Genomic DNA, 57671 nt, shown 5'->3' with positions numbered 1-57671 from the left:
GTGCCGATCCAGGACGTCGCGCCGAACGTGCGCACCCCGAGGCCATCCGGTGGCGCGTCGACCGGGCGGTTCACTGTCGACTGCGGGACCAATCGCGGCGGCAAGTTCAGCCCGGACAACCCGGTGGCACAGCCCGGCATCAAGAACGGCGCGGAGCACGTGCACGACTTCGTCGGCAATCTGGCCATCACCGCGACCTCGTCCGACCCCGACCTGGCCGCGTCGGGTACCACCTGTCGCAACGGCGACCGGTCGTCGTATTTCTGGCCGGTGGTCCGCATCGACAGGAACGTCCGCAGCGACGACCAGGTGCGGCAGGCGCTCACCCGGACCCAGCCGGAGGTGGCCTGCCCCCGCGTCCGCGACCGGCTGCCCGCCGTGCCCGCCGGCGTCCGCACCAGTGTTGAGCGCCGCCTCGCGGACCTGAACAAGCTGGAAGCCGTCGCCGGCCAGCGGATGGCTGCCAGCCGCGGCCGTATCGACGCGGACCTCAACAATCAGGTTCTCGGCTGGCTGCGCTCGCGCCGGGCGGCATTGATCAACGGCATCAGCGCGAGCATCGGCAGCCGGGCCGACGGCCTGGTCTCGCTGGCCGACTGCGACGTCAGTTACGACGGCATGCACGCCGCCATGCCGGGCGCCTGGCATGCCGCGAGCGTGGCGGCCATCCCGGTGGCGAACCCTCAGGTGCACTGCCCCACCGTCCGCGGCAGGCTGCCCGGCGTACCCGCGCAGGCCGTCGCCGAAGTGAACCGCGGCCTCGACGAACTCGACCGGCAGACGTCCGCGGCGAACGAGCGCCTCGTCACCGCCGGCAGCCAGGGCCGCGACTTCGTCGAGAATGCGATCATCGGGCCGCTGCGCGCGAAGCGTACGGCTGTGCTCGACCGCATCGCCACCACCATCGGCCGTTTCGGCGCCCGCCCGAAGGGACTCGAGTCCCTCGCCGGCTGTGCCCTGAACCAGTCACCCGCTGGTCCCCCGCCGACCGGCGCGCCCAGCAGCGCACCCGCCAGTTCCGCCGCGCTACCGGACCCGCAGGGACCCAACCAGGAACTGCCCGGCAACACCGGAGGCATCGTACGCCCGGCGAAGGTCCTCATCGAGTACCGCGGTAACGCCGTCAGCAAGGTCGTACCCATGCCGAGATTTCTCCGCGAGCTGACCGGTGACGCCAAGCCCACCAGCCGGGGCCCGGCGAACGCCCGCGCCACCTGGACCTGCTCCGGCTTCGCCGACCGGCTCGCCGACCGCTACCCGATCTGCCCGCCCGGCAGTCAGGTTCAGCGGGTGCAGGACTTTCCGGGATGCTGGGACGGCAGGAACATCGACAGCGCCAACCACCGCAGCCACGTCGCCTTCGCCGACCGGACCACCGGCGCCTGCCCGGCCGGTTTCACCGCGATCCCGCAGCTGCGCATCACCATCTCCTACGACATTCCCCGCGACGTGCAGCTGAAGGGCCAGTACGCACTGGACTCGTTCCCCGAGGAGAACCACAACCCGCTCTCCGACCACAACGACTTCATCAACGTCAATTCCACCCGTACGATGCAGCGCATCGCCGCCTGCCTCAACGCGGGCAGGGTGTGCCGCTAGCCCGGGTCGCCGACCGGGGTCCGGGCTCGCCGTCTGGTGTGCCCGGATCCGCGGCCGCCAGTTGGTCAGTGCACGTCGATGGGATAGCTGGTCACGTAGATCTCCAGCTGCTCGAATCGCTGCAGCAGATGCGCCTTGAAGTGGGCGATCCAGGCCCGGTGCTCGGCGGTGTCGTCCACGTCGACGATCAGCGCGAATAGCCGGTCCTGGTAGCGACGGCCGTCCGCGGTCCAGTTACCCACGGCGGCGTCGGGCCGGAACGTGAACGCGCCGAAGGTGTCGCTGACCTCCTTCAGCGATTCCGGTACGCACATCGGACAGGCGTCCATCACGAGCCGACCGTCGTTGAACTCGGCCGGCAGCAGGATCTCGTAACGGCGCTTCGTCACGCCGTACTCAGCGGTGTTCGGGGTTGGGCAGGTCGAACCGGCAGCCGGCGTCCCATTCGCTGCGCTGGTTGCCGTGCGCGGGGACCCCGCCGGCGTCCTTGAGCATCCGGGCCAGGTGTAGCAGGTTCCAGGTCATGAAGGTCGTGTTGCGGTTGGTGAATTCGTTGTCGGGTCCGCCGGAGCCAGGATCGAGGTAGGACGGGCCGGGCCCGGCTTCACCGATCCAACCCGCGTCGGCCTGGGGCGGGATGGTGTATCCCAGGTGTTGCAGGCTGTAGAGGATGTTCATGGCACAGTGTTTGACGCCGTCCTCGTTGCCGGTGATGAGGCAGCCGCCGACCCGGCCGTAGTAGGCGTACTGGCCGCGGTCGTTGAGCAGCGACGAGCAGGCGTAGAGGCGTTCGATGACCTGCTTGGTGACCGAGCTGTTGTCGCCGAGCCAGATCGGGCCCGCGATGATCAGGATGTCGGCGGGCAGCACCTTGTCGCGGTAGATGCCCGGCCATGCGTCGCTGGCCCAGCCGTGTTCGGTCATGTCCGGCCAGACGCCGGTGGCGATGTCGTGGTCGACGGCCCGCAGCACCTCGACCGCGACGCCCTGCGTCTCCATGATCGACCGGCTCAGGTCGATCAGGCCCTGGGTGTGGCTCAGCTCCGGGGAGCGCTTGAGCGTGCAGTTGATGACCAGGGCGCGCAGGTCGTCATAGGGCATCTCGTACCTCCAGGGTTCGGGTCCAGGCTCGGGGCAGCCAGGGCGGCCCGGCAATACCGGCGCCGCCACTGTGAGGTTCCCGGCGGGCGCTCTCACGCCCGCCATGGCGCTATTACACCCCTCTCCCGGTTGTTGCTAGTGGAAGCACACCTTGCCGGTGTAACGGGAACGCCCACCGTCGGGGAAGGTGAAGGTGCCCTGCGCCCGGAGCGCGCCGGTGGCGCCGGCGAGGTATCCGGTTCCGCCGGTGATCGTCTGCAGGTCCACGATCGAGCCGTCACCGCCGGAGGTGAAAGCGCCCGCGTTCTTGATGATCAGGGTGCCGGTTCGTCCACCGACCCTGCCGGTCAGGGTGGAGTCGGAGGTGAACAGCTGCACTGTGGTCGTGGGCGTGTCCGCGGTCGGCACGATGGAGGTGGCGCGGCCCACGAGCGTGCCGCTGACGCCGCCGCGGTAGGTCGCCTGGATGCACAGCCCGACCGGGGACGGGCAGCTGGGCCCGGTGACCGGCCGCTCGACGTAGCTGCCGGTGACGGGCGTGCAGTGGGCCGCCGCCTGAGTGGAGGTGGCGGGGCCGAGCACGATGGCCAGCACCCCCAGCGTGACGCAGACACGGAAACCGCGAGCTGCTGACATGTCGATCTTCCTTTCGCGGGGCGCGACTATCGGAATGCCGAACTCATCCAGGCGTAGTCTCTCCGCACGAACGGGAGGTTATGGGTCATAAACGTCAGTTTGACCACCTACGGTGTGATCGGAAAGGCCGCCTGCCAACGGGTGTGGCCGGGGTCCGGCCGGTGGGAGCTGGCGTTGGGTTCCCGCGGGCGCCTCACCAGGCGGACCGGCGGACCCCGACCGGATCAGCCACGTACGGTGTCCCTCCGCCGAGGTCGCCTCGGATGCGGGTGTCGTGGCCGAGCGGGATCGTGGGCGACAATAGCGGGCGTGTCGGTACCAGTCGCCGCTGCCGATCTCGTGGGCCGGGAGTCGTCCACCGCTCGACTCCGTCAGGTTTTTGAGGAGGCGGCGGCCGGGCGGGGCCGGCTGGTGCTGATCGGGGGCGAGCCGGGCGTCGGAAAGAGTGCGCTTGCCGAGTACGTCTGCGCTCATGCGGCCGGTACGGGTGCCACGGTGGCTTGGGGGCCGTGCTGGGAAGGCGACGGTGTGTCGGGCTTCTGGCCGTGGCAGCAGATCGTCCGCGCTGCCGCCGGTGACGACCGAGTCGCCGGCACCGGCCTGGAGCCCCTGTTCCCGGACGGGCCGTCGGCGGCCCCCGGTGTGGACGCCGACGCCATGCGGTTCCGGCTGTTCACCGCGGTGGCCGAGCAGCTGCGGCGCGCCGCCGCGCGGGCACCGCTGGTTGTCGTGCTCGACGATCTGCACTGGGCCGACGCGGGCGCGGTCCGGCTGCTGGGTTTCGTCGCGCGGCAGCTGCGGCGCGAGCGGGCCCTGCTCGTCGGTACCTTTCGCGAGGCCGAGATCGGCACCGACCACCCGGTCGGCGACCTGATGGCGGCGCTGCCCGCCGACGCCGAGGTGGTGTCGTTGGGCGGGCTGGACTGTGCCGCGACCGGCGAGCTGCTCCGCCGTACCCTGGGCGAGGTTCCCTCCGTGGAGCTGGCGACGGCGGTGCACCGGCGTACCGGAGGCAACCCGTTCTTCATCACCCAGCTCACGCTGACACCCGACAGCCCGGCGCCCATGGCCGAATCGTTGCCCGGCAGCGGGCTGCCCACGCTGGTCGGCGACGTCATCCTGCGACGGCTGGCCCGGTTGCCCGAGCCCATGATGGAGCAGCTGTCGGCCGCCTCGGCCCTCGGCGCCGAGTTCGACGACGCACTGCTGTCGGCGGTGGTCGGTGTCGGGTATGCCGAATCCCTCGCCCAGGTGGAAGCCGCGGTGCGCTCCGGCGTACTCGTCCCGGCGGGTGTGGGCCGGCACCGGTTCACTCACGACCTGTTCCGCGAGTCGCTGTACGGCGCCTTGCCCGCCGGCGCCCGATCCCGAACCCACCAGGCCATCGCGACCGCGCTGCAGCAGCGGTCCGCGGCTGGCGGCGCCGTCACGCCCGGCGAGCTGGCCCACCATTTCACCCTCGCCGTACCCGAGATCGATCCGAGGGTGGCGGCGCGGTTCGCCATCGACGCGGCCGAGGACGCCTGCACGCGGCTGGCCTACGAGGAAGCGGCACGCCACTGGCGGCAGGCACTGCGCCTGCTCGAACAGAGCGGGAACGTGCCCTTGCCGGTACGGCTGAACGCGGCTGAGGCCCTGCTCTGCGCCGGTGAACGTACGGCTGCCTGGACCGGGTTCGCCGACGCGGCGCGGCAGGCCGCCAGCGTCGGGGACGCGCTGGCGCTCGGGACCGCCGCGCTCGGCCTGCACCGCCTCGGGGCCGACTCCGACCCTGCCCGCCGGGAGGTGGTCGGCCTGCTGAACCAGGCCGCCGCCGCCCTGCCGGCCGCTCCGGGCGACCCCGCGCTCGCCCTGTACGCCCGGGTCCTTGCCGCACTCGCCCGCGAGCACCACGGCGGGCCGCGACCCGACCCGCGGCAGGCCACGGAACTCGCCTACCGCGCGTGCGCCACCGCCCACGCCAGCGGCGACAAGGCAGCGATGGCGTGGTGCCTGCACGCGCGCCACGACGTGTTCTCGGGACCGGGCACCGCGCCCCAGCGGCTGGCGATCGCCGACGAAATGGCGGTGGCCGCGGCCGCCGGCAACGTGCCGGACCTGATGTTCCAGGCCTACTTCTGCCGGTTCGTGGCCATGGTGGAACTGGCCGACCCGCGCGCACTAGCCGCCATCCGGGAACTGGAGCACCTCGCCGCCGAGCTGAACCTGCCCGTCCCCCGCTACCTCGTGCTGTCCCGGCAGGCCGCCCTGGCCCAGCTGGGCGGACGCGACCACGACGCCCAGCGCCTCGGCGAGCAGGCAGCCCGGTTCGCCGAGCTGATCGGCGAATCGGCCGGTGCCGGGGTGCACGCCAGCCAGCGGCTGATGGCCGCCCTGAACCGGGTCGGGTGGGCCGGCGCCACCGAGGTCCAGGCCGAGCTGGGCGACCGGGCCGTGTGCCCGGAACTCACCCCGCTGTTGCACGCGATGGCGGCGCTCGGCACCGGTGACCGGATGGCCGCTGCGGAAATCCTGCGGGCCCTGCCCCTGCAGACTGAGCAGTCGCCTGCCGGGGAGCAGACCCTGGCCGGCGCCGCGTTCGACGTCGAACTCGCGGCCGCGACCGGGCTGGCCGAACGCTGCGCCGCCTACTACGAGCGGCTGCTGCCCTACGCGCGGCAGATGGTGGTCCTCGGCGGCGTGGTCAGCGTCCTCGGGCCGGTCTCGCTCTACCTCGGGCAGGCCGCCGTCGCTCAACAGCAGTGGGACCGGGCGATCGGGCACCTCGACGACGCGCTGGCGCTCACCGAACGGCTGGCGGCCCGCCCCCTCACCGCGCGCGTCCGCGCCCACCTCGGCGCCGCCCTGCTGCGCCGTGGCGGGCCCGGGGACCGCGCCCGCGCGCAGACGCTTCTCGCCGAGGCGGCCACGGCCGCCGACGCGCTCGGCCTGCGAGCACTGCACGACGAGACCGTGCGAACCCTGAACCGGGACACCACGGTCGACGCGGCCGCGCCGCCGGCAGTGCCCGGTGCGACGGCGGTGTTCCGCCGCGACGGCGAGGTGTGGACACTGCGCTATGCCGACCGGACCGTGCAGCTGCGTGACGCCAAGGGCCTGCGCGACCTGGCCGCGTTGCTGGCCGTGCCCGGGCAGGAGATTCCCGCATCACGTCTGCTGGCTGGCGTGGACGCGCCCGCGCAGCAGCTCGGCGGTGACGAGGTGATCGACCAGCAGGCCCGCGCCGCGTACAAGAGGCGCCTCGCCGACCTCGACGAACAGATCGCCGAGGCCGAGGACGACAACGACACCGGACGCCTCGACCGCTACGCCGCCGAACGGGCCGCGCTGATCGACGAACTGGCCCGGGCATATGGGCTCGGCGGCCGCGTCCGGCGCCTCGGGGACACCGGCGAGCGGGCCCGCAGCACGGTCACCGCCCGTATCCGCGACGCGCTGCGCCGCATCGACCGTACGCATCCTGAGCTCGGCGCCCACTTGCACGCGTCGGTGACCACCGGCCGGGCCTGCTCCTACCGCCCGGCCACCCCGCTTCGCTGGGAGTTGTGACCTCACCGCCTGTGAGCCGTTTCCTCACGCCTGTTCTGCGAGAGGCAGGCGCGGCCCGCGCATGCCGGTGACACGAGGAGACGAACACCGTGAACGACACCAGAACACCCCAGCCGTCCCGCCGTCCCCGCCTGATCGGCCTGGCCCTGGCCAGCGCCGCCGCCCTGACCGCCGGCCAGCTGGCCCTGTCCAGCCCGGCATCCGCGTCCGTCGGCTCCGACCTGCGCCTCGTGCCCGGGCAGAGCACGACCGACTCCGGCTTCTCCAAGACGGCCGTGGCCACCTGCCCGGCCGGCACCGTCGTCTACGGCGGTGGCGGCGACATCGTCGGCGGCGGCCACGCCGTGATCCTCTACGAGCTCGACAGCCGTGGCGACCGTACACACTTCTTCGCCAGCGCCCACGAAGCCGTCGGCGGCTACACCGGCAGCTGGACCGTCTACTCCTGGGCCGTCTGCGGCCCGAACCGGCCCGAACTCGGCCTGGCCTACACCTCCGCCGTCAACTCCACCAACACCGGGGCGCGGGGCGTGCGGACCGCCGTCACCTGCCCGGCCGGCAAGAAGGTGATCAGCGTCGGCGGTGCCGCGGCCGGCCCGTTCTGGTACTTCCAGCACCAGGCGCCGGGCATGATCCTCGACAGCCTGACCCCCTCCAGCGACCTGCGCTCGGTCACCGTCGACTCCTACCAGGAGGAGCAGGCCAACAACAACGACGCGGGCACCGTCGCGTCCGCGATCTGCGGCTACGCACCGGCCGGCCTGCAACTCGTGCCCCGCGCGATCAGTGCGAGCAGCACCGCCGACAAGGCCGTCACCAAGGAATGCCCCACCGGTACCCGGGCGATCAGCGCCGCGGGCGGGCTGGACGGCGCTGGCGGCCAGGCCTACCTCGACCGCCTCGTCCCGCATACCCGGTCCCTGCTCACCGGCGGCGACATCGACGCCCGCCACGACCGCAACGGCTCCAGCCGATCGTGGACCGCATCGCTGTACCTGATCTGCGCCCAGTAGCTCCGGCAGAAGGAACCCGGCCCGGGGCGGTCACGCAGCGCGTGACCGCCCCGGGCCCGGCACTGTGTCGGGATACCCGCGGGATAGGCGGCGCGCCCGCTCCCACTACCCGGGTGTCAAGATCGACGCGAGAGGACCGGCTCGGGTGCTGCCGGATTCTGCGCGTGGGCGTGCGGTCGGAGGCGGTTAGGCCACCAGAATCGGTCGCCGAGCAGGAATGCCAGCGCCGGCACAAGGACGGTCCGCACGAGAAGCGTGTCGAGCAGCACGCCGATGCAGACGATGACGCCGATCTGGGTCAGCACGATCAGAGGCAGTACGCCCAGGACGGCGAAGACTGCGGCGAGCAGGACGCCGGCGCTGGTGATGACCCCGCCGGTGACGCGCAGGGCGGAGAGCATCCCGTCGCGGGTGCCCGTACGGCGGGCGTCCTCACGGGCCCGCGTGACGAGGAAGATGTTGTAGTCGACGCCGAGCGCGACGAGGAACACGAACGCGAGCAGGATGACGCCGCTGTCCAGGGCGGGAAAGCCGAGCACGTGGTCGAAGAGCAGCCACGCCGCCCCGAGACTGGCGAAGAACGACGCGATGACCGTGAGCACGAGCAGCGCCGGTGCGAGCAGACCGCGCAGGAGCAGTACCAGCACGGCGGCCACCAACAACAGGATGATGGGCAGGATCAGTCGCAGGTCCTTCTCGTTCGCCTCGGCGGTGTCGTAGGTGGCGGCGACGCTGCCACCCACCACCGCCCCGCGCAGCGGAGCCGCGCCGTCGACGGCAGGTGGCGCCGAGGCGGGCACCGCGGCGACCGCGTCGCGTAGCGCGTCGACGGCCCGGTCGGACGCGGCCGTGCCCGGCTCGGCCTCCAGCACCACGTCGACCTGGGCCACGGCGGTGGCGCTGCTGCCGGGCCGCGCCGATGCGACGCCGGGGACCGCGGCGGCGGCGCGGGCGACCGCGCCGGCCGCTGACGGGTTGGTGAGCACGGCTACCGGCTGCGTGGTCCCGGCGGGAAACGCCTTGGCCAGGGTCCGCGCCCCGGCGACCGCCTCCGGCTCGACGCGGAACTGTTCGGTCTCCGAAAGGCCGGTGCGGATGCCCAGCCCGCCGAGGGCGAGGCCGGCCAGCAGCAGCGTCGCCAGGGTTGCGACGGGCACCGGCCGGCGGACGACGAACGCACCGAGCCGGCCCCACAGCCGCCCCTCTCGGGCTGCGCTGCCTACGCGGGGGATGAAGGGCCAGAAGAGGCCTCGACCGAAGATCAGGAGTGCGGCCGGGAGGACCAGCAGGGCCGACAGCATCGCGAACAAGACGCCGGTCGCGCATGCGACTGCGAGCGCCCGGTTGTTCTCCTGCTCCGACAGCAACAGCGTGAGGACGCCGAGAACCACGGTGAATCCGCTGGCCAGGATGGGTTCCGCGGTTCGGCGCAGCGCGGCGCGCATTGCGACGAAGCGGTCCGGGACCCGCCGCAGTTCCTCCCGGTAGCGGGCGATGAGCAGCAGGGCGTAGTCGGTGGCCGCGCCGAAGACGAGAACGCTGGCGATGCCGGTGACTGCTCCCTCCTGAAGGTTGATGCCGAGGGCGGGCACGATCGTGTCGACCGCACGCAGGGTCAGCTGCTCGGTCGCCGCGACGACCAGCAGCGGGACGATCCACAGGAACGGGCTGCGGTAGGTGAGCAGGAGCAGCAGCGCCACCACGCCGGCGGTCACGGCCAGCAGTGTGACGTCCGCACCCTCGAAGACCTTGCTCAGGTCCGCGGTGAACGCCGGTCCCCCGGTGACCTGGACGGTCAGACCCGCCGCGGTGTCGCCCAGCGCCGCGCGCAGCTGGCCGATCGTGTCGCTGACCTGTTGCTGCCCGCCGGCGGTGGACAGCGGCACGGCGATCAGGGCGACCGTCCCGTCCGGGGAGAGCTGCGGCGGTGCCACCTGACCGCTGACCGCGAACCGGCTCAGGGCTCCGGACTTCGCGGCCAGTGCCTCCCGGTCGGCCGGGGTGAGCGGCCGACCGTCCGCCCGCTCGGCGACGACGAGGGCCGGCTGGACGTCACGTGACGGCAACTGCTTTTGCAGCCGCTCCACCTGGGTGGACTGCCACTGCGCCGACAAGCCGGTCGATGACACGGGGGCGGGGTTGCTGGGCTGTGGGAGTCCGAAGACGGCGGCGCCGAGGATGATCGCGGCGACCACGGTGAGCCAGGCGGCCAGCCGGCCGCGGGCGACGTGGGTGAAGAGGGACATCGTTGCCTCACCTGGGATGCTTACGCGCGGGAAGTCTCGTCGGTGGTATATCTCGGCTATCGAGATTATCGGCTGTTGAGGTATGCTGCAACCCGGCGGGGAGGAGAAGCGGCGGAACGTGGCAGCGCACGGCATGTACCGGCGGCGGGACACACGCCGCGACCAGCTGATCGCCGAGATCACCAACGACCTGCGGCGGTACGCGGCGGACGCCCAGCACGTCGGCCACGCCTTCGCCGGCCTGCACGGACTGGGGCCGACCGATCTGCAGGCCCTGATCGCGGTCATGGACGCCGAGCTGCAGAACGCTCCGATCACCCCCGGCCGCCTCGGCGAACAGCTCAGCCTCTCCTCGAGCTCCGTGACGGCACTGATCGACCGGCTGGAACGCGCTGGCCACATCCGCCGCGACCGCGACACCGCCGACCGGCGAAAGGTTCTGCTGCACTACGGGGAACAGGGCGCCGCCATCGCCATGGAGTTCTTCCGGCCGCTCGGGCAGCGGACCGACGCGGTGATGGCGGACTTCACCGACGACGAACTGGAGACCGTCCACCGCTTCATGGCGGCCATGAGCACCTCATTGCGGCAGCACCGCGACGCCGTACGCGCCGAAACGCCCCGGCGCGGCGACGCTTGATCCGCTCCGTTGCGAGCCGTGTGATGGTTCCGCTCCCGATCGTGTCTTCGTCGGCCTGCACGCGGGCCGGGCGGTGTTCCGCCGGCCGAGGCGAGCATGACTACCCTGCGTAGTCAACCGTTACGTTGCTGTGGGGTAGCTCACCAGGGGGCGCCCATCGTGGGCTCACCGCCGATCAGACGGGGGTGAACCAGTACGGGGTGGACAGCAGTGGGGCTGGCGTCGAACAGGTGTCGGCTGCCCTGCTGGCACTGGAGGACCGGGTCGCCGTGGATGCCGCCGCCGGGTACGCCGCCGCGGTGGAACTCGAACGGCGGGCTGACGCTCTGGGCAACGAGGCCCTGCTCATGCGTGCCCGGCTGTGCTGGATCGACATGCTCAGGCGCACCGGTGACGTCCGGGAAGCTACCCGGCAGATCAAGGCCATCCACGCTTGGGCCCGTAAGCACGGCGACCGCCGGCTACAGGCGCGCGCCCACCTGGTGCAGGCGAGTATCGAGCGGCTGTCCGGCCACCGGGCCGGGTCCCTGCAGCACGCGCTGAAGGCGGTCGAGCTGCTCGACGAGACGGCCACAGCGCCCATGCAGGTCTGGCACCGTCTGAGGCTCGCTGATGCGCTGGCCGAGAACAGCGACATGGACGCGGCGCGGCCGCGTTACCGCCGGGTTGAGGAACTGGCCCGGGAGCTACATGACTGGGAACGGCTCCTCGTGGCACTGAACAACTGGGCCTACTCCGAATACCGGGCTGGCAACCTCCCGCAGGCCGCGGAGGTCGCCCGGCGGATGCAGGACCACGCCGTAGTGCGCGGCTACCACCTCGACTCGGATGCGCTGGACACGATCGGCGCGATCCAGATCGCCAACGGCGAGTACGCCGAGGCGGAGCAGACGATGCAGGTATGCATCGCCCGCAGCAAGAGCGCCGGGGCGAACGACGCCGACGAGATGGCCGAGTACCTGTTGACCCTGGCCCGCGCACAACGTGGTCTCAGAGCGACCGACCGGGCCCTGCGGAGCCTGCACACCGCCCATACGCTGTGCACCGAGCGTGGCCTGCACGAAGTCCTGGTCCGGGTGTATCAGGAGAGAGTCGAGGTGCACACCGCCCGGGGTGAGCACGCCGAGGCCCTCGCCGCGCAGGAAGCCTTCATCGCCGCCCGGGAAAGCCTGCCTTCCCCGCAGCGAAAATCCATGCGGGTCATCCTGTGTGGGCTCAGGAGATACCTGGCCGGTCATTCTCGGACGACGCTGCACTGATCCTCCCTTTAGGCCGGCCCGCCGGTCGACTGCGTCGGCCGCATGGCTGGCTGTGCGTGTCCATCAGCCCGGGGAACAGCGCGTGACGAGCACGTCGCTCGGGTGCGTGCGGCCGAGCTGACCACCGCTCAGATCATCGCGGCGATCCGTGGCATGGTCGGTTCGCGGCGGCACATCACGGCCCGGAAGTCCGCGGCCCACTGACCGCGCTGCTCCTCAGCTGCTGCGGGCGCCTCGCCGCCCGCCTTGCCGCCTGAACCCGATCAAGGAGAAACTTCATGACGTACGCGGTGACCATCGACGTACCGGCCCCGGCCGGCCCTCGCCGCCTCGGCACCCGAGGAGTTCGGACCGATGCCCGAGCAGCGCGTGGAGGAACTCGACCTGCTCGGCCTGGTCATCCCACCCGCCGGCATAGCCGAGTAGGCCGCGCTCGCGAACCGCGACGTCGGGGCCGGCGAACACCCGGTCAGAGGCTGAGGATGCGGTTCAGAATGTCGCGGTAGCCGCGGAGCTGGACCCGCAGCGCCTCGGTGTCGTCGCTCTCGCCGCCGAGGCTGTCCTTGCGCGACCGCAGGCCAGCGGTGAGCTTGTCGACGGCCTCCTCCACCAGCGCGGCGGCCTCGGCCGTGGCCTCCTTCGGGCTGTCGACGAAGCGGAGCTGCACGTCGCGCCACCGTTCCTGCAGGCCCTGCGTGTCGGCGGCGGCGAACAGGGTGTCCGGCTGGTGCGCGGCAGGCGCGGTCGCGGGGGCCACCTCGTTCGCCTCCTCGGCGCCGCCCCCGTCCTCGGGCGCCGGCGCCGGGGCGGGGGCGGGGCGCCGGTCGTCGTCGGCGTCCTTGACCCGCGGGTCCTCGAAGGTGCCGCGGTCGTCGAGGGCCACGTCGACCGGGTCCTCGTGCGAGCTCCCGGCGGTGCCGGACGGATAGGTGGTCGTGTGGGACTCCGAGCGCGACTCGGCCGCCCCTTCACCCGGCGCGACACTGCGGCTGTCGGCCGCGCCGGTGGCGGCGTCGCTGTCCCGGCCCGTGGCGTCCCTCCGGTCGTCGATCGGATTCGCCGTCGCGGAGGCGGCGACCGCGCCCCCCACCGTCGAGGCGCCGAAGGCGGTCGGCTGCGGGCCGGGCTCGTGGAACTGGGTGCGGTCGGGGTCGTCCTCCCGGTCCGGACCCAGGCGGTCCCGGCGGGCGCTGTCGCGCGCCTCGTCTCCCGGGGCGTCGGACCATGGCGAGGAGGCCGGCTGGCGCGGCACCGCCACGGGCTCGGACTGCACCCGCTCCGGGCGGTCGCCGGGCGCCGCGTCGTCGGTGGACTCGCCGGCGTCGTTGGAGAAGTAACGCATCGTCGGACTCCTCAGCGGCTCGTGGCGTCGGGACGGGAAACCGCGACGTCGCTGTCATGGTCATTGATCTTCTGGGACGGGACGGCCGGCTCGGTACCCTGGGCCGTCGCGCCCTCGGACCGCACCGGGTCCTCGCCGAGCAGGTCGGCGAAGAGGACGCGGTAGTGCACCAGGGCCTGACGGAGATCCTCAGTCTCCGCGTCGCCGTTGCGGCTGCGCTCGCTGATCGCGTGGGCGTCGCGGTAGTGCTCGAGCGTGCGCGCGTGCTCGACGGAAAGGGTGGCGAGCTGCTCGTCGTAGTCACCGGTGGGGTAGCCGCGCTCGGCGATCAGCCGGGTCACCAGCTCGTCGGCCGTCGTCACGGCCCGCTCGGGCGCGTCCACGAACAGGATCTGCACTTCTTCCCACGCGACGGAGTAGCGGGCCTTGTTCTCCGCCGACAGCGGCTTGAGCTCGAGCTCGGCGTGCCGCTTGCGGCGCTCCTCGAGCTCCCGCTCGCCCGCCGTACGGCTGTCCGCGTCGCCGACGACACGGTCGTACTCGGGTCCGAAGGTCTCCTGCAACTTCCTGCGGCGGCTGGCGCGTACGCCGAACACGATCGCGGCGATCACCAGCAGCACGACGACGACGACGAGAATGATTACGAGTGTGGGGGACATCGGGGCGCCTCCTTCTTCGCCCGCTGCTATTCCCACCCAACCAGGGTCGTCAATCCTCCCGACCGGGTGCGCCTGCATTGGAGCCGTTCCAGAAAACTCGAAGGCCGGCCCGGCGGACCACACACCCAGCGCGTCGCCGCCGATCGGGCCGCGGCCGACTTGCTGCTGTTCACCTTGCCCGCGACGCGGCGGCGCGCCCCTGCCTGTGGCTGGGTCAACCAGCGCGGTGCCGGCCCTGCCGTTCGTCGAGGTGGCGCCCGCCGGGTGAGGCTGAGCCGGGGTCCGCGGGCAGGGCGATGTTCGTCGGCGCCTCGGCTGCGCGCGTGTCCCACCGCGGCACCGCGGACGGCCGGGGCGTTCTCGCACCTGCGTCGACCAGTGGGACGTATACCCGGGCGTCAACGGCCTCGGCCAGCAGCAGCGCCGCGACCAGCGCGGTGGGCCGCTCGGCCGGGTTCCGGTGCAGGCAGCGCGAGCAGAGGTCGAGAACCTCGGGGGCGAGCCCGTCGATGTGCGGCAGCGGTTCGGGGTCGAGCCGCCTCTGTGCGTCTATCAGTTCGGTGTGGCTCGCCGCCGTCCAGGGCAGCCGCCCCGAGAGGCAGTGGTACAGCAGCACACCGAGTGAGTACATGTCGGACGCTGGGGTCGCAGCCAGTCCCGAGAAGCGTTCGGGGGCGACGTAGGCCGGGGTGCCCATTACTGGGCCGTCGGGAGTCGGGTCGTGGCTGCCGACCGTGGCCGCGATGCCGAAGTCGAGCACCTTCGCCCCCGCCGGGGTGAGCATGATGTTCGCGGGCTTGATGTCGCGGTGCACGACGTGCTCCGCGTGGGCCGCAGCGAGGGCCGCGGCGACCTCGGCACAGATGCGGACCGCGATGCGCCAGTCGAACAGCCCGGCGCCGAGATGCTCAGCCAGCGTCTGCCCTTCGACAAGCTCCATCACGATGTAGGGCACTTCGCGATCCGACGCCTGCGAGGTGCCGAAGTCGTGCACCCCGGCGACGTTGGGGTGCACGAGACGCGCGGCGGACCGGGCCTCGGTGCGGACAAATTCGGCCCCACGGGCCTCGCCGAGGGTACCCGCGGCCGCCGGTGCAATGATCTTGACGGCCACCGGCCGGTCGAGCACCCGGTCATGCCCGCGCCACACCTCGGACATGCCACCAACGCCGATGCGCCGTTCGAGCCGATACCGCCCGCCCAGCGTCCGCATCTGCCGCTCCCCTGTCACCCCCGGTTCATGGTCGCAGGACCCGGTACCCTCACAGCCAGAAGCACAAACGCGGTGAACGGCCTGCGGGGTACTAGCAGATCTATGAACAGTGCGCCGTGGCCGTGGTCTTTCGCGCTAAGCGCTACTCGCCTCAGGCGGCGCGGACGATCTCCTCGGCAACCTGCCGAAGTTCGTCGAGGTTGGGCTCGAAGCCCGCCGCAATGTCGGGGTGCAGCGCGGCACGGGTCCGCTCCAGCAGCATCGCGGTCACCGCGTCCACCGGCTCGCCGGCGTACTCCGCGGTGACCTCGTCAGTCGCGGCCCGCAGGGCCGACGTCAGCTGGTCCTCGAGCGGCACGCGGAGCTTCTCCTCGACCGGGTTCAGTGCTGCCGGGTCCAGAGTGACCTGCGGTTCCAGCATGGGACTCCAATCACGACGGCGCCAGCCCCAATCCCGATACCCATGCCTGCGGCGCCGTCAAACTCGCCACGTTTTCGGCAAAGCTGCGATAGCCGAACGCGGAGTGGCAACGGCCGCCAGTGCGCCGAGCCCGCCTGCTTGATGCAGGGATGGGTGACGGTGCCCGACGCCCTCATGCGGCAAGTCACTGCAATCCGACTTCGCGCGGCAACATCACCATCGACCCGCAGAGATCTCTTCTGCCGTCGGAATCGCTCGGCACGCACCCAGGAGTACACCCTTGCCGGCAAGATCCATCACCCGAGCAACATCTACCGGTCCGCGCTCTGGAACGCTCCTGACAGAATGCTGTCAGGAGCGCGGTGGAAGTCGTCGACGGCCGTCGGGCATGGTGGTGTTCCGCTACGCATTGGAGATGCACATGACCATCGTTCCCGAGCACGCCGTCGTCTGGGCCGAGATCCCCGTCTCGGACCTGGCCAAGTCCACGGCCTTCTACGAGGCCGTGATGGGCTGGCCGCTCATTTCGACCGAGTCCAAAGTCGGCCAGAACCCGATGGCCCTGTTCCCCGCGAAGAACCCCGTGTCCAGTGTGACCGGTCACCTGTATCCCGGCCGTCCGGCCAGCGACGGGAGCGGGCCAACCGTCCACCTCGCCATCGTCGGGACCGTCGAGGAGGCTGCGCAACGCTGCGCCCAGGCCGGAGGAACTGTCATCGGGCCGGTGCACGACGTTCCGGCCGGGCGCGTCCAGTACGCCACGGACCTCGACGGCAACTCCATCGGCCTGTGGGAGTGGGCTGCCTGATCATGCGACGAGCCGACCGCCTCTTTCAGATCGTCCAGCACTTGCGGGGCGGTCGGCTCGTCACCGCCCGGCAGCTGGCCGAGCGTCTTACGGTGTCCGAGCGCACGATCTATCGCGACATCGCCGACCTGATCCGATCCGGCGTTCCGATCACCGGCGAAGCCGGCATCGGCTACCTCATGCGGGCCGGCTTCGAGCTTCCGCCGCTGATGTTCGCCCGCGATGAAATTGTCGCGCTGGTAGCCGGCGCGCGCCTCATCCGGGCATTCGGCGGAACAGCGATGGCGCGAGCGTCCGAGGAGGCGCTGGTGAAGATCAGCGCCGTGCTTCCTGAAGCCGAGCGCCGACGGGCTGAAGCGGTGCCCATCCACGCGTTCTCGGTACGGACCGCCGACGCCGACCGTGCTCGCCTCGACACGCTCGACGCCGCGATCGCCGCCCGCCACACACTGACCCTCGACTACGAGGACCGCGCCGGGGTCCTGACCCGCCGCGACGTTCGTCCGCTCGGGCTTACCTTCTGGGGACAGGCCTGGACGCTCGTGGCCTGGTGCGAACTGCGGCAAGACCCGCGGATGTTTCGGGTCGACCGCATTGCGGCCATGGAGGTCGGCGCGACCTTTCCCGCCGACTCGGCGCAGAGCCTGGCGACGGTACTGGCCGCGATGGCACGCGACGAGGCCGAGCGACAGAACCGAGCGATGAGAAGGAGCGACCAGACCGAGCAACAAGAACGAGCGGCAGGCACGTACGACAAGACCGCTGGCGGATGACGGGCCGTCGACCTTCCCGGGGTTCTGACGGCCGCTCCGTCCGGCCGGAAGCCATCTGCTGTGCTGTGTCGCTGGTGCGGGGGCACCACCGTCGGGAGTCACCCCGGAATCCGCACCGGCAGGGCTTTCCTGAGCCGGCACCAGCGCAGGGCCTGCGGTCTGTGGGGCAAGGTTCGTCTCGACCACCTCGGCCAGCTCCCGCACGCCACCACCTCGGTCATCAGCCGCTGATGGTCGAGATCCTCCTCTGCCACGATCACCGATGTCACCACCGGACATTATCCGTGAAGCGGCACAGCTAACACGAGGTCGCACGCTCTGAGGGAGCTGGTGGTCGTGGAGACCACGATGAGGGTTGAACGGAGCAGTGGTGGGCAATAGGCGGGGTTACCCGTGGCCCGCTGGACCCTCCGGCAGCTTGAAGGAGGAGACCACATGGCGCTTGTTGTCGTTGCTGAGGACGAGGATGACATCCGATCCCTGGTTGTCCGGATGCTGCATCGGGCGGGCCACGAGGTGATCGAGGCCCCAGACGGAGCAGTCGCACTACAGGCCGTCCGGGAACGCCACCCCGACGCAGTCATCAGCGACCTCGACCTGCCACGGATGTCCGGCGTCGAACTCAGTCAGGCCATCCGCACCGACGCGAACACCGCCGCCCTGCCCGTGATCCTCGTCAGCGGGAGCCTCCTGCCAGGTGATCGCCGCGCTGTCGACGCGCGAGCCACCGCGATCCTGACCAAGCCCTTCCTCCCGCGGGAGCTCGTCGCCTGCCTTGACAAGGCGCTAACCGCTGGGCACGACGATGGGGTGCCTCCAATGCGGTGCCCCTAGAGCTGCGGCTGCAACTCTGCCGTCGCCGATCCGGTAGCGGTAGGGATCAGGTAAATGTCGCGGCGGCCATGCCGTAGCGGTGATTGAACCAGTGCTCCAACGGATCGACCACCACAGCAGAATAGAACGGGTGTACTAGATGATCAGGGCTCCAGCCCTTGGCCTGCAAGGTCATCCGGCTACGGGACCACTACGACAGGGCACGAGAAATGCCCACTTCCGGGCCCAGAAGTTCGACCGGCTGGCCGGGGTCGGGGTCAGTCCAGCCAGGCGAGTCGGGCCACCCCACCGGCGACCGAGACCACCCTGGCCCGAAGCAGCGCGTCGTTGATCTTCAGGACCACGTGTTCCTTGCGGGCTGGGCACTGCTGGGCGCCGGACACCACGCAGGCTACCCGGGTCGGCTTGGCGGTGACCGGCTGAGCGCCGACGCTGGACCACAGAACCGCGTCGGTGCTGGCGCCGTCCCAGACGCGGGCGGGGCGAGTGAGAACCAGGCTCCGGGCCAGCTCCGACTCCTGCGCCCCGATGTCGGTGTAGGCGAAGTGGGCCTGCCCGTCCCGCACGGTGATACACCGGGCGACAGCCAGCAGCGGCTGATAGGAGCCGTCTATCCGCACCGCCACCTCGGCACCCTCTGGTGGCGCGTGGTCGAGCACAGCGGCAAAGCCGCCGACCGACACGTCGAGGGTGCGACCGACGCTCTCCACCGAGGTGTCGGGCCACCACACCGTCACCGGAAGTTCCAGCTCCCGTCGCGGGTACTGGCGCCGGTCGGTCTCATCCTGCGTAGGGCGGCCCAGTTGGACCCGTCCACCGCCGACCATCCGTACGGCCGCCCACCATCGGCTTACCGGCGGCGCGTGGATCAGCTGTACCACATCAAACGGACCGACCCCAAGATCATCTTTGACTTCGACGTCCAGGGTGCCGGTCGTCGGATCCGCCGCGCTCAGGAGGGCGGAAACGCCGTTGACGGTGATCGTCGAACCGATCCGTTCCACCCAAGCGTCCACCCGATCAGCGTAGAGCCGGGCGGGACCTCTCGCGAGCGGAGCACGCCACGGCGAACCGTGACGCAACACCGAACGACAGCCGTAGCCCCCTATCACCCCAAAATTGTCAAGCTCCGGGTTTGATGGAGGGTTTGATCTTCCCCGGGTTGGGTAAGCCGCCGTCTATCTCAGCACCTTGGCCAGGTTTGTCAGTGCTTTGAGGCGGTCGGGTTCGGTGGGCACGAGCACGACGCTGGTGGCGCCGGCGGCGTGCCGGGCGGCGATGCCGGTGCGTACGTCGTCGGGCGTTCCGGCCAGGGACAGTTCGCGTACCCAGTCGTCGGGCATGGTGGCGGCGAATTCCTCCGGGGCCACCGACGCGGCGCGGTGGGCTGCGAGGTCGGTGGCGAAGGGCAGAGTCGCTAGGTGCGGGGCCCAGTCGGGTTCGCCGATCCAGGCCAGGGCCGGGCGTACGAGGTCGCGGGCGGTTCGTCCGTCGTCGGCGATGACGGCGGCGTCGTAGGTGATGACCTGTGGCGAAGCAGAAGCGAGGCGCGCGATCGAGGCCGCGACGTAGGACGGTGTGGCGGGTTCGGCCAGCAGCAGCCCGTCGGAGACCTGCCCGGCGACAGTGATTGATTTCGGGCCGCGGACACCGAGCACGACCGGCGGCGCCACGGCGGGTGTCTCGCCGATCACGACATTCTCGACGTCCACGTACCGGCCGGCGGCGGGTCCGGGTTCGCCGCGCAGCAGTGTACGTACGGCGATGGTGTATTCGCGTAGCAGGGTGAGAGGGCTGGCCGGCCAGGCACCTGCCTGGCGCATCCAGTCCGGCATGCCGTGTCCGATCCCGGCGATCAGCCGGCAGGGGAACAGCTGGGCGAGGGTGGCGAGTTCCATCGCGGCGAACGCGGCGTTGCGTGCCCCGGCGGGCATGATCCCGATCCCGACCGTGATGTGTGCCGTGGCCGCGAGCACGGCGCCGGCTTGGGCCACGCCGCCGCGGAAGCCGAGGTCCTCGACAACCCACAGCTGGTCGAAGCCGAGTTGTTCGGCTCGCCGGGCGAAAGTCAGTACCTGCTCGGCAGGCAGGTCACGGGGCAGCATCACGCCGATGCTCGACATGGGGAAATCCTACGGTGGGGCTCGCGAACGCCGTCGATCGCGCGGGACGCGACCGCGGGATTTGGCGGAACGCCTGCGGGTTAGCTGACGCGGACATGGGTGGTCAGCGGTGAGTGAAGCACCTCGACGGGTTCGAAGCCGGCGGATTCAACCCCGTCGAGGATACGCTCGCCCGAAGCGCGCGGTTGGGTCAGGCGAACGCTTTCGGCGTTGTCTCGACCGGGACGACGACCTCGTGGTGATGGGCGTCGAACCCGACCCGGCCCCGGTCGTCCAGCCGTCTCGACGCCGTCTCTGCCGATGGCGCACCTACCCGGGGTGGGCAGCGTCCGGGCACCCAGGCCGGGCGCGGGAGGCGGCCCGCTTCACCTGGGCGGGACCCGACGGGGCCGGCTCGCGCGGTGCGGGCCGGTCTCAGACGGGCGTGCGTTCAGCGGCGGCCGACGCTGACATGCATCTGCGTGGTGGTGCCCGGCATGCGGGACTGTTGATGGAAGATCGGCGGCTGCGGCCCGGGCGACACTGGCCGGGCCCGTGCCGGCCGGGCCGGTGCCGGCCCGTCACCCGCCAGCGCGGCCGCACCGGCCCGCACGAGCTGCTCGACTCGTGGTTGTCCTTCAGCGCCGCGGCTGTCGGTTACCGCGTCGATCCGGGCGACGAACTCCAGCAGGCCATTGACAGATCCGGGGTACTCCCGGCACAGCTGCGCCGCCGCTTGCAGGTGCGTGCCGGCGACCGACGCGGTCCGCTGCCGCATCCCCAGATCCCACACCCCGGGGCTGACCAGATATCCGGCCGGTAACGTCCCCGCACCGCCCCGCGATGCGAACACGTCCACGTCCGCCGGCAAGGAGGTGGGCCGCTGCGATCCGAGCACGACAAGCGCGCCCCCGCCAGCGAGGACGAGTGGGACGACGGTGGCAAGGACGACGGACCCGGTGTAGATCCACAGCCCCCCACCCACCACTACGGCGAGTAGCAGAAGTGCCGCGAGTTCGCCGCTGCCATCGGGTTTGCCTTCCGCGGCCACCGCGGCACGGTAGTGCCCCACGATGGTATCGACGGCGCTGCTGCGCGGCTGCCACCCGTCTGGGCGGGCGGGGATCTGGTGCGGCACTGGAACCTCCACTGAATGTCACGAGGGAAGCGCCGCCCGGGGCTCGCGCCGGGCCGTTGTCCCGCTTTTCGTTCGCACGGGAAACGATGCCATCGGCCAGTCAACCGAACCTCAAGTCACCCTCTGCATTCGCACTGGGCGCCTTGATCGCCATCACCGGCCCACATGCCGAGGATGCCGCGACGGCCATCGGCGGCAAGTACCCGGCTGCGGTTGGGCATCCTCGAGATCGGCCGCAGCCTACGGCTGCCGTGACCGGTGAACGTGCTGCGTCAAGCCGTCCGGGCGCATCGGAGCGTGCGGTGTCACCAACGACGCGGAGGGCCGTACGGCCGAACCCAGAAGGCGCGACCGCACGCGACAGAGTTCACGGCGGCAATTGCAGCGGCAGTCAGGTGACCAGCACGGGCAGGGCCTGCAACCCGAACACGATGGAGGCGTCGCGAAACGCCAACTGTGTGGGGTCGACCGCCAGGCGTAAGCGTGGGAAGCGACGGACCAACGCCGGGTAGGCCGCGTGCAACTCCATGCGGGCCAGCTCAGCGCCGATACAGCGGTGGGCGCCATGGCCGAAGGCCAGGTGTGGGTGGGCCGGTCGGGACGGGTCGAGAACATCTGGGTCGGCGCCGAAGACGCCGGCGCGGTTGGCGGCGCTCAGCGAGCACGCCACGAGGTCACCGGCGGCGATGCGCACGTCGCCGACCTGGAAGTCGCGCAGGGCGCACCGGGGGAACGCGACCTGCACCACGCTGAGATAGCGCAGCAGTTCCTCGACGAACTGCGCCGTCGCCTGTCCGCTCTGGGTGTCGGGGTGGGTGCCCACGAGCAGGCGTTTCAGCTGCGGCTCGCGGGCGATGACCAGCGCGCCGAGCGCGAGCATGCTCGCAGTCGTCTCCAGCCCCCCGGTGAGTACGCCATCGGCCAGCCCAGTGAGTTCCCGGTCGTCGACGGCGTCGCCGTGCTCGCGGATCAGCATGCCGAGTAGCCCGTCGCCGGGAGCGAGGCGCTGCCGGGCGACCAGGTCACTCAGGTAGCACAGCGATTCGCTCATCGCGTTTAGTGAGCCGCCGGCGGCACCGGTCAGGTCGAAACGAGCGGCGGCCAGCCGCTGGAAATTCTCGCGTTCACCGTACGGCACCCCAAGCAGCTCGCAAATCGTCAATGACGGTATCGGCAGAGCAAACGTGGGCCACAGATCTACCGGTGCGTCGCCGGGCTCGATCGCGTCGAGTACCTCCTCGACAATGCTCTGGATGCGCGGCGCGAGGCGACGCAGCCGCCGCATCGTGAACTCCGGAGCGAGCATGCGGCGCAGCCGAGTGTGCGCCGGCGGGTCGGCGAAGCCCAGTCCGCCAGGATTGTGGCGGGTACCGATCCCGGTGGTACCGGCGAGGTTGGCGAAGTCGTTGCTGAACCCCTCGACGTGGCCGAGGACCGCCTTGACCTCGTCGTAGCCGGTCACCAGCCAAGCCCGCACGCCGAACGGCAGCGGCAACGGGGCGACCCGCTCCTGCTCCCGGTGTCGTGACAACTCCACGACCGGATCCAGGCCGTCGCGGCGCAAGGGCCACAGCATGGAATCCGGCAGCCGTGACAGGTCAGACAGGTTCGCGCCGGCCCTGAACGCACGCGCCCCCAACCACCGCTTGGCCCGGCCCCACATCCGCCGAAGGCGGAACCTGATGTCCGAACCGCCGTCTCGCGCCCACCCGTTCGTCTCGCTCACCACCATCATCGGCCGCGTGGCACGGCGCCGAGCCTGGGCTGAGACCGAGCGGCGCCCGCCGGATCCAATCATCACGCCGAGTCAGCGCCACGGCCACCGCACCCTCCGCGCGCTCAAGTGGCGAGACGTCCGTGCCCTCCGAGCGCAGTGTTACCAGGGTGAAGATACCGGCAGCGCACCTGGTGCAAGGCTGGACCACGGTTTCGCGCGGGCATCAACAGATGCCCGGCGCGGGCCCGACGTGGTCCGCTCGGCTTGTGGGCCATGAGGCAGCAACTCGCTAGGGCGGAACCGGCCCTCGGCACTGACCCCGGTCACGGTCACCGAGCGGTCGGATCGCCGCTGCGCAGGCCAGTACCGAGCGATGCCGGGTGGAGAGAGTCCATCCGTCAGACGATTTCCCGGACGACCGGCATGGACCTCTCAGGTTTGCCCGGCCCCGACCGACCGGAATCCCTGGACCGCGTACTCCGGCGTGGCACCGGCAAGTCGTTTCGGAGAGCCGGTGATGGGAGCGAAACGTCATGTCCGTGGCAACGCCGACCGGGTCGTCTCCTACCGACCTGCACCTATCCGGCTTGCTGCACGACAGTGACCTGACCCGGGTCAGGCGGGTGCGGACGGCGGATGGCGGCACGGTCGTCCGCAAGGAGATGCTCGGGGCGAACGCGGTGGCGCGGGCCAGCCACGAACACGCGATCCTGGTCCGGCTGGCCGGCGTCGACGCCGTCAGCCAGCTCGCGGGCGACCACGCGCACGCGGACCGGCACGGGCTGACCCTCGTCGACGTCTCCGGGCGGGCGCTGGCGGAGCTGCCGCCGTCCGAGCGTCCGGACATCGCCGGCCTGCCGGCGTTCGCGCTGGCGCTCGCGCGCATCCTCGGCCCGGTGCACCGGGCCGCGGTCGTGCACCGCGACATCAACCCGGCCAACATCCTGCTGCGCCGCGACGGCCGGCCCGTCCTGATCGACTTCGATCTGGCCACCACGTTCGCCGAGGTCCGCCCCGCGTTCACCCACCACACCGAGATCCTCGGCCGGCTGCCGTACCTGGCGCCGGAACAGACCGGGCGTACCGGGCTGCCCGTCGACTCCCGGGCCGACCTGTACGGACTCGGCGCAACCCTGTACGAGCTGGCTGCCGGGCACCCCCCGTTCGGCGACGGCGACCCGTTGCAGTTGGTGCGGGACATCCTCACCCGAACCCCGCGGCCGCTGGCTGAGCTCGTACCGGGTGTATCCCGGGGCCTGTCCGACATCGTGGCCCGGCTGCTGGAGAAGGAACCGGCCCGGCGTTATCAGAGCGCCGAAGGGCTGGTCCACGACCTGACCCGGGTGGTCGCCGCGCCGCAGGCGTCGCTGCGGCTCGGTGAACGGGACTTCCCGAGCCGGTTGTCGCCGCCCTCGACGGTGGTCGGGCGCGACACCGAGAGCGCCGCGCTGCGGTCCGCGTTCGAGCAGGCGGTTCACGGGCGCCCCACGGGACTGCTCGTCACCGGCGCCCCCGGGGCGGGCAAGTCCGCCCTGATCTCCCAGCTGCGCCCCATGGTCACCGCCGCTGGAGGCTGGTTCGTCACCGGCAAGGCAGACCAGTACCGCCACGACGCCGCCTCCGGGGTGGCCGTTCAGGCACTGCACGGCATCGGCCGGCTGCTGCTGGCCGAGCCGGAGGACGAGCTGGCACAGCACCGGACGCGGATTCTCGCGGCGCTCGGCCCCAACGCCGGCCTGATCGCCGCGGCCTCGCCGGAGCTCGCCACGCTGCTCGGCGACCACGAGATCGGCATAGACGACCCGATGGAGCTGCAGGCGCGACTGCGGCAGGCGGCACTCGACCTGCTGCGCGCGATCGCGTCGCCGCAGCGCCCGCTCGTCCTCGTCCTCGACGACCTGCAGTGGGCGAGCCCGTCCGCGCTCGGCATCGTCGACGCCGTGCAGACCGACAGCCACCTTCGCGGGCTGCTGTTGGTCGGCGCGTACCGGGACCGCGAGGTCGACGCGGCGCACCCGCTCACCGCGTTGTTCGACCGATGGCAGCGACTGGGAGTGGCGCCCGTACGACTGCACCTGGACAACCTCGGCGCGGGCGATCTGGGCACTCTGGTCGGGCAGATGCTGCGCCTGCCCGCCGAACCCGCGGCCGAGCTCGCCGGCGTGCTACGCGAGCGGACCGGTGGGAACCCGTTCGACACCGTCGAGCTGATCAACGCGCTGCGCGGCGACGGCACACTGGAACTGGGCGAATCGGGCTGGCGCTGGGACTCCTCGGCGATCCGCCGCCACATCGGTTCGGGCAACGTCGTCGACCTGCTCACCGAGCGCATCGGCCGGCTGGCCGAATCCGAGCGCGAGCTGCTGCGGGTCATGGCCTGCCTCGGCGGCTCGGTGCGGCTCGACCTGCTCGCCCGCGCCAGCGGACACCGTCCGGAGACCACTCGCGAGCGCCTGACCGCCGCGCTGGACGACGCGCTGCTGGTCCTGGACGACGACGGTGGCATGCCCACGGTGCGTTTCCGGCACGACCGGGTACAGGAGGCGGCCCGCCACGACCTGGACCCGACGGCCCGGCCCGCCACCCACCTCGCGATCGCCTGGCGCCTGGCCGTGGACCGTGCCTTCCGCGGCGAGGCCGCCGAGCAGTACCTCGCGGCCGGGCCGCTGCTGCGCGACGTCGAACCGGCGGAGCGGCGCACGGCGGCGGCGCTGTGCGGCGAGGCCGCCGCGGCGGCGCGGTTGATCAGCAACCACTCGACCGCCGAGCAGTACCTCAGCGCGGCGCTCGGACTCTGGGCGACCCTCGACGCGGCCGACGATGACCCCCTGGCGATCGCGTGGGAGACCCAGCGGCACGGCGCCCTCTACAGCCTCGGCCGCCTCGACGAGGCAGATGAGGCGTACGGTTCGCTGGAGCACCGCGCGCCTGACCCGCTCGCGCTGGTGGACGCGGCCTGTAACCAGATTTCGAGCCTGAGTAACCGGTACCGGCATGCCGACGCGGTCAGTCTCGGCTTCGCCCTACTGAACCGGATCGGCTACGCCCCTCCGGGCGACGATGCCGGGGCCGAGGCGCGACGCCGCTTGGACGCGATGTACCGGTGGATCGAGACCGCCTCGGTGACCGAGGACCTGGCCCGTCCGGAGCCGACCGACCCGCGGGCCCTCGCAGCGGCACGCGTGCTGCAGCGGCTCGCCCCGGTGGCGTTGTTCGCTGCCGATCCGGTGGCCCTGGCGTGGGTGGTCACCGGGGCGCACCGCCTGTGGACGGAGCACGGCGCCTGCGCCGCGCTCGTGCCCACCATCGCCAGTGCCGGATTCGCCACCATCCAGATCGGCGGGGAGCACGGTGTCGGCGAACGCCTCGTCCAGCACGCCCTGGCCGTAGGCGTCGCGCGTGGCTACGAGACCGAAACCGCTCAGGCCCGGTACATCAACGCCGTCGGTACCCTGCACTGGTTCCAGCCGCTCGAGGACGAGGTGCGCCAGGCCCGCCTGGCGCGCGAGGGCCTGCTGCGCGGCGGTGACCTGCATTCGGTCTGCATGGCCTACTGGCCGTCGCTGTTCGCGCTGGTCGACACCGGACCTACGCTCGACGACCTCGACGCCGAGGTGGACGCGGCCCTGGCCTTCGCCGCCCGCACCGGCAACGACAACGCCTCCGCCATCCAGATCATCTACCGGCAGTTCGCGCTTGCCATGCGCGGTAGGACCAGCACCCCGGGCGGTTTCAGCGACGACACCTTCGACGAGCTGCGGCACCTGGAAGTCAACAAGCGGGTCGCGCTGCACTACTTCATGTACCGGGCGCTGTCGGCGATCATCTTCGACGACAGCGACGTGGCCCGCTACACCGATCAGGCCGCACGTCTGGCCCCGATGCTGCGGGCCTGCTATACGTACGCTCTGACGCAACTGCTGCAGGCGCTGGCGCTGGCCCGGCAGCTGCGCGGCGCCGAGCCCGACGCGCGGCCCGCGCTGCTGGCGGCCCTCGACGGCTGCCGGGACTTCTTGGCCGAACGCGCCAACGACGCGCCCGAGAACTTCCGTCACCTGCTGCGCCTGGTCGAGGCCGAACGGGCCTGGGCGGTCGACGACTTCCGCGCCGCGGCCACCGCGTTCGACGCCGCCCTGGGCGACGTCGAGCCGCGTCAGCGCCCGTGGCACAGGGCGCTGATCGCCGAGCGGGCCGGCCTGTTCCACCTGGGGCACGGGTTGCCACGCACCGGCCGCGGCCTGCTCGCCGAGGCGCGCGAGCACTACCGCAGCTGGGGCGCCGCGGGCAAGGTCCATCAACTCGACCGCGCCCACCCCGACCTGCCCACCTCGGACGCGGCACCGGCGCGGCAGGCGCTCAGCACCAGCGTCCGGGGCGACGACATCGACCTGCTGGCGGTCCTGCGCGCGTCGCAGGCGCTCAGCTCGGAAACCGACCTCGACCGGCTGCAGGCCCGCGTCGTGGAGCAGGTGGGCGCCCTCGCCGGGGCCACCACCATCCGGCTCGCCCTGTTCGACACCGAGGCGGGCCGCTGGATGCTGCCCAACCCGGATCGGCCCGGCGACGCCCCGGTGCCCGTCTCCACGCCAGGAACCGAACGGCTCGTGCCGGTACGGGCACTGCACTACGTCGAACGCACCCGCGAACCGCTCCTGGTCGCCGACACCGCCGGCGACGACCGGTTCGCCAGCGACCCGTACCTGACGGACGCGCCACGCGGTTCACTGCTCGTTGTCCCCGTGCTGCAGCAAGGTGCACTGCGGGCGGCGCTGGTGCTGGAAAACCGGCTCAGCGTCGACGCCTTCACCACCGACCGGCTCGGCGCCGTCACGCTGCTCGCCGGACAGCTCGCCGTCTCCCTCGACAACGCTCAGCTCTACCGGCGCCTGGAGACCAAGGTCGCCGAGCGCACCAGCGCCCTGCAGGCCGCCAACGAGCAACTCGCCGCGCTCAGCCTGACTGACGCGCTGACCGGGCTGGCCAACCGCCGCCGCTTCGACGACGCCCTCGAAGCCACCTGGACGCAAGCGCGCGAGACCGGCACGGCCGTCACGCTCGCCATGATCGACATCGATCACTTCAAGTGGTACAACGACTCCTACGGCCACCAGGGGGGCGACGAATGTCTGCGCCGGGTCGCCGCCGAGCTCGCAGGCACCGTCCGCCAGGGCACCGACATCGTCTGCCGGTACGGCGGCGAGGAGTTCGCCATCGTCTTCACCGGCGCTGACCACGACCGGGCCACCGCCGTCGCCGAACGGGCCCGCGCCGCCGTAGAGGCACTCGCGCTGCCACATGAGCGCACCGAAGCCCAGGTCGTCACACTCAGCATCGGCGTCGCCACGCACGTACCGGCGACCGGTGGATCCGCGCACGACCTCGTCGAGGCAGCGGACGCGGCGCTCTACTGCGCGAAGGAAGCGGGCCGCAACCAGCTGCGTGTGGCGACCCCGACTGCGCACCGGGGCGCCTGATCAAGCGGGTCGAAGGAGCCGCGCCGGGCGTCTGCCCGGCGCGACATGATCATGCCCGTTCGAGAGGGGCGTCCGGCTCGCCCCCCGGCCGCGATCCGACAAGTCCGGCTCCGACCAGCCGGGCGGCGGCCGCGGCGCGACGGGAGACCCCGAGCTTGGCGTACGCGCGTCCGACGTGGATCGACACCGTGCCGGGACTGACGAAGAGCCGGCGGGCGATCTCCTTGTTGGTCAGTCCTTCAGCGACCAGCGTGACGACCTCGGTTTCCCGGACGGTCAGCGCCGCGATCCCGGAGGCCGGCTTGCCGGCCTTGCCCTGCCCCGCGTCGCCACCGATGCCTGCCGGCGCTCCGAGGGCGGCGTCGTGGCGCTGCCGGGCCCACGCCGCGCCGAGCGGATCACCGGCCATGGCGAGCAGGTCGGCTGCCCGCCTGGCCGCCCCGGCCGCGGCAGTCGAGTCGGTACCCAGCAGCGAGTGGGCCACCGCCAGCGCCGCGTACCCCCGGATCCGGCGGCCTGACGTCTCCGCCGCGAGCTGCCGCGCCGCCGCGGCACAGGCCGCAGCCGCCGCCGACAACCGCCGCTGCGCGCAGGTCACGGCGGCCAGCTCAAGCCACCGGACCCGGACGAGCGGATCGCACTCGGACGTGTCCAGCGCACGGCACAAGCGGTTTGCGGCCGCGGCGTCGCCGCCGGACTGCTGCCACGCCCCTATCGTTGCCCTACCGCCGACCAGCCGCCTCGCCACCAGACTGTCCTGCTCGTGTGCCTGCGCCGCGAACCGGGCTGCCGCCGTGGCATCCCCTTGCCACAGGGCCGGCCAGGCCCGGACCGCCGCCACCTCGGCGAGCGTCGCCGGGTTGCCGGTGCGCTCGGCGGCGCCGGCCGCCCGATCCAGGCACTGGAGAGCACGTGTCAGGTCGCCCCGCAGCAGCCATGCACGGCCCGCGATCCCGTGCAGGGTGGCGAGCGGCTCGTAGCGACGCGCCTGCCGGGCGACGGCCAGCATCCGTTCGGTGTGCCGGAGCGCGTCCCCGATCCGCTCGGCCGCCAGCTCCGCCTCGGCCAACCAGCGGACGAGGTCCAGCACGGCGACCAACTCGTCGTCGAGCATCGCGTCCACCAGGTCGGCCGCCTCATCGAGGTGTGCGGCGGACTCGGCGATGCCGGTCATTCGGTCGGCCAGCACCCGCAGGGCCAACGCGGCCACCCGGGACGCTGCGCCCACGTCCTGCCCGAGGGCCTCGGTGGACCACCGCCGGGCCTCGGCGGCGTCGCCGCGCAGCATCGCACCGGAGGCGAGAGCGGCGTACAGCGCGGGTGGTGCCGAACCGGCGGGCGGGCGCAGCGCCTGGAGTTCGCCGCGCAGTAGGGAGTCGGCCTCGGCATGCCGGCCCAGCTGCTGGTCCGTACGGGCCGCGAGCACGGCGGCCTCCACGCGGCGTACCGCATCGGTGGTCGGCAGTCCGGCGAGCAGCCGGTGCAGGTACCCGCGGCTCTCGTCCAGCCGGCCCATCAGTCCCAGTGCCCGCGCGCACTGCAACTGCAGGTCGGCCCGCCGGTCGGCGGTGTGCGGCCCGGACGGCAGCAGCCGCGCGGCCCCGACAAGCCAGCGCACCGCGTCGGCGGGTGCCCGGTACAGGACCTCGCGCGCGGCTCGGCTCAACGTCTCGACAGCATCCTCGTCGCCCGGCACGGCGCAGTGCTCGAGGTGACGAGCCCGGTCCGATGCGGGCGCACCGCGCCCGCGGAGCGCCTCGGCGGCCCGCGCGTGGGCGGCAAGCCGCCAGCCCGCAGGGGCGGACTCGTACGCGACGGCCCGCACCACCTCGTGCCGGAAGCAGAATCCGGCGCCCGACGGCGCCGGGCGCAGCACGTCGTCCGCGCTGATCTGGTCCAGCGCCTGGAGCACGACCGCCGGTGTGCAGTCGGCGACGGCGGCGACCAACTCGGGGTCGGCCGGGTCGCCGGCCACGGCGGCGGCCCACACCACCTGCCGCTCGGCCGTGGACCGTGCGAGGAGCTCCGGCATGAGTGCGGCCCGGACGCGTTCCGGCACGGCCCCGGACGTACCCGCGGAACCGAGCAGATAGAGCGGATTGCCCCCGCTCGCCTCGTGGATGTCGAACCGGTGAGGCGCCGGGGCCATCGTGGACAGCAGCGCCGAGGATTCGGCCGGTGCCAGCGGGCCGAGGGTGACGCGCTGCACCACCCCGGCGGCCGCGGCTGTGGCCAGAACGGCGCCCAGCGTGCCGGTGAGCTGCCGTGGCCGGTGCGCCAGGACGAGCAGCACCGGGCCGCGCGGTGGGTGGCGCAGCAGGTCGGCGATCAGCCTCGCGGAGACCGCGTCGGCCCCGTGTACGTCGTCGACGATCAGCAGCAGACGGCGATCGGCGCGTGACCCGGTCTCGACCGGCGCGCGCAGCACGTCGGCGATGCGGGGAACCAGCGACTCGCGGCCGGGATCGGCGGGGTCGCACCCCTCCTCGGGGTTTCCGTGCCCCGCTGCCGGAGGTCCGGAGCGGCACGGCAGGACCCGCCATCCGGCATCGGCCGCATGCCGTCCGAAACCGGCCAACAACGTGGACTTGCCCATGCCGGGTTCGCCCGCGACCTCGACGACGACCCAGCGACCGGTGGGGCTGCAACGGGCAAGCGCCCGCCGCAATACCCCCATTTCGGTCTTCCGGATCGCGACGGTGTCGCACTCGTGGTTCTCGTCGGCCCCGCTGCGCATCATCGTTCCCTCACCAGCGGACCACCCGGTGCGGTCCGGGTGCCACGCTGTCAGGCGGGGACGGGCACGCACATCCGTACGTACCCGCATCCGCGGATACGTACGCGGGTCTCAGCTCGCCAGTCGGCTGACCGCGGCGGCGCGGGTGGTGACACCGAGCTTGGTGTAGATCCGCGACACATGCGTCTCGACCGTACGTACGCTAACGTACAGCTCGCCGGCGATCTCGGCGTTGGACATGCCCGCCGCGACCAGCACCGCGATCTCGCCCTCGCGCCGGGTCAGCTCCGCCGTTCCGGGGACGGACGGTGGCGGGGCGTCCGGCCGTAGCCTCCGGGCCAGGCGCCGCAGCGCCGTATGAAGGTCGGCGGCGTCCGTGCGTTCGCCGATCTTCTCGGCGCGAGCCAGGTCGTCCAGCGCTGCCGATTCGTCGCCGGTCCGCATGCGCAGCGCGGCCGCCGCCAGCCAGGCACGTCCGGCCACCAGCAGCAACTCCCCCTCGGTCAGCAGGGCGCCAGCTTGTTCGGCGAGATCGGCACCGCGGCCCGGGTCGTCTGCGCCGACCGCGTACGCCCGTGCCAGCAACACCAGCCCGCGCTCGACCCCACGCTCGGGGTCGGCGACCCGTTCGGCCAGTTCCGCCCAGTGCCCGGGGGACTCGGGCTCGCCGGTCTTCGCAGCGCACTCGCTGAGCACGGTGCAGGCGATCAGCCGGTTGTGCGGGTACAGCGCGGTCAACTCGGGTCCGCGTCCGGCGGCCACCAGATCGGCTGCGCCGCGCCGTACGTCCCCGGCTGCGATCCGGCTGAATGCCAGCATCGCCTGAGCGGTGGCCAGCCAGCCGCGGCTGGCCGACGCCGCCGCGACCGCCTGCTCACCCGTCACGATCGCCGCCGCGAAATCGCCCGCGCACCGATGCAGCCAGCACTGCGTCAGCAGGGCGAGGGCCAGCGGCTCGGCCGCGGCGAGCAGCCGGGCGATGGTGAGGGCCTCCTCGGCGGCCCGCATCGCGTCGCCGATCTGCCCGAGCCGGGCGTGCATCAGCGCCTGCATGGCCAGCAGGTAGGGCAGCACGAAGCTCTGCCCTGACTGGACCGCGACCTGCCGGCAGCGCAGGAGGCGGCGCAGCGAGTCGCGTGGCCCCTCGGCCTCGAGCCCGGTCCAGCAGAGCCAGGCGAAGATTTCGAGTTGGCGGGCGATCTCGTCGTCGCCCATCGTGTCCAGCAGGACGGTCGCTGAGCGCGGCCGCTCGCTGGACAGCTCCGCCGGCCCGGTCGCGTAACCGGTCATCGGCCGCATGGCGTGCGCGATCGCCGCAGCCGTGCCGCCCGGGGCGAACGCGATGATCTGGCACAGGCGTTCGTCGGCCTCGCCGAGTTGACCACGCATCAGCGCGTAGGTGGCGATCTGCAGCAGCACATCCGAATTGTCGGCCTCGGGCCGATGGTCCAGCTCTGCGGTGAGCAGCGCCTGCGCCTCCTCGTGCAGGCCGAGCAGCCGGATCAGCACGCCGGTGTACGCGATGGCGGCCGACCGGGCCGGATGCCCGGTCGGCAGCAGCTCGTCGAGGACGACACCCATGACCCGCCGCGCCTCGGCGAGGTCTCCGCTCGCCGCCCGCCGTTCGGCCAGGTAGGTGAGGAGCTCGGCGCGGTCGGGCAGGCCGACGGTTGCGGTGTCGCCGGGCAGCAGGCGCAGCGCGATCTGCAGCCATTCGGCCGCGGTTGCCGGCGCCTGCGCGCCGACCGCCTGCGCGGCAGCGACCAGGGTGACCGCCGCACCGGCGTCCCCGACGGCCGCCGACCGGGCGATATGGTGCGCCCGGGCTCGCGGCGGCGCACCCACCCGTTCCAGGTGCGCCGCGGCCCGCGCGTGCGCGCCCAGCCGCCACCCGGCGGCGGCCGACGCGTAGACGACGTGCCGCACGAGCGGATGCCGGAAACGGAACCGGCCCGTGCCGGCCACTACCTGGATGAGGTCGCGGGCCACCAGGTCGTCGAGGCAACGCAGTACGGCCGGCACGGGCAGCTCGGCAACCTCGGCGAGCAGGGCAGGCTCGCTCTCGTCGCCGCCGACGGCGGCCGCCGAGGCCACCAGGCGGCTGTCCGGCCCGACGGATTCCCACTCCGCGCCGAGCGCGGCCCGCACCTCGGTGGGCAGGGCCGCCAGCGCGGGGTCGGGGTCGTCCCGGGTACGAGCCGCATCGATTGCCGTGGTGCCACAGCGGCGCAGCGCGTCCAGATAGAGCGGATTCCCCCCGCTCAGGCGGAACAGGTACGCCACGTCGCGGGGGTCTGCGTCGGGCCCGAGCAGGCGCGTCACCTCCGCCTCCGGCAGCGGCGAAAGCGCCACCCTGCGGTGGAACCGGCCAGAATGGTCGCTCACCAGTGCGGCGGCCAGCCGGGCCGGCGCCTGCGCCGGCCGGTAGGCGAGCGCCAGCACCACCGGGCCGGCGGGCGGGCGGCGCAACAGGTAGTCGACAAGGTCCGTCGTGGCGGCATCGCACCAGTGCACGTCGTCGAGGATCAGCACCAGCCCGTCGGGCTCGGCGATGGTTTCGAGCAACCGGCGCAGCGCCCGCAGGGACCGGTACCTCTCGGCCGCCCCGCCGAGCGACACCTGCGGTGCCGCCGGCCCGGCGCCCAGGCCGTCGAGGATCTCGCCGAGCCGCCACACGTCGTCGGGGGGCAGCCTCTCACGCAGAGATTCGCTGTTCAGACGTACGTGATCATCCAGTGCCTCGGTCAGCAGGGCGAACGGGATCTCGGACTCGAACTCGGTGGCCCTGCCGGTGAGGGTCAGCAGCCCGCGCTCCCGGGCATATCCGGCCAGCTCGGCCAGCAGGCGGGTCTTGCCGATGCCGGGTTCGCCGACGACCTCGAGCACCTGGGGGCCGTCCCCGACGGAATGCAGGGCATCGGTGACCGTGCGCCACTCGGCCTCCCGGCCGATCATCGGCTGCACCCCGGCCGCCCCCTTCCCGCACACCACGGGCCGCCATTCTTGCAGCCGGGGCCGGCGGCCGGGAGCCTGGGGGAAGCAAATCCGGAAAAATGCGACAGCCAAGCACGAGTACGACGGGCCGGAGGGGGTGCTACATCCGCCCAACCACCTGCTTGGCCAGCGTGGTCACCCGGGCGACGTCGGCCTCCGGCGTGAGCGTCCGCTTGCCCAGGACGTACTGCACCCCGATCGTGATGTACATGTCCTCGACGACGATGCGCACGCGGGTCGCCCCGGGGTAGTAGTCCGACATCGCCTTCTCCCCGAGCCCGGCGACGTCCTTGACGGCCTTGTCACCCTTGAGCTTGCTCCGCAGCTCGTCGTACTCGGTATTGGCGTCGCCACGAACCCCCTTGATCGGTTTTTCGATCCACAGGAACACATAGGAGTCGGTTCCACCCGGGGCGCCCGCCCAGTCGCAGAACCGCGAGTCACCGACACTCTTCGGCTCCGGTTCGCCGACCGGCCCGCCGTAGAACGTTTCCAGGTCAGCGCGGGTGATCAGCCCACAGGCGTACCCCTCGTCGGCGTAGCCGCCGGTCGCCGTCCCGGCGTCCGACTCGACGCCAGCCCCAGCCTCGGGCTGCGCGGCGGCGGCCGCGGGTGCCCCGGGGTCCGCATCCGTGCCCGATGCGCCGCAGCCGGCCAGCACCAGCGTCGCGAGCAGCGCACCGAGGGTCGTGAGCTTGCCGTACTTCACAGTCGTCTCCGATCGGTTCGCAGTCAGCCTCGCGGAGCGATCCGTCCGCGCACACCGACGGATCGGCGCTGGTGGGCAAAGCTAGTTCCGGCGCGGCTGAGCCCGGGATAGGGCGTATGACATATTCACCGGGCTGCCACCACGCGATCACATGCCGTCGCCACCGCTCGGCTCGCTGCCCCGATCGCACCGCACGCCGGTTCACCGGACGCCGGCAGCGGGTCCACCGCCGGCAGGCGTCACCGGTGGAGTGCCCGGCGCCGCGAGAGAGCCGAGGGTCAGAGCCGGGCGGCTACCTTCTTGGCGAGGTCAGCGACGCGGGCGGCGGGATCGCCCGACAGCTCGTCGTCGCCGGTCAGCGTCAAGGTGACCTCTTCGGTTCCGAGATAGAACATCACCTCGGTCTTGGGGCTGGTGGTCGAGAATGCCGCGGTGCCGATCCCGCTCAGCGTCTGGGGGTCCTGTGCACGCTTCTGATGCATCTCGAAGAACTGGCGCGCGCTGAGTGGACTTTGATCCCGAATCCCCAGCAGCAGACGGAACTGGGCGCCGTCGCCAGCGAACTTGCATGTCTGGAGGGTCCCCAAGTCCTGCGGCTGCGGCTCGCTGACCGATTCGCCGAGGGCCTCCTCCACCTCCGCAGCCGTCAGGAGTGCACACGCGCCTTCCGCGGCTGCGGCCTGCTCCTCGCCTGCGGCCCCCTTCTCCCCCGAGGCGGCGGATCCCTGCGCGCCGGTGTCGTCCGACGATCCGCAGCCAGCCAGCGCAAGCGTCGCTGCCAGCAGGGCACTGAAGGCAATGAGTCTGCCGTGCTTCACAATCCAACCCCGTCCGATGTACCTGATGTGGAAATCTGTCGCATACGCAGGCTGGAACCGTAGCGGAGAGCGCACCGGGTCGGCGATAGTGCAAATGACATATGGACCCGCCGGCACCCGGTGAGCACCACAGGTGGACCGAGCACGACAAAGGCTGTGGCCCGTACGGCAGCCGCCTCGCGGACGCGTGCCGACGCCTACCGGAGGATCGGAACGTACGACGGTGACCGCTCAGCAGCCCGCGCGTCGCCCGACGAATGACACCACCAACGTCACGACCGCTCCGGCGACGACGCCGAGCAACACCCCGTACAGGGGATGGCCCTGTGTCAGGCGACTTCCGAAGTAGCCCAGCACGGTGATGTAGGCCGACCACGCCGCCGAGGCGGCCACGGTCCACAGCAGGAAACGGCGGAGCGGGATTCCGGTGAGCGCGGCGGCCACACTGGCCGCGGTGCGTCCTGAGGGGATGAACCGGGCCGCGAGGATCGCCGGACCACCGCGACGGTCCATGAGTGCGCCGACCCTGCTGAAAATCCGGCCAGGCGCACGGGCACGGCCCGACCGGGTCCTTCTCACCGCGGCCGCCCGCCGCCACAGCAGATAGCAGCATAGGTCGCCGACCACGGAGGCGCACACGATGACACCGATGACGGCCGGATGGGCGAGGTTACCGGTAGCCGCCAAGACCGCGGCGGCGATCGCGACTGTCTCGCCCGGCACCACCGGCAGCACGCCGTCCACCGCACACAGCACGAACACCGCCGGGAGCAGCCACGCCGACTCGGTCAGCGCTGTCAGCAGATGCGCGGCGTCGGCGTTCATCGGTGGTAACCGGCCTCTCGGCGGGACCGCGCGCTCGCCACTGATCCTCCGATCCTCTGCCGGAAACACGGAGCGATCCTCGGGTCGGTGAGAGGTTCCCTACCGGCCGGATTCCGCCGTGTCATGCTCGCCTCCGCGCTCGCCGTCTGTGCCGCCTGTCAGCGTGCGCGGCGCGGCTGTCAACGGGTATCCGCCGACAGATAGATCATCGCTACTGGTCTGCCCCTTTCGGCGGACCCGGCCCGTCGACCGCACCGATCGGCACGCACCAGAGCCGACCGGTTCCGGGCACGTGGCGGCCGCTCGGGCTCCCTCCCAGCCAGGACGCGGTTGCGTCCCGCGCGTCCGGCCGCGTAGAGGATCGCGGTCCGTGGTGGACAGTGCGGAGATCTGGGTACGGGGGGAGGTTTTGTGGCTCACGCTGGACAAGTAGGGCGGCCGGTCGAAGGGTGGGCTGATCGCTGGACTACTCGCAGGCCGGCGCGCCGCCCAGGCCTTCAGCAGAGGCTCTCGGAACCCGTCCGGGCGGGACCCGTCCACGCGTTGTGGAGGGCGGCGCGCTGGGCTGCCCACGCCTAGAGCATGGGACTGCCCTCGCTCGTGGTGCCGGCACGCGAGGGGCGGATCCGGTGCAGTGCCAGGTACTCGGGGACGTCCGCCAGGCCCGGTCCGCCCGCGGCGAGCCAGACCTGAAGAGTGCGCAGGGCGTGCGCGTCGAGGCGGGCGAGCCAGACGGGCCGACCGCCTGCGCGGCGTCCGTCGGGCGAGGGCCGGACCACGAGGACATTGGCGTGCTCGCACGGGCCGAGGCAGTCGCTGGTGGTCAGCCGGACAGTGTCGGGGTGGTCGGCGGCGAACTGCTGCAGGGTGCGCAGTTCGCCGCCGTGATCGACGTCGGGGTGCTTCGCCGGGTTTCCGCAGCAGCAGCCGCGGCAGGTGACCAGCCCCGCGGCGGTGGTTGTGATCAATTCATGCGCGCCAACGGCGGGTGGGCCGCTCATCGGAGCACCAGCCCGAACGCGGCACCGTACGGTGCGCGAGGTCGACCGGGCCTAGGCGGGAAGGTGGCAGATCGTGGCAGGGCAGAACGTGACATGGCGGCGAACTCCTTGTCCCCATCACTCGTGGGGTAGACATTCGGTGCCACGGCCGGTCTCCTGGCTCCCAGATCATCACGGACTCCTTCAGCCTTCCTGGACCGGACGGTCCAGTGGCGACAGCGAAAGAGCACACTTCCTGGTCACAGTGGCGAGGACCACGCCGGATTCGCACCGGCTTCCCGAACACCGCGGCAGGGCAACTGTATCGGCCGGGTCCGGGGCCGGCCGCACGACCCCCCAATGGACACAACATGTTGTCCCCGCATACCTGTCACCTCCCAGATGTAGGCACGGTATGGTCGCCGTACGGTCAGCCCGGTGGCGGTGTACCCGTGCGTGACGGCGCCGGGACCCGCAGGCTGACTGCCGCGAACATGGACGATGCGAACGTCTTGCCTGCTGATCAGAGCGGTGCGGGCGGGGAGGAGTGTCGATCCCCGGCTGCGAGCTGGCTGGGGGTGGCCACCGCGGCGCGTGGCTCGGGGGCGAAGTGGATGCAGAGCACGATCGTGTCGTCGCGCAGGACGTCTCCGCCGGCCATGTGTTGGAGTATTGCCTGGCAGAGGTCGTCGGGGTCGTGTCCGACCAGCTCGGCGGCGACGGTGGCGAGCCGGTCCAGGTTGTCCTGCAGCGGCGTGTCGTGGCGTTCGACGAGACCGTCGGTGTACCAGATCAGCGCCGCGCCGGCGGGAATCCGCTGCTCGGCCTGCTGGCGCGGTCGACCGTGTACCCCGATCGGCATGGAGCGGCCACTCCACAGGTACATGACGCCGTCGGCGGTGATCAGCAGCGGCGGGAGGTGCCCGGCGCAGGCGTAGCGCAGCACACGGGTGGCCGGGTCGTAGTCGGCGTAGCCGACCGTGGTCATGAAGGAGTTGGTGATGAGCGCGCTGACGCGGTCCAGTTCCTGGAGCACCTGGGCCGGCCCGTCGTTGGTCTGGGCGAGAATGCGCAGGGCGGATTGGACGCGGGCCATGGCCGCGGCCGCGGTCAGGTCGTGGCCGACGACATCGCCGACGGCCAGCCCGATCCGGTCGCCGGGAAGGGGGAACACGTCGTACCAGTCGCCGCCCACGTCGTGCGTGCGGTCGGCGGGCCGGTAGTCGGCGGTGACCCGGATGCCGGACCGGCCGCCGGCGAGCACCGGTAGCAGGGCGCGCTGTAGCTGGTGGGCCGCGTCGAGCTCGCGTTCGTGTCGCTGGGCCCGCTGCAGTGCCTGCCCGGCCAGACGGGCGACGGTCTCGGCCACGGCGATGGTGTCGGCGTCGACCGCATCGTCGGCGGCGAAGGCGATCGCGAGGGCGCCCAGCGGTGGCCCGTCCGCGTCGGCCACCGGCAGGCACAACCCGCTGGACACCCCGGAGGTCCGGTAGGCCTGCGCCATCTGCGGGTAGTCCACCGCCAGCTCGTTCACGCTCTGGTGCACGACGCGCTGGCCCGTGCGGGCCGCGTAGGTCAACGGCCGGACCTCGTCCAGCGCCACCTGCCGACCCGCGTCGACAAGTTCCGGCGGTCGACCCACGACCGTCCAGATCACCACCTCGTCCCGCTCGGGCGACACCACGCCGAGCGTCGCACGGTCGGCGAACAACGCCACGCTGTCACGCACGACCGCTTCCGCGATGGCCTGGGACGTGGCGGCGGTCGCCAGCCGGGTGGTGAGCAACTGCAGCGCGTGCAGGCGTTGCCGGGCCGCCCGCTCGGTTCGGGTGGCCGACCGGGCGGCGTCACGTTCCGCGACGCCCACGGCCAGGAACCAGGCGCCCAGGATCGCCACGGCCAGGAACAGCTGCAAAGTTGCCGTCTTCAGCGCGATCGGGCCCTCGAACGCCGACCACGGGCCGTGCCCGGCGCTGGTCAACACGTTGGCGGTCACCGTCATCGCCAGCCCGCAGGTCAGCGGGACCGCAAGACGCTGACTGAACGCCAGCCCGAGCAGCACCGGAATCGGCAGGTAGAACAGGGGCAGGTGGGCCGGCCAGAAACCGATCGCGGTCACGCCCATCGTGAGCGCTAGGGCCAACGCCCAGCGGGTCGACGCGGCAATGCTGGCGGGTGGACGGTGCCGCCACGCCAGCACGCAGCCGCCGACGGTCAACACACCGGTGGCGTCACCGGCCCAGAACGGCAGGAACGCCTCCAGCCAGCTGCGACCCAATCCGAGGCTGATGGTCGTAGCGCCGCACACCCCACCCACCAGCGGCCCCGCCACCACGCAACAGCCCAGGAACGCGAACAGGTCTCGCCGTCGCAGCAGGTCGACGTCACCCGGCACGAAATGTCGCAGCAACAGCGCACCGACCAGCGGCTCGGCCGCGTTCGCGACCGCGAAACCCCACACGAAACGCAGGCTCTGCCCCTGCCAGACATCCACGGCGATCTCGACGACCACCACCGTCGCCAGGATCCACGGCCACTGCCTGCGCGGCGTGCGGACAAGCGCCCCGAGCGTCACACCGGCCGGCAGGAACAGCACCACGATCGCGGTCGCCCCGAACGCCACGAACGCCAGCCACGCACCGAACGCATACCCCACCGCGACCGCGGCGACGACCCGCCAGGTTGGCCACCCCCGGACCGCACCCGGACCATCCCGCTGGCCGGCAGCTCGGCCCGTCACACCACCCGTCACCCGCAGCTCCTGCCAGGCCCGGTCCGACCCGTCGACGCCACAGCAGCCTAACCCGTGCCGCGTCACGTGCATGCCGGCAGGCCCGAGAAGGCGGCATGCGGCCTGCGACTGGTCGCCCAGCACGGGCTCAGCGCGGAATTCCTGACCTTCCTCGCCACCAGCACCCCGACCGCCTGCGGCGCCACCCTGACCACCCGCCGGCCCGTAGTGGTCAACTGTCGGCATCAGTGGCGGTCTGGTGGGTACGTCGCCGAGATGACGAACAACGCGCCCCAGAACCAGCACGGCAAGCAGGACCCGACCGAACAGTTCAGGGCCCCGCAGGAGCAGCAGAGCGGGCAGATCCCGCATCCGGGCACCACGGGCCAGATGGACGACAAACCCGATCACGGTGAGCAGACCTACCGGGGCAGCGGACGGCTGGCGGGCAAACGGGCGATCATCACCGGCGGCGATTCCGGAATCGGGCGCGCCGTGGCCATCGCCTTCGCCCGCGAGGGCGCCGACGTGCTGATCTCGTACCTACCGGAGGAGGAGGACGACGCCCGCGAGACCGCGCGGCTGGTGGAGAAGGCCGACCGCAAGGCGATCACCGTGCCGGGTGACATCCGCGACGAGCGACACTGCACGGCCATCGTCGAACGCGCCGTCAGCGACCTCGGCGGCCTCGACATCCTGGTGAACAACGCGGCCTACCAGATGGCCCAGCCCGGTGGCATCACCAACATCAGCACCGAGCAGTTCGACCGGGTCATGAAGACCAACCTGTACGCGATGTTCTGGCTGAGCAAGGCCGCCGTGCCCCACATGGAGCCCGGGTCGACGATCATCAACACAGCATCGATCCAGGCCTACCAGCCGTCACCTGAACTGCTCGACTACGCCACCACCAAGGCGGGCATCGTCGCGTTCACCAAGGCCCTCGCCGCCGGGCTTGCGGAGAAGGGCATCCGGGTCAACTCCGTCGCGCCGGGCCCGGTCTGGACACCACTCATTCCGGCCACGATGTCCGACGAGAAGGTCAAGTCGTTCGGTGCGCAGACGCCACTCGGCCGGGCCGGCCAGCCGGCCGAACTCGCGCCCGCATTCGTCTTCTTCGCCGCTCAGGAGTCCAGCTACATCACCGGTGAAGTCCTGGGCGTGACAGGTGGGCAGCCGCTGCCCTGAACACGGCCCGGCATACCCCTCGCAGCGCGGCCAACCGATGGTCGAGGCCCGGTTTGGGGACTGGTCAACCGGGAAGACACGGGCATGGCACGTCGACGAGTGACCGCGGTTGCCGCCTCCAGCGGCTGGGTCGACGAGAGCGGGATACGGCAACCGGGCGGTGAAGTGCACGCCTGGCTTCCCGGCACCAACCAGACGGTGTGCGGCCTGGCACTGAGCCGCAGCCGACTACAGCGGTTCCCGCATGCCACCTTCGACTTTCGTCCCTCAGACGTCGTCACCACCGCCGACCAGATCCGTCACATCTGCCCACGTTGTCTCGGCGGGACCGGCGCCCGGCGTGGCGAGCGAGCGTGGACCCGGGTCTCTCCGCGCCCGTGACCCTCGGACGTTCACGGGGTACACCGTGCGGCAGTCGACCGTCGCGGCCCGTCAATCCGCCTCGCCACCGCGATGCCCGGTAGCCACTCGACCCCGAGGAGCACAGCGCCGTACCACGGCTGGGGCCGGGCGTGCAATTTCATCGGCCACCGACCGCCTGCGGGCTCGCGGATCCTGCGCTCCCGGGGTCGTACCGGTCGCGGCGTGTGACCCGTGACCAGATATTCGTCGGCCTTTTCTTGGGCTTTCCGGTTTATCGACCACCGTGTGCGGTATGCGGGGGCCATGAGACGTTCCAGATGGCTGCTCGTCGGGGCAGTCGGTGTCGGCAGTCTGCTGGCGGCCCGGGCGATGGCGGGCGGGCGCGGCCGTGCGAGGGCCGCGACGGGCCCTTGTCACACCGTGACGGTGTTCCGGCCGGTCGAGTATGTGACGGACCACCTGCCCAGCCAGCTGACGGACCGCGGCGACGCCGTCGCGGTCAGGCTGTGCGAGGCCCCGGGGCGCCGGGGCACCGAGATCCACGTACGCCGTGCGAACGACACCGTGTCCGACGACGAGATCCGGCGCGTGCTGCGGATCGCCCGGTCACAGCTCGAAGTGGGCGACGTCCTGAAGCCGGGCGTCGCCACGACCACACCGACGGCCTTTAACCGGGGTTTGCGCGCGGTGACCGCCCGGGGCCGGGAGAAGGGACTGCTGTGAAGGCTCTGCAGTGGCAAGGCGTCAACAAGCTCGCCGTCGGCGAGGTGCCGGACCCGACAATCCGTAACGCGGGCGACATCCTCGTCCGGGTCAGGCGCACCGTCACCTGCGGCTCGGACCTGCACCTGCTCGGTGGCTACATCCCGTTCATGGAGAAGGGCGACGTGCTCGGGCACGAGTTCGTCGGCGAGGTCGTCGAGGCTGGGGCAGACGTACAGCGCCACCACGTCGGCGACCGGGTCGTCGTCTCCTCGTTCATCGCCTGCGGCCGCTGCTGGTTCTGCGACCAGCGCCTGTACTCGCTGTGCGACAACGGCAACACCAATCCGGCCATCACCGAGACCCTGTGGGGACACGCGCCCAGCGGGTGTTTCGGCTACTCGCATGCCATGGGCGGCAACCCTGGCAGCCACGCCGAGTACATCCGCGTGCCGTTCGCCGACGTCGGTGCGTTCCCGGTGCCAGACGCCGTCAGCGACGAGCGGGCGCTGTTCGCCTCCGACTCCGCCTCCACCGGATGGATGGGCGCGGAACTGGGCGGCGTTCAGCCCGGCGACGTCGTCGCGGTGTGGGGCGCCGGCGCGGTCGGGCAACTGGCCGCGCGCGCCGCGGCGCTGCTCGGCGCCGACCGGGTGATCATCATCGACCGGTACGACTACCGGCTGCACCAGGCGGAGAAGTACGCCGGGGCCGAAACCCTGAACTACGAGCGCGACGACGTCGCCGGTGAGCTACGCGAACGCAGCGGCGGGCGCGGCCCGGACGTCTGCATCGAAGCGGTCGGCATGGAGGCACACACCCCCGGCATCCAATTCGGGTACGACCAGCTCAAGCAGCAGCTACGCCTGCAAACCGACCGGCCCGCCGCGGTCCGCGACGCGATCCACGCCTGCCGCAAGGGCGGCTCGGTCTTCGTGCTCGGCGTCTACGCCGGATTCGTCGACAAGTTCCCGCTCGGAGCCCTGATGAACAAGGGCCTGACCGTACGCGGCGCGCAGATGCACGGGCAACGCTACATCCCGATGCTGCTGGAGCGGATGGCCCGCGACGAACTGGTGACCGAGCACCTGGCCACCCACGTCATGCCGCTGGGGCAGGCGCCCGAGGGTTACCGCCTCTTCAAGGAGAAGGAGGACAACTGCGTGCGGGCGGTCTTCCTCCCGCACTGAGCCAACACCGCTTGCTGACCAGCCGTACCCGTCCGGTGGCTGCCACGCCGGGTCACGTATCTTCGCCGCATGGGTGCGGAAACTGACGGCACGGTGGGCGCCGGGTCTATCGCTGACTTCCGGGTGGAGTTCACCCCGCGCAGTCAGGATCAGCGGTTCGGAATCTTCCAGGTCTACGTAGGGGGCCTGGCAATCGGCGACGGCAGCACCACAGCCCTGCATCCGCACTACCGGGACTTCCAGCGCCTGTGCGACCTCGCCCAGAAGCCAGGCGTCCGGGAACGGGAACGGCTGATCCTCGGTGACACCTTCGATCACCTTGACCTCAACTGGAGGCTGACGAACGCGGACGTGTTCTTCACGTTCACTACCCGCCCGGCCCACGTGTGGGGGGATCCACCGCCATGGGCACCCGCGCCGGGCGTGTGGGCCCGGGTGAAGGTAGCCCGGTCCACCTTCATCAGCACGTGGCGTGCGGCTCAGCCGCAGTTCTTCCAGCTCATGGGTCTGCAGGGCTGAACCACGCAGGCGGCGCCCACCACCGGCATCTCCCCATGGGCGGATCAGGCTGCCGGCTGTCTGTGTCTGCGCCACGGCGGGACTGTCAGGTGGGTGGCAGCGCGCAGGAACCACTCCAGGGGTCCGTAGGCGTGGGTGTGCATCCAGATGGCCGAGGCATACAGCTGGATGGTGTAGAGGACGAGAACGAGAACGAGTACCGAGGCGGGGCTGAGCCGGCCGATTTCGGCGAGGCCGTAGCCGGTGAAGATGAAGGCCAGCACGGCCGACTGGGCGAGGTAGTTGCTCAGGGCCATACGGCCGGCGGGGGCAAGCAGGTCGGCGATCCGCTGTCCGTGTCGGCCCCGGATGAGGCGCAGCAACGTGGCAGCGTACGCGGCGGCCAGGGCCGGGGCGGTGAGGACGTCGATGGCCACGGCGTACGCTTCGCCCGCGGTACCGGTCCAGTGGGTGGTGGCGTGGGCGTAGAGGCACGCTCCGGCCAGGCCGATGGGGAAGCCGATCAGCTGGGTGCGGCGCAGCACCGTGGCGTGGATGGGTCGGGCGAGCAGACCCCGCTTTCCCGCGGCGAGGCCGAACAGGAACATCGCCAGGGCGCAGGGGGCCTGGAACAGCAACAGCAACGCGGCCACGTCGGGCAGCTCCCGCAGGTGGGCATCGATGACGTCTACCGGTCCGCCACTGAGCAGAACCGCGGCCTGATCTGCCTGGGCGGTGAGGTTCCCGGCGTCCAGGGTGCTCGGGGGACCGAAGGCCGCTTGCAGCGTGCCGAGACCCGCATAGGCGGTGGCGGTGAGTGCCAGTAGCGTGCCGGCGGCGGTGGCGGCCGTGCGGGTCTGCATGCCTCCGACAACCAGCAGGACTACTCCGAGCAGGGCGTAGGTGGTCAGGATGTCGCCGGGGAACAGCAGCACGGCATGGGCCGCGCCGAGCGCGAAGAGGGCGGCAAGGCGGCGCAGGAACGCCGCGGTGAACGGGGTCCCGCGGCGCTCGGCGGAGTCCCGCTGCAGGGTGAAGGAATAGCCGAAGAGGAACGAGAAGAGCAGATAGAACTTGGTCTCGAAGAGGAGGGTGAGGACCGAGCCGACGGTGCGGTCGGCGGTTGAGGTGAAGGCAGGGTCTTCGACGCCGGTCCCGTGGAAGGCGGAGGCGACGTAGGTCGAATTGACCACGAAGATTCCCAGGAGCGCCAAGCCGCGCAGGGCGTCCAGGTTCATCAGACGGGAGCGGGCTGTCTCGCTCACGGGCGTGGCAGTTGCATCGAGGGGCCGTTGCATGACGTGTTGCTCCTCCACTGAAAGTGACCAGGGCATCACCCCGGGCTGCGCGGAAGCGGGCTACGGAAGCGGGATCGGTCCCTGGCTCCTGGTTGTGCGACCCATGGTCAGGTTCCTTCGGAGGCGTTGTCGGATGTCGCTTCGACCCTAGGAACCGCTGGCGGCACCGGCGTCTGGCGGAGATCGGGTTCTGCGGTGCGACCATCGTCGGACGTGACCCGCGCTCGCGTCGGCGGGGATCCGACCTTCGTCGTACGCGCCAACGGCCTGCGGGTTCCTAGACTGGGATGGTGAGCAACGGACCGTCGCAGCGCCCGCAGTCCCAGGGCACGACCTGGTGGGGTGGCCTGCTCGCGGTGGCGTTCGTAGCGGTCGCCACCGCGGAGAGCGCCTCCTCAGCCGACCTCGCCGGGCCACAGTGGCTCAACGGTCTCTGCGCGGCAGCGATGGCCGTACCGCTGGCAACGGGCCGCCGCTATCCGACGGCGGCCGTGGCGGCGGCCGCGGCGGCCGCCACGGTCCAGACGATCTGGCTCACCCCCTCCACCGACCTGGCGATGCCCTTTCTCGCCATGCTGATCGCCGCCTATACCGCCGGGCGGTACGCACCTCATCGTCGGGTGGCGCTGATACTCCTCGGGCTGTGCCTGGCCGAGGAATGGACAGGCCCTATCGCGGTCAACCGCGACCCAGTCTGGGACGGCCTCTTCGTCAGCCTCGCCCTGTGGGCGGTCTGGCTGCTTGGCCGATCCTTCCTGACCCGCGCCAACCTGGCCCAGGCGGAACGGGCGCGGCTCGAAGCCGAATGGGAACGCGCCACCCAGATCCGCCGTGCCGTCACCGCGGAGCGCCACGCGGTCGCCCGAGACCTGCACGACACCGTCGCCCATGCCGTCACCCTGATGGTGCTCCAGGCGACCGGCTCCCGCCTGATCGCCCGAAAAGACCCCGCCGCGGCCGCCGCCGCGATGGCCTCCATCGAGAAGGCCGGCCGGCAGGCAATGGACGATCTGCGCGCCATGCTGCACGTCCTGCGCCAGGAGCCGGACGGTCGGCCGGCGCCTCCCCCGACGCTCGAGCAGTTGAACGCCCTGGTGGAGACAGCCCGCAGCAGCGGCGTCGACGCCGTCCTCGACACCAGCGCGCTCACCGCGGAACTGCCCCGGCCCTTGGCCGTCACCGCCTACCGCACCGTCCAGGAGGGCTTGACCAACGCTGCCCGCCACGCCCCCGGCGCCCCGGTCGGCATCACCCTGCGTACGACACCGCGACAGCTCACCGTCACCGTCACGAATGCCCCGGCACCCGGCGACCGGTCGTCGCCAACCACAGGCAGCGGCACCGGCCTCGCTGGACTGCGCGAACGAGTCACCGCCCTCGGGGGTGTCCTGACCGCCGGGCCGCAGCCCGACGGTGGCTATGCCCTGGCAGCCACCCTGCCCCGGAGCCCCGCATGAGTCGCATCCGCGTTCTGATCGCCGACGACGAACCCCTCGTCCGCGGCGGGCTGTCCCTCATCATCAACGCCACCGACGACCTCTCGGTCGTCGCCGAGGCGGGCTCCGGATTCGAAACCCTCACCCAAGCCGACCGCACGCGCCCCGACGTCATTCTCCTGGACATTCAGATGCCCGGCAGCGACGGCATCGCCGTGACCCGTCAACTGCGCGACCGCTCGCCCAGCCCCCGCATCGTCATCGTCACCACCTTCGGCCTCGACACCTACCTCCACCAGGCCCTCGACGCCGGTGCCGACGGCTTCATCCTCAAGGACGCCCCGGCCGAACTCATCCAGCAAGCCATCCGGTCCGCTCACCGCGGCGACGCCGTCCTCTCACCGCAGATGACCCGCAGACTCATCCACCGCTATACGGGCCTGTCCGCCCCCGACCCGGCCCCACCGACCGGCTACGACCGGCTCACCAGCCGGGAACGCGAAGTCCTCATCCTCCTCGCCCGGGCACAGTCCAACGCCGAGATCGCCGCCGAGCTGTACATCAGCGAAGCGACCGTCAAGACACACATCACGCGCATCCTGACGAAGCTCGGGCTCCGCGACCGCGCCCAGGCCATCGTCCTGGCCCACCGCCACCACCTGGACCGCCAGCCGTAACGACACCCTGTGGGCGGCACGATAGCGGCCTGGGATCGTTGGGGACATAGAAGGTCTTGGCGTCGGGCGGCGCCGACCCGCAATCTGTCCCCCGCACCCGACGGCGGCCCCGACAGCACTGGCCACTCCCCACGCCAGAACGGCGCGGCGGCTCACACGCATCCGTCGCTCCGCCCCGGAAGGTCTTCGTCGGCATGGTGCCAAACTTTCCGTGTACGGTGCGCGACGACGCCGCGGACAGGTCCGGTTCGGGTCAGGTCCGGCCAGCCAAGACGCGGGCCGACCGCTTCCTTTGCGAGAAACCCACCGGCTCCATGCCGTACCGTGATCGTCCGGACCAGCCCCGTCCCCCGATCGGCAGGTAGTCGCATGCCCGACGCGTGGAAACAGCCGTGGTTGATCCGGCGGCGCCCGGATCACGTGCCGCGTCCGCACGAGGTGATGCGTGACCTGGTGGACGTGGCGGTCGACGGCGTCACCCGCACCGCCTTTGTGATCCTGTGGGAGACGGCGCACGGACCGGTGCTCTATTTCGCGGCGCTCGACGAATGTCCGCGGGTCAGCTGGGACGATTTCGTGTGGCAACTGTGCGACCGCCTGCTCGATCGTGACCGTTGGGTCCAGGCGCTCCTGATCGAGCCGCACCCCGTCGCCGTCAACGATCTGGAGGCCGCCGGCCCGCAGGTCTCCGTGCACCCGGTCCGCTTCACTGCCCCCTCGGAGGCCGGCCGCCCGCGGCTGGAAAGGGGTGGAATCCAGCCCGCCGAGCAGGTCGGCTCGGCCCTCGGCGCCGACCTGCCGGTGTGGTTCGGCGGCACCGAGACGATCGCGACGGCGCGCGCGGCGCTCGCCGAGCCGGGACGCACTCTCACTGTGGCGGACGACTCGAAGTGGGCAAGGTTCGAGGCTCTTCTGCTGCTTGCGGGGGAACAGGGCATGCCGGAGTCGTACCCGCTGGCCTGGGCCGCGCTGGCCGAGGAGCGCGCGGAACGACTGGAGCACATGCGGGCGCGTCGCGCTCGGGTGCCCGACGGCGGCAGCGGCTGGTATCTGGTCGCGCGTCCCCCGCTGCCGGAGCCACGGGAGTGGCTGCGGCGGTTGCTCGCGGACGTGGCCGTACCCGCCGAGCGAGGGGAACGGGCCGCCGCGGAGGTCGTGGGCCTGCGGGCCGCCGCGGGCGCGATGGACCGCGACGACCCGCGCATCGAGGTGTACACCGGTGCCGCTGAGCGGCTCTCGTACCTGATGTTCCAGGATCGGGTGGCCGAGATCGTCGCTCGGGCACCACAGCCGGCACATTTCGACCGGGTCCGTGCCGCGGGCTCGGTCCCGGCCGTCGCCACATGGGCCGGACCGGTGGTGCAGACATGGCTGCGTACCCTTGCCCCGCTGCCTGACCTGCCCGCGGTCCTGCGGCTGCACCGGATCGCCGACCTCCTGAAGTTCACCCGCCCCGGCGAGGTCTGCGCGGCATATCAGGACCGGACCGGCCGGTACGTGCTGGTGCTCACCGACGCGCACGGGTCCGGTCCGCCCTGGATGTGTGCGGAATGGCCCCGCGATCCCGCGGTGGCCGCGGCGTGGACCGATGACAGCGTGCTCGCCGCGGACCGCCCGGTCCCCGATGCCCCGGCCGGGCCACTGCTCGTGCTCACCCCGGAGGACGGCGGTGCCGTCCGGGCCGACCCGTTCCCGACCTCGCTGGTCGACGGCGGGCCGTGCCGGTTCGAGTTCGGCGACCACAGCGACCACCGCAACGCCGTCGGGCACCTCATGGGGGTGCTGCTCACCCTGGCCCTCGAGCCAGAGGTCGCCGCCTTCGCGACCCGAGCGTTCGTCTTCGGCACCCTCGTCGAGCATCCCGGCATGACGCTGTGGCCCGCCCTGACCGCCCCCGGCGATGCGCTGCGGCTGCGCTGGGACGCCGCCCGCGCCGCCGCCGCGGCGGACGTCGCCCACGTCCGCCGGCTGCTGGCCCCCGGCGCGCCGCCGCTCTACCGGTACTTCGCCGTCCTGGCGAGCACGACGACGCCGCTCGACGATCTCTCGCAGGTGGTGCGCCAGTCCGCAACCCCGGACGGGCACTCGATCGACGAGCACGTGGCCGCCGACGGCGGCTGGGTGCGCTCGGACATCCTGACCGACATCGACCGGGGCCGCAGCAACCACGAAAGCCGCCTCCTGCGTGCGCACGAGGTCGGCCCGTGCCTCGACATCCTCCAGGCGCGGCGGGCCCGGCCGCGGTGAGGGCACCGGCGTCGCGATCGAGATCCGCGAGGGCGCAGGCGGCGGGTCACTGACGCGGGTGACCATAGCGGTAAGCTGGCCGGATTTCCGCCGCTTGCGCGAACATGCACCGTACGTTAGGCGTGAAAGGGTCGATCGATCTCCCGTTCGGAAAGCTGGCCGTCATGACTCTCGCCGCCGCCGCTGTCACCATGATCCTGCCCGTGACCCGACCCGACGTCGCCCGGACCTTCTACACCGACGTCCTCGGCCTGCCCTACCGTGGCACATCAGCAGACGGCAACCTGCTCTTCGACGTTGGCTCCGGCGCGACGCTGGCTCTGATGGAGAAGCCGGCCGGCGCCCAGGCCGAGCACACGGCGATCAGCTTCGAGGTCTCCGACATCGATGCATCCATCAAGGACCTGAAGAGCCGCGGCGCGGTGTTCGCCGACTACGACCTGCCTGGACTCAAGACCGTGGACCACGTATGTGTGCTGGGCGCGGAGAAGGCGGCATGGTTCGAGGACCCCGACGGCAACATCCTCTGCGTACACGAGGTAGTCGCCGGCTGACGCCGACGGCGGGGACTGTGAACCGCTACGGCGATCAACTCCTCACCGTCCAGCAAGATCGCCGCCATCTTCCCTCGGGCAGGGTGCCTCATCCAGGCCGCGCACGACCGTTGCCGGTGAACTGGCGGAGATAGATCCTGTGACTCAGCGCGCGCGGCGGTAATGCATGGCCACCACGCCGTTGCGGAGCGGCTGCGCCGAGAGCAGCTCGAGCCGGCGCGTGCCCGGCAGCCCGCCCTGGTACAAGGTCGGGCCGTGGCCGGCGATCCTGGGATGGACGAGCAGCTTGTACTCGTCGATGAGGCCGAGCCGGTCGAGCTCGGTCGCGAGCCTGCCGCTACCGAGCAGGACCCCGGCCGGGGTCGCGTCCTTGAGCTTCTGCACGCCCTCACGCAAATCGCCGGCGATGTGGTGGCTGTTGGCCCACGGGAATTCCTTGCGCGTCGACGACACCACGTACTTGGGTTTGGCCTCCAGCTTGACCGCCCACTCGCGCATGGCCGGCGGCGCCTGCTCGTCGCCGCGAGCGACGGCCGGCCAGTAGCTCTCCATCATCTCGTAGGTCACGCGACCCCACAGCATTGCCCCGCCCTCGTCCATAAGACGGGTAAAGAAGGCGTGCGTCTCGTCGTCGGCGATCCCCTCCTGGTGGTCGACACAACCGTCCAGGGTGAGGTTGAGGCTGAAAATGAGCAGTCCCATGTCCGGCGAGTCTAACGTCACGACCGCGTCGGCCCTGGCGAAAGGCGTCAGCGAGCTCGAGTACGCGCCCCGTCTCGTTGAAGTCATCGGTCTGGATGTGGGCTTGATCCGTTTCTGTCGACGGTTGCGGTGTGCGATCAGCCAGCTCGGGCGTTGACGTGCATGGCAACCGCGTTGTGCGGACCGACGGTGAGGGTCGCCCGTCGCGCGTTGTCGACGGTGACGGAGGGGCCCGTGCAGCCGCTCGCACCGCGTTCGCCGTGTACCACGTCGCAGTAGAGGCCGGGCGCCAGTCCGGTCTGGAACGTACGCGTCAACCAGCCGTCCTCGTGGTTGATGACGACGTAACCGCGGTCTCCCCGGCCGAACGCGATCTGGTCGTTGCCGTTGCTCCACCAATCGTTGACCCCGGTGCCCTTGACGGTGTTGTGGAAGGCCACCATGTTGCCGATCTCCGGCCAGCGGTGCTCACATTTCCACTGGCCGTTGAAACACGTCACGTCCTGGATGCGGCCGTCGGAGTGCTGCGGCGCTCCTTGATCCTTGTCGCCGAACTCGTAACCGGACATCACCGACGGCGACCCGTACGGCCACGCGAGCATGAAGATGTTGGCCAGCGTGTAGGTGGCGCCGTCCCTGTAGGTCAGGGTCGAGCCGTTGCGCTGGGTGTCGTGGTTGTCGACGAAGGGGACCGCGACAGTGCCGTTGAGGTGGCCCCAGCCCTCGCCGAAGTTCTGCAGGTAGGCCAGCCGTTCCTGGTGGAAGACCCGCTTGAGGTCGCGGCCGTACCGGAACTCGTGCACGTCGCCCACCCACGCGTACTGCTCCGGCTGGATCGGCTCGCCGTCGCCCTGGATCTGCTCCTGGACGAGGTACGCGGGCCGGCTGAGCTTACCCTTCACCGCCGCGATGTCGTCGGGTGTCATGTGCTTCGCCGCGTCGATGCGGAAGCCGTCCACGCCGAGGGAGAGCAGGTCGTTGAAGTAGCCGGCGAGCCGGTTACGCACGGCGTCGCTCTCGGTCTTGAGGTCGGGTAGCTTGACGAGCTCGCAGTTGCGCACCCGCCACGCGTCGTTGCGGTAGTCGGACTCGTTGATCAGGCAGCTGTTGTGGAAGTCCCAGCTCGCGTAGGTGCCGGGATAGTCACGGTTTCCGTACGAGCTGCCCGCCCAACCGGTACCCGAGCCCTCGGCCATGTGGTTGATGACCGCGTCCGCGATCACCTTCACCCCGGCCTTGTGGCAGTCCCGCACCATGTCCGCGAACTGGCCGCGGGTTCCCTTGTTGGATTCGATCTTGTAGCTGACCGGCTGGTAGGCGACCCACCACTGGCCACCGCGGCGGTGCTCCTGCGGCGGTGACACCTGCACGTACCCGTAGCCCTTCGGGCCGATGTAGTCGCGACACTCGCGGGCCACCGACGTCCAGTTCCATTCGAAGAGGGTGACGATGACGTCCTTCGCTCCGGGCGCCGCTTGGGCGGGTGACTGCACTGCCGCCGCGGTTGCGATCAAGGCGGCGATGATCGTCCCCGCCGCGGTCCACCGTCTCCTGGCCATCGCTCCTCCTCATCGTCGGCCGCTGCCCGCCAGCCGTAACCCCCGTGAAACAATTCACGAAAGTTGATGCAAGAACTTACGGAGCTTGTAACGAGACGTCAACACCTTGGACGTGTCGATTTCGTACGCGTGGGGTTTGGGTCAGCTGGGGCCGTCCGGCGCCGACAAGGCCGTGAAGACTGGGGGGCTGGTGACGTGCGGTGAGGCTGACGCGCAGGAACTCTCGGCTGCCCTGCTGGAGCGGCGAGCTGCGGCGCTGGGCGACGAGCATCTGCTCATGCGCGCACGTCACGTCCGCGCGCTCCTGCTCAGGAAGTCCGGTGACATCGCGGGTTCGATGCGGCAATGCGATGAGGTCCTCAGTCCTGATCACCACCGCGGTCAGGCAACTCGACGAAATCCGGCAAGCCGTCGCTGGACATGACTGGCACGACACCACCAGCGGACTACCCGTCACCGTCAGCATCGGCGTCACAGCCGTCCGCGAAACCACACCCCGCAACCAGACCGGCGCCCTGGCCGCCGCCGACCGCAATCTCTACGCCGCCAAACATGCCGGGCGCAACCGCGTCGTGACCGGAGCACCCCCCGAACCCCGCACCCGCGCCTAACAAGACAGCAGGCCACATCCGGCTTGCCGAACCGGAATCACCGGAACGCACCGCTGGCATCACGCGCCCGCAACCCGGTGACAACCGGTGGTCGCTACCCATGAGATGTGACCCGCGACATGATGCCCAGCCAGGCACGCACCGGTGGGGACGACAGCTTGCATCGCTGGTATCTCGGCGTCGGCGCTGCCGCGTTGGTGGGCGGGGCGCTGCTGCCCCCGGCCGTGCGGGTCTGGGTGTATGTGGCGCTGGCGGCCTCGCTCGTCGTAGCGGTGGCCGTGGGTGTGCGACGGCACCGGCCGGTCTGGCCGGCGACCTGGTGGCTCATGGCCGGGGCGGTGGCCATGTCGCTGCTGGCGCAGGTGGGCTGGGCGCTGGCGATGGGTCCCACCGGTGTGCCACGGTTCCCCTCCGTCGGCGACGCCTGCTACCTGATCATGCTGGTGCTGACCGCGTCGAGCATCTACTGGTGGGTCCGGCCCGCCGAGCGGCGCGGCGGCGCCGTGGACGCCGGGATCGTCGCGCTCGGCGCCGGCGCCGTGCTGTGGACGCTGGTGGTCGCACCGATGCTGTTCAACGGCCGTTTCACCGGGCTGCGCCTGGGCAGCTACGTGTTGTACGCGGGCCTGGACCTGCTGATCCTGGTCCTGACCGTACGCGTTGTGGTGATCTCTCGGGTACGCACGCCCGCCTATCGGCTCATGGTCGTTGCGGCGGGGTTGCTCGTGGCCACCGACACCACCAACTATGTGCTGCTGCTGGCCGGTACCAGCCACGACACCCTTACCGCCCTCGGCTGGCTCGGGGTGTACCTGCTCCTCGGCGGCGCGGCCCTGCACCCCTCGATGGCACGTAGTACCGGCAGCATGCCGGCCAACCCGTCACCGGCGTCACGCCGCCGGTTGGCGACCTACGTGTCGCTGACCGTGGGTGTCAGCGCACTCAGCATCGTCAGCTTCGCGGCCGCCCTGCCCGCCAGCCAGTCGGCGCGGCTGATCGTGCCGGGGATTCTCGGCGCCGCGATGTCCGTGCTGCTGATCGTCCGGTTGTCGCAGCTGGCCACGCTGCTCAACCGCCGTACCCATCTCGACGGGCTGACCGGCCTGGGCAGTCGCGTGGTGCTGCAGGACCGCCTGGACGAAGTCAGCCCCCAGCACCGGGTGCTCCTGCTGGTCGACCTCGACGGGTTCCGGGACTTCAACGACGCCTTCGGTCACCAGGCCGGCGACGCCATCCTGGTCGAGACCGGTGCCCGGGTCCGCGCGCAGGTGCCCACCAACGCCACCGTGGTCCGCTTGAGCGCCGACGAGTTCGCCGTGTGCGCGCCGGCCGCCGACGACGACCGCGACGGCAGCAACATGGCCGAGCGCATCCTCGCCGCGGTGCACCGGCCGTACCGGGTACGGGGGCTGGCCGCCCGCCGATTCGGCGCCAGCATCGGTGCCGTGGCCCTACCGGCCGGGCAGCCGTGCGCGCCGGCGCTGCGGGACGCCGACCTGGCGCTGCGCGTCGCCCGCACCGGGGGCGGCGATCAGGTTGCCGTGTTCGATCCTGCGGTACACGCCGAGCGGCTCGCCAACGCCGAGCTGGTGGCGCAGATGCACCATGCTGTCGAGGCCGGCGAATTCGAGGTGCACTACCAGCCGATCATCGACCTGGCTACTGGCGACGTCGCGGCCGCGGAGGCGCTGCTGCGCTGGACGCGCCCCGACGGTACCCGCATCCCGCCCGACCGCTTCATCCCCCTGGCCGAGCAGGGCGGCGCCATCACCACTATCGGCGCCTGGGTCCTGCGGCAGGTCTGCACTGACTTGCGCCGCCTCTGGTCCGAGCACCAGGTCGCCGTCACCGTGAACGTGTCGGCCCACCAGCTGCGTGACCCGCTGTTCGCAGCGCACCTGCTGAGCCTGCTGGACACCAGCGCCGTGCCGGGCCGGGCGCTGATCGTCGAAATCACCGAGACCGTTCTGGTGACCTCCGTCGCCGACGCCGCCACGGTCACCGCCCAGCTGCAGCAACTCCGCGAACACGGCGTACGCATCGCCATCGACGACTTCGGCACCGGCTACTCCTCCCTGGCCTACCTGCGCGAACTGCCCGTCGACATCCTCAAGATGGACGGGTCCTTCACCGCCCACCAGATCGACAACGGCGGCACCCGCGAAATCGCGTTCATCCGCGCCATCCTCGACCTGAGCCGAAGCCTCGGCCTGGTCACGATCGCCGAAGCTGTGGAAACCGACACCCAGGCCCATCGCCTGCGCGCCCTCGACTGCAACCTCGCCCAGGGATACCACTTCGCCAAGCCCGGCCCCGTCGCGGACCTCCACACCCTGCTGCACAAGCACAGCCGGCCCGCGCCCGTCACGGCGGGTCCTTAACGAGAGGGCAAGGGATAGGAACGACCCGACGGTGGCGTTCACCCGCAGGCCGCACGCCAACCGCCGGATGCGGTGACATCCACCGCGTCGCGCACCCCGTGCTCGCCGGCCAGGAAGCCGGTGACCGGTGTGCCGTCGTCCAGCCGTACGGTGCCGAGGCAGAGCGGCGGCGGCACGGTGTCGAGTAGCCGTCCCACCGCCTGGTGCGGCACCTGCCACACCTCCAGCGCGATGCCGGTGGCCGGTCCGTCGCCGGTGTACACCAGTCCCGGCCGGGCCACTCCCGGCCCCGGCAGCCGGTACAGCCGGTAGCCCGGCGCGGTGCGTCCCCGGGCATGCAGCAGCCCACCCAGTTCCACCAGTTGCGGGTTGAGCGGCATCCCGCTCAGGTGCGCTCCCGCGACCGCCACCAGGCTGGTCCCGGCGGCCGGGGAGGGTGCGGCGACCGGTTCGCCGCACCACGCCGCGGCCAGGTCGAGCAGGGGCCGGTCGGCGAAGGCGGGCGCCACGAACTGCACTCCGAACGGCAGCCCGTCCGGCCGGGTGCCGGCCGGGACGGCGACGGCGCACAGGTCCAGCAGATTCACGAAGTTGGTGTACGTGCCCAGCCGGCTGTTGACCCCGACCGGGTCGGCGGCTACCTCGGCCAGGGTGGGATGCCCGGGGGTGACCGGCAGCATCAAGGCGTCCACGTCCGGCCAGACCGCCTCGGTCCGCCGGCGCAGCCCCGCCAGCCGGTCCAGCCCACGGAACACCTCCGGCCCCGGCACGTCCCGGCCCGGGGTGACGACGGCCCGCACGGTCGGATCCACCCCGGGCGCGGACAGGTACGCACCGAACGCGGCCCACCGTTCGGCCAGCCAGGGTCCGCCGTACAGCAGCCGGGCCGTCTCCAGGAACGCGGTCACGTCGACCGGTACGACGTGGGCGGCCACCGTGTCGAGCCGGCGCAGCGCCTCCTCCCACGCCACCCGGTGCACCGGGTCGAGGTCGAGGTCCCCGGCGGGCACGGCGACCACCCGCATCCGTGCCGCCACCCCAGGGGCGGGGGCCGGCGGCGCGGGCCGCGACCAGGGATCACCCGGATCGGGCTGCGCGAGGACGGTCAGGGCCGCCGCGCCTTCGGCAACCGTACGGGTGAAGGTGGTGACGCAGTCCAGCGATCGGCATGCGGGCAGCAGCCCGCGGGTGGAGACGAGCCCTCGGGTCGGCTTGATCCCGACGATGCCATTGAACGCGGCGGGCACCCGGCCGGAACCGGCGGTGTCGGTACCCAGGGCCAGCGGTACCAGCCCGCTCGCCACGACGACCGCGCTGCCGGAGCTGCTGCCGCCGCTGATGTGCTGCGGGCTGTGCACACTGTGGCAGGCACCGTACGGGCTGCGGGTTCCGACGAGCCCGGTGGCGAACTGGTCCATGTTGGTCTTGCCGACCGGCACGGCACCCGCGTCGACGAGCCGTTGCACCGCGACCGCGGACGTGGCGGCGATCGAGTCGGCCAGCCCGGGACAGGCGGCGGTCGTGGGATGTCCCGCCAGGGCCAGGTTGTCCTTGATGCCGAACCGCAGGCCGGTCAGCGGCCCGTCCGGGGCGGCGGCCGCGAAGGCGTCCACCTCGTCAGCCGGCAGCTCCGTGATCCATACGGGCTGCCGGCTGGCCGCCGCCGGTGCGTCGCGCCACGGTTCGGTCGCCGTCATGCGCCACCTCCGGGCCTGCGCTCGGTGGACCCGGTCATGCGGCACCCACCGGCTGCTGCTGGGCGCGCTCGCCGAACGCACCGGCGCCCGCAGGACCGTCCGCCGAGAGCGCCTGGGCGGCCCACCGGTCGCGTTCGGCGGCGAACGCCTCGGCGCGCCGGGCGGTGAACGCCGCCGCGTCCGCGGTGTCGAGCAGGTCCGCCAGCCGCAGGGTCACCGGCCGGGTCTCGAGCGTCGACCGGCCCGAAGC

General features: G+C 71.4%; 44 protein-coding genes and 1 riboswitch (2 of these 45 cut by a window edge). Of the genes, 19 read left to right on the top strand and 25 right to left on the bottom strand.

Annotated features, from left to right (window positions below; all coding sequences use genetic code 11):
• Positions 1-1599, top strand: partial view of a DUF1996 domain-containing protein gene (locus tag EV385_RS27675; protein ID WP_242625108.1) — the 3' portion only. 159 nt of this gene lie to the left of the window's left edge; 1599 of the gene's 1758 nt are visible here — the last part of the coding sequence; the start codon falls outside the window, past its left edge; its stop codon occupies positions 1597-1599.
• A 65-nt stretch (positions 1600-1664) separates the two neighbouring features.
• On the opposite strand, the gene EV385_RS27670 is transcribed toward EV385_RS27675, so the two are convergent.
• From EV385_RS27670 to EV385_RS27660, 3 genes are all read right to left on the bottom strand, one after another.
• The gene (locus tag EV385_RS27670) at positions 1665-1988 is read right to left on the bottom strand and encodes a hypothetical protein (protein ID WP_130512105.1); all 324 of its coding nucleotides are present in this window, start codon (positions 1986-1988) and stop codon (positions 1665-1667) included.
• A 7-nt stretch (positions 1989-1995) separates the two neighbouring features.
• Positions 1996-2700 carry a flavodoxin family protein gene (locus tag EV385_RS27665; protein ID WP_130512104.1) on the bottom strand — a complete coding sequence of 235 codons (705 nt, stop codon included), beginning with the start codon at positions 2698-2700 and terminating at the stop codon, positions 1996-1998.
• A 135-nt stretch (positions 2701-2835) separates the two neighbouring features.
• Complete coding sequence (locus EV385_RS27660) at positions 2836-3336, bottom strand: DUF3224 domain-containing protein (protein WP_130512103.1); 501 nt, start codon at positions 3334-3336, stop codon at positions 2836-2838.
• 309 nt (positions 3337-3645) lie between these two features.
• Between EV385_RS27660 and EV385_RS27655 the strand changes: the two genes are divergently transcribed.
• Both EV385_RS27655 and EV385_RS27650 read left to right on the top strand, forming a co-directional pair.
• Positions 3646-6885 (top strand): ATP-binding protein, encoded by a 3240-nt coding sequence (locus tag EV385_RS27655; protein WP_130512102.1) that lies wholly within the window; start codon positions 3646-3648, stop codon positions 6883-6885.
• 89 nt (positions 6886-6974) lie between these two features.
• Positions 6975-7898 carry a hypothetical protein gene (locus EV385_RS27650; protein ID WP_130512101.1) on the top strand — a complete coding sequence of 308 codons (924 nt, stop codon included), beginning with the start codon at positions 6975-6977 and terminating at the stop codon, positions 7896-7898.
• Between the two features lie 116 nt (positions 7899-8014).
• On the opposite strand, the gene EV385_RS27645 is transcribed toward EV385_RS27650, so the two are convergent.
• Positions 8015-10144 (bottom strand): MMPL family transporter, encoded by a 2130-nt coding sequence (locus EV385_RS27645; protein WP_130512100.1) that lies wholly within the window; start codon positions 10142-10144, stop codon positions 8015-8017.
• Between the two features lie 133 nt (positions 10145-10277).
• Here EV385_RS27645 and EV385_RS27640 point away from each other — a divergent pair, with 133 nt between their 5' ends.
• Entirely contained in the window at positions 10278-10784 is a 507-nt protein-coding gene (locus EV385_RS27640) for a MarR family winged helix-turn-helix transcriptional regulator (protein ID WP_130513602.1), read from the top strand.
• Between the two features lie 230 nt (positions 10785-11014).
• Entirely contained in the window at positions 11015-12043 is a 1029-nt protein-coding gene (locus tag EV385_RS27635) for a tetratricopeptide repeat protein (protein ID WP_130512099.1), read from the top strand.
• A gap of 469 nt (positions 12044-12512) precedes the next feature.
• On the opposite strand, the gene EV385_RS27630 is transcribed toward EV385_RS27635, so the two are convergent.
• From EV385_RS27630 to EV385_RS27615, 4 genes are all read right to left on the bottom strand, one after another.
• Complete coding sequence (locus tag EV385_RS27630; RefSeq protein ID WP_130512098.1) at positions 12513-13385, bottom strand: hypothetical protein; 873 nt, start codon at positions 13383-13385, stop codon at positions 12513-12515.
• 11 nt (positions 13386-13396) lie between these two features.
• Positions 13397-14044, bottom strand: a complete 648-nt coding sequence (locus tag EV385_RS27625; protein ID WP_130512097.1) for a hypothetical protein — start codon at positions 14042-14044, stop codon at positions 13397-13399.
• Positions 14045-14258: 214 nt separating this feature from the next.
• Positions 14259-15257, bottom strand: coding sequence for a serine/threonine-protein kinase (locus tag EV385_RS27620; protein ID WP_130512096.1), 999 nt, complete (start codon positions 15255-15257; stop codon positions 14259-14261).
• Between the two features lie 151 nt (positions 15258-15408).
• Positions 15409-15678, bottom strand: a complete 270-nt coding sequence (locus EV385_RS27615) for a hypothetical protein (RefSeq protein WP_130512095.1) — start codon at positions 15676-15678, stop codon at positions 15409-15411.
• Positions 15679-16099: 421 nt separating this feature from the next.
• Here EV385_RS27615 and EV385_RS27610 point away from each other — a divergent pair, with 421 nt between their 5' ends.
• The 3 genes from EV385_RS27610 to EV385_RS27600 all read left to right on the top strand — a co-directional run bounded on the left by EV385_RS27610 (position 16100) and on the right by EV385_RS27600 (position 18093).
• The gene (locus EV385_RS27610; protein WP_130512094.1) at positions 16100-16486 is read left to right on the top strand and encodes a VOC family protein; all 387 of its coding nucleotides are present in this window, start codon (positions 16100-16102) and stop codon (positions 16484-16486) included.
• 2 nt (positions 16487-16488) lie between these two features.
• Positions 16489-17259: a helix-turn-helix transcriptional regulator gene (locus EV385_RS27605; RefSeq protein WP_130512093.1), complete on the top strand. Its 771-nt coding sequence runs from the start codon at positions 16489-16491 to the stop codon at positions 17257-17259.
• A gap of 435 nt (positions 17260-17694) precedes the next feature.
• Positions 17695-18093: a response regulator gene (locus tag EV385_RS27600; RefSeq protein ID WP_130512092.1), complete on the top strand. Its 399-nt coding sequence runs from the start codon at positions 17695-17697 to the stop codon at positions 18091-18093.
• Positions 18094-18139: 46 nt separating this feature from the next.
• Here EV385_RS27600 and EV385_RS35820 read toward each other — a convergent pair whose 3' ends face one another.
• The 5 genes from EV385_RS35820 to EV385_RS27575 form a co-directional block, all read right to left on the bottom strand.
• Positions 18140-18268, bottom strand: a complete 129-nt coding sequence (locus EV385_RS35820; protein ID WP_278045012.1) for a hypothetical protein — start codon at positions 18266-18268, stop codon at positions 18140-18142.
• Positions 18269-18350: 82 nt separating this feature from the next.
• On the bottom strand, positions 18351-19109 hold the full coding sequence (locus tag EV385_RS27595; protein WP_130512091.1) for a PilZ domain-containing protein: 759 nt from the start codon (positions 19107-19109) through the stop codon (positions 18351-18353).
• Positions 19110-19271: 162 nt separating this feature from the next.
• Positions 19272-20216: an LLM class flavin-dependent oxidoreductase gene (locus EV385_RS27590; protein ID WP_130512090.1), complete on the bottom strand. Its 945-nt coding sequence runs from the start codon at positions 20214-20216 to the stop codon at positions 19272-19274.
• A 430-nt stretch (positions 20217-20646) separates the two neighbouring features.
• Positions 20647-21333 (bottom strand): hypothetical protein, encoded by a 687-nt coding sequence (locus tag EV385_RS27580; protein ID WP_130512089.1) that lies wholly within the window; start codon positions 21331-21333, stop codon positions 20647-20649.
• Positions 21334-21724: 391 nt separating this feature from the next.
• Positions 21725-22909 (bottom strand): cytochrome P450, encoded by a 1185-nt coding sequence (locus EV385_RS27575; protein ID WP_242625107.1) that lies wholly within the window; start codon positions 22907-22909, stop codon positions 21725-21727.
• Positions 22910-23583: 674 nt separating this feature from the next.
• Here EV385_RS27575 and EV385_RS27570 point away from each other — a divergent pair.
• Positions 23584-28524, top strand: coding sequence for a diguanylate cyclase domain-containing protein (locus EV385_RS27570; RefSeq protein WP_207229979.1), 4941 nt, complete (start codon positions 23584-23586; stop codon positions 28522-28524).
• Between the two features lie 49 nt (positions 28525-28573).
• On the opposite strand, the gene EV385_RS27565 is transcribed toward EV385_RS27570, so the two are convergent.
• The 7 genes from EV385_RS27565 to EV385_RS27535 form a co-directional block, all read right to left on the bottom strand.
• Positions 28574-31264 carry a helix-turn-helix transcriptional regulator gene (locus EV385_RS27565; RefSeq protein WP_130512088.1) on the bottom strand — a complete coding sequence of 897 codons (2691 nt, stop codon included), beginning with the start codon at positions 31262-31264 and terminating at the stop codon, positions 28574-28576.
• A gap of 108 nt (positions 31265-31372) precedes the next feature.
• Positions 31373-34216 carry a helix-turn-helix transcriptional regulator gene (locus EV385_RS27560; protein WP_130512087.1) on the bottom strand — a complete coding sequence of 948 codons (2844 nt, stop codon included), beginning with the start codon at positions 34214-34216 and terminating at the stop codon, positions 31373-31375.
• Between the two features lie 139 nt (positions 34217-34355).
• Positions 34356-34964, bottom strand: a complete 609-nt coding sequence (locus EV385_RS27555) for a DUF3558 family protein (protein ID WP_165449633.1) — start codon at positions 34962-34964, stop codon at positions 34356-34358.
• Positions 34965-35242: 278 nt separating this feature from the next.
• Positions 35243-35782, bottom strand: a complete 540-nt coding sequence (locus tag EV385_RS27550; RefSeq protein WP_130512085.1) for a hypothetical protein — start codon at positions 35780-35782, stop codon at positions 35243-35245.
• 231 nt (positions 35783-36013) lie between these two features.
• Complete coding sequence (locus tag EV385_RS27545) at positions 36014-36607, bottom strand: DedA family protein (protein ID WP_130512084.1); 594 nt, start codon at positions 36605-36607, stop codon at positions 36014-36016.
• 575 nt (positions 36608-37182) lie between these two features.
• Positions 37183-37575, bottom strand: coding sequence for a (2Fe-2S) ferredoxin domain-containing protein (locus tag EV385_RS27540; protein WP_242625106.1), 393 nt, complete (start codon positions 37573-37575; stop codon positions 37183-37185).
• Between the two features lie 162 nt (positions 37576-37737).
• A riboswitch (cobalamin riboswitch) is annotated at positions 37738-37913 on the bottom strand.
• 197 nt (positions 37914-38110) lie between these two features.
• On the bottom strand, positions 38111-40339 hold the full coding sequence (locus EV385_RS27535; protein WP_165449632.1) for a SpoIIE family protein phosphatase: 2229 nt from the start codon (positions 40337-40339) through the stop codon (positions 38111-38113).
• Between the two features lie 255 nt (positions 40340-40594).
• Here EV385_RS27535 and EV385_RS27530 point away from each other — a divergent pair, with 255 nt between their 5' ends.
• From EV385_RS27530 to EV385_RS27510, 4 genes are all read left to right on the top strand, one after another.
• Entirely contained in the window at positions 40595-41506 is a 912-nt protein-coding gene (locus tag EV385_RS27530; RefSeq protein ID WP_130512081.1) for an SDR family oxidoreductase, read from the top strand.
• 666 nt (positions 41507-42172) lie between these two features.
• Complete coding sequence (locus EV385_RS27520) at positions 42173-42592, top strand: hypothetical protein (RefSeq protein WP_130512079.1); 420 nt, start codon at positions 42173-42175, stop codon at positions 42590-42592.
• A complete protein-coding gene (locus tag EV385_RS27515) occupies positions 42589-43761 on the top strand; it encodes a zinc-dependent alcohol dehydrogenase (protein ID WP_130512078.1) in 1173 nt (390 codons plus the stop codon). Before EV385_RS27520 ends, EV385_RS27515 begins: the two co-directional genes overlap by 4 nt.
• Before the next feature lie 69 nt (positions 43762-43830).
• Positions 43831-44280, top strand: coding sequence for a hypothetical protein (locus EV385_RS27510; RefSeq protein ID WP_130512077.1), 450 nt, complete (start codon positions 43831-43833; stop codon positions 44278-44280).
• Positions 44281-44324: 44 nt separating this feature from the next.
• Here EV385_RS27510 and EV385_RS27505 read toward each other — a convergent pair whose 3' ends face one another.
• Positions 44325-45524: a DUF418 domain-containing protein gene (locus EV385_RS27505; protein ID WP_242625105.1), complete on the bottom strand. Its 1200-nt coding sequence runs from the start codon at positions 45522-45524 to the stop codon at positions 44325-44327.
• A 323-nt stretch (positions 45525-45847) separates the two neighbouring features.
• Here EV385_RS27505 and EV385_RS27500 point away from each other — a divergent pair, with 323 nt between their 5' ends.
• The 4 genes from EV385_RS27500 (at position 45848) to EV385_RS27485 (ending at position 50471) form a co-directional block, all read left to right on the top strand.
• Positions 45848-47014, top strand: a complete 1167-nt coding sequence (locus EV385_RS27500) for a sensor histidine kinase (protein ID WP_165449631.1) — start codon at positions 45848-45850, stop codon at positions 47012-47014.
• Complete coding sequence (locus EV385_RS27495; protein WP_130512075.1) at positions 47011-47670, top strand: response regulator; 660 nt, start codon at positions 47011-47013, stop codon at positions 47668-47670. Before EV385_RS27500 ends, EV385_RS27495 begins: the two co-directional genes overlap by 4 nt.
• 369 nt (positions 47671-48039) lie before the next feature.
• Entirely contained in the window at positions 48040-49917 is a 1878-nt protein-coding gene (locus EV385_RS27490; protein ID WP_130512074.1) for a serine/threonine-protein kinase, read from the top strand.
• Between the two features lie 164 nt (positions 49918-50081).
• Positions 50082-50471 (top strand): VOC family protein, encoded by a 390-nt coding sequence (locus tag EV385_RS27485; RefSeq protein ID WP_130512073.1) that lies wholly within the window; start codon positions 50082-50084, stop codon positions 50469-50471.
• A gap of 144 nt (positions 50472-50615) precedes the next feature.
• Here the strand turns inward: EV385_RS27485 and EV385_RS27480 are convergent, their stop codons facing one another.
• Together EV385_RS27480 and EV385_RS27475 are read right to left on the bottom strand one after the other, a co-directional pair.
• Positions 50616-51173, bottom strand: a complete 558-nt coding sequence (locus EV385_RS27480; protein ID WP_130512072.1) for a dihydrofolate reductase family protein — start codon at positions 51171-51173, stop codon at positions 50616-50618.
• Between the two features lie 137 nt (positions 51174-51310).
• The gene (locus EV385_RS27475) at positions 51311-52732 is read right to left on the bottom strand and encodes an alpha-amylase (RefSeq protein ID WP_130512071.1); all 1422 of its coding nucleotides are present in this window, start codon (positions 52730-52732) and stop codon (positions 51311-51313) included.
• Between the two features lie 350 nt (positions 52733-53082).
• Between EV385_RS27475 and EV385_RS27470 the strand changes: the two genes are divergently transcribed.
• Positions 53083-53343 (top strand): GGDEF domain-containing protein, encoded by a 261-nt coding sequence (locus EV385_RS27470; protein WP_130512070.1) that lies wholly within the window; start codon positions 53083-53085, stop codon positions 53341-53343.
• A gap of 107 nt (positions 53344-53450) precedes the next feature.
• Positions 53451-55724 (top strand): putative bifunctional diguanylate cyclase/phosphodiesterase, encoded by a 2274-nt coding sequence (locus EV385_RS27465; protein WP_165449630.1) that lies wholly within the window; start codon positions 53451-53453, stop codon positions 55722-55724.
• Between the two features lie 38 nt (positions 55725-55762).
• Here EV385_RS27465 and atzF read toward each other — a convergent pair whose 3' ends face one another.
• A complete protein-coding gene (atzF, locus tag EV385_RS27460; protein WP_130512068.1) occupies positions 55763-57421 on the bottom strand; it encodes an allophanate hydrolase in 1659 nt (552 codons plus the stop codon).
• A 34-nt stretch (positions 57422-57455) separates the two neighbouring features.
• Positions 57456-57671: the final stretch of a 5-oxoprolinase/urea amidolyase family protein gene (locus EV385_RS27455; protein ID WP_130512067.1), read on the bottom strand. 1791 nt of this gene lie beyond the right edge of the window; only the last 216 of its 2007 coding nucleotides appear in the window; its start codon lies beyond the right edge, outside the window — the gene reads right to left on this strand; its stop codon occupies positions 57456-57458.

It is taken from the genome of Krasilnikovia cinnamomea (genome assembly GCF_004217545.1).
Taxonomy (GTDB): domain Bacteria; phylum Actinomycetota; class Actinomycetes; order Mycobacteriales; family Micromonosporaceae; genus Actinoplanes; species Actinoplanes cinnamomeus.
Note: the sequence above shows the minus strand (reverse complement) of the source record. Positions and strands in the feature narration are given on the sequence as shown.

Excerpts from the sequence above, each read along its gene's own strand:
- EV385_RS27575 (WP_242625107.1), bottom strand. The coding sequence starts at position 22,909 with ATGCTGTGGCCCTTGCGCCGCGACGGCCTGGATCCGGTCGTGGAGTTG.
- EV385_RS27530 (WP_130512081.1), top strand. The coding sequence starts at position 40,595 with ATGACGAACAACGCGCCCCAGAACCAGCACGGCAAGCAGGACCCGACC.
- EV385_RS27490 (WP_130512074.1), top strand. The coding sequence starts at position 48,040 with ATGCCCGACGCGTGGAAACAGCCGTGGTTGATCCGGCGGCGCCCGGAT.
- EV385_RS27520 (WP_130512079.1), top strand. The coding sequence starts at position 42,173 with ATGAGACGTTCCAGATGGCTGCTCGTCGGGGCAGTCGGTGTCGGCAGT.
- EV385_RS27645 (WP_130512100.1), bottom strand. The coding sequence starts at position 10,144 with ATGTCCCTCTTCACCCACGTCGCCCGCGGCCGGCTGGCCGCCTGGCTC.
- EV385_RS27570 (WP_207229979.1), top strand. The coding sequence starts at position 23,584 with ATGTCCGTGGCAACGCCGACCGGGTCGTCTCCTACCGACCTGCACCTA.
- EV385_RS27610 (WP_130512094.1), top strand. The coding sequence starts at position 16,100 with ATGACCATCGTTCCCGAGCACGCCGTCGTCTGGGCCGAGATCCCCGTC.
- EV385_RS27620 (WP_130512096.1), bottom strand. The coding sequence starts at position 15,257 with ATGCGGACGCTGGGCGGGCGGTATCGGCTCGAACGGCGCATCGGCGTT.
- EV385_RS27605 (WP_130512093.1), top strand. The coding sequence starts at position 16,489 with ATGCGACGAGCCGACCGCCTCTTTCAGATCGTCCAGCACTTGCGGGGC.
- EV385_RS27545 (WP_130512084.1), bottom strand. The coding sequence starts at position 36,607 with ATGAACGCCGACGCCGCGCATCTGCTGACAGCGCTGACCGAGTCGGCG.
- EV385_RS27495 (WP_130512075.1), top strand. The coding sequence starts at position 47,011 with ATGAGTCGCATCCGCGTTCTGATCGCCGACGACGAACCCCTCGTCCGC.
- atzF (WP_130512068.1), bottom strand. The coding sequence starts at position 57,421 with ATGACGGCGACCGAACCGTGGCGCGACGCACCGGCGGCGGCCAGCCGG.
- EV385_RS27665 (WP_130512104.1), bottom strand. The coding sequence starts at position 2,700 with ATGCCCTATGACGACCTGCGCGCCCTGGTCATCAACTGCACGCTCAAG.
- EV385_RS27640 (WP_130513602.1), top strand. The coding sequence starts at position 10,278 with ATGTACCGGCGGCGGGACACACGCCGCGACCAGCTGATCGCCGAGATC.
- EV385_RS27600 (WP_130512092.1), top strand. The coding sequence starts at position 17,695 with ATGGCGCTTGTTGTCGTTGCTGAGGACGAGGATGACATCCGATCCCTG.
- EV385_RS27565 (WP_130512088.1), bottom strand. The coding sequence starts at position 31,264 with ATGATGCGCAGCGGGGCCGACGAGAACCACGAGTGCGACACCGTCGCG.
- EV385_RS27510 (WP_130512077.1), top strand. The coding sequence starts at position 43,831 with ATGGGTGCGGAAACTGACGGCACGGTGGGCGCCGGGTCTATCGCTGAC.
- EV385_RS27660 (WP_130512103.1), bottom strand. The coding sequence starts at position 3,336 with ATGTCAGCAGCTCGCGGTTTCCGTGTCTGCGTCACGCTGGGGGTGCTG.
- EV385_RS27470 (WP_130512070.1), top strand. The coding sequence starts at position 53,083 with ATGAGGTCCTCAGTCCTGATCACCACCGCGGTCAGGCAACTCGACGAA.
- EV385_RS27625 (WP_130512097.1), bottom strand. The coding sequence starts at position 14,044 with ATGTCCCCCACACTCGTAATCATTCTCGTCGTCGTCGTCGTGCTGCTG.
- EV385_RS27475 (WP_130512071.1), bottom strand. The coding sequence starts at position 52,732 with ATGGCCAGGAGACGGTGGACCGCGGCGGGGACGATCATCGCCGCCTTG.
- EV385_RS27485 (WP_130512073.1), top strand. The coding sequence starts at position 50,082 with ATGACTCTCGCCGCCGCCGCTGTCACCATGATCCTGCCCGTGACCCGA.
- EV385_RS27590 (WP_130512090.1), bottom strand. The coding sequence starts at position 20,216 with ATGTCGAGCATCGGCGTGATGCTGCCCCGTGACCTGCCTGCCGAGCAG.
- EV385_RS35820 (WP_278045012.1), bottom strand. The coding sequence starts at position 18,268 with ATGACCTTGCAGGCCAAGGGCTGGAGCCCTGATCATCTAGTACACCCG.
- EV385_RS27560 (WP_130512087.1), bottom strand. The coding sequence starts at position 34,216 with ATGATCGGCCGGGAGGCCGAGTGGCGCACGGTCACCGATGCCCTGCAT.
- EV385_RS27630 (WP_130512098.1), bottom strand. The coding sequence starts at position 13,385 with ATGCGTTACTTCTCCAACGACGCCGGCGAGTCCACCGACGACGCGGCG.
- EV385_RS27615 (WP_130512095.1), bottom strand. The coding sequence starts at position 15,678 with ATGCTGGAACCGCAGGTCACTCTGGACCCGGCAGCACTGAACCCGGTC.
- EV385_RS27480 (WP_130512072.1), bottom strand. The coding sequence starts at position 51,173 with ATGGGACTGCTCATTTTCAGCCTCAACCTCACCCTGGACGGTTGTGTC.